This window comes from Alcaligenes sp. 13f (genome assembly GCF_020496585.1).
Classification (GTDB): Bacteria; Pseudomonadota; Gammaproteobacteria; order Burkholderiales; family Burkholderiaceae_B; genus Alcaligenes; species Alcaligenes phenolicus.
Map to the genome: position 1 here is coordinate 1 of NZ_JAHKKC010000015.1, position 56488 is coordinate 56488.

54 protein-coding genes and 1 tRNA gene (1 of these 55 cut by a window edge) are annotated in these 56488 nt (G+C 56.5%); 36 read left to right on the forward strand and 19 right to left on the reverse strand.

All coding sequences use genetic code 11. The annotated features are described in order from the left end of the window. Nucleotides 1–216: 216 nt before the first annotated feature. The gene (argH, locus tag KOE80_RS13460) at nt 217–1638 is read right to left on the reverse strand and encodes an argininosuccinate lyase (RefSeq protein ID WP_226349342.1); all 1422 of its coding nucleotides are present in this window, start codon (nt 1636–1638) and stop codon (nt 217–219) included. A 145-nt stretch (nt 1639–1783) separates the two neighbouring features. Here argH and KOE80_RS13465 point away from each other — a divergent pair, with 145 nt between their 5' ends. Genes KOE80_RS13465 through KOE80_RS13475 form a run of 3 tightly spaced genes read left to right on the forward strand, consistent with a single transcriptional unit; the run spans nt 1784 to nt 4345 of the window. Further along, nucleotides 1784–3094 carry a mechanosensitive ion channel family protein gene (locus KOE80_RS13465; protein WP_060185150.1) on the forward strand — a complete coding sequence of 437 codons (1311 nt, stop codon included), beginning with the start codon at nt 1784–1786 and terminating at the stop codon, nt 3092–3094. A gap of 19 nt (nt 3095–3113) precedes the next feature. After that, entirely contained in the window at nt 3114–3452 is a 339-nt protein-coding gene (locus KOE80_RS13470; protein ID WP_003799650.1) for a P-II family nitrogen regulator, read from the forward strand. Nucleotides 3453–3502: 50 nt separating this feature from the next. Beyond that, entirely contained in the window at nt 3503–4345 is an 843-nt protein-coding gene (locus tag KOE80_RS13475) for an aldo/keto reductase (protein WP_226349343.1), read from the forward strand. Between the two features lie 88 nt (nt 4346–4433). Here the strand turns inward: KOE80_RS13475 and KOE80_RS13480 are convergent, their stop codons facing one another. Then, entirely contained in the window at nt 4434–5642 is a 1209-nt protein-coding gene (locus KOE80_RS13480) for an MFS transporter (protein WP_226349344.1), read from the reverse strand. 50 nt (nt 5643–5692) lie between these two features. Next, complete coding sequence (locus KOE80_RS13485; RefSeq protein ID WP_226349345.1) at nt 5693–6268, reverse strand: chorismate--pyruvate lyase family protein; 576 nt, start codon at nt 6266–6268, stop codon at nt 5693–5695. Between the two features lie 36 nt (nt 6269–6304). Between KOE80_RS13485 and KOE80_RS13490 the strand changes: the two genes are divergently transcribed. Next, the gene (locus KOE80_RS13490; protein ID WP_042480926.1) at nt 6305–7039 is read left to right on the forward strand and encodes a pseudouridine synthase; all 735 of its coding nucleotides are present in this window, start codon (nt 6305–6307) and stop codon (nt 7037–7039) included. A 15-nt stretch (nt 7040–7054) separates the two neighbouring features. On the opposite strand, the gene KOE80_RS13495 is transcribed toward KOE80_RS13490, so the two are convergent. Together KOE80_RS13495 and ugpQ are read right to left on the reverse strand one after the other, a co-directional pair. Beyond that, nucleotides 7055–7909, reverse strand: coding sequence for a 23S rRNA (adenine(2030)-N(6))-methyltransferase RlmJ (locus KOE80_RS13495; RefSeq protein WP_226349346.1), 855 nt, complete (start codon nt 7907–7909; stop codon nt 7055–7057). Between the two features lie 25 nt (nt 7910–7934). After that, nucleotides 7935–8681 carry a glycerophosphodiester phosphodiesterase gene (ugpQ, locus tag KOE80_RS13500; protein ID WP_226349382.1) on the reverse strand — a complete coding sequence of 249 codons (747 nt, stop codon included), beginning with the start codon at nt 8679–8681 and terminating at the stop codon, nt 7935–7937. 170 nt (nt 8682–8851) lie between these two features. On the opposite strand from ugpQ, the gene KOE80_RS13505 reads away from it, so the two are divergent. The 4 genes from KOE80_RS13505 to KOE80_RS13520 all read left to right on the forward strand — a co-directional run bounded on the left by KOE80_RS13505 (nt 8852) and on the right by KOE80_RS13520 (nt 12812). Beyond that, nucleotides 8852–10810 carry a SurA N-terminal domain-containing protein gene (locus tag KOE80_RS13505; RefSeq protein WP_226349347.1) on the forward strand — a complete coding sequence of 653 codons (1959 nt, stop codon included), beginning with the start codon at nt 8852–8854 and terminating at the stop codon, nt 10808–10810. Nucleotides 10811–10880: 70 nt separating this feature from the next. Further along, a complete protein-coding gene (locus tag KOE80_RS13510; RefSeq protein ID WP_226349348.1) occupies nt 10881–11753 on the forward strand; it encodes a M23 family metallopeptidase in 873 nt (290 codons plus the stop codon). 21 nt (nt 11754–11774) lie between these two features. Next, nucleotides 11775–12458 (forward strand): AzlC family ABC transporter permease, encoded by a 684-nt coding sequence (locus tag KOE80_RS13515; RefSeq protein ID WP_009457111.1) that lies wholly within the window; start codon nt 11775–11777, stop codon nt 12456–12458. Nucleotides 12459–12467: 9 nt separating this feature from the next. After that, complete coding sequence (locus KOE80_RS13520; protein WP_042480915.1) at nt 12468–12812, forward strand: AzlD domain-containing protein; 345 nt, start codon at nt 12468–12470, stop codon at nt 12810–12812. A 193-nt stretch (nt 12813–13005) separates the two neighbouring features. On the opposite strand, the gene KOE80_RS13525 is transcribed toward KOE80_RS13520, so the two are convergent. The 6 genes from KOE80_RS13525 to KOE80_RS13550 all read right to left on the reverse strand — a co-directional run bounded on the left by KOE80_RS13525 (nt 13006) and on the right by KOE80_RS13550 (nt 17993). Further along, nucleotides 13006–15285, reverse strand: coding sequence for a RelA/SpoT family protein (locus KOE80_RS13525; protein WP_226349349.1), 2280 nt, complete (start codon nt 15283–15285; stop codon nt 13006–13008). 21 nt (nt 15286–15306) lie between these two features. Continuing rightward, nucleotides 15307–15510, reverse strand: a complete 204-nt coding sequence (gene rpoZ / locus KOE80_RS13530) for a DNA-directed RNA polymerase subunit omega (protein WP_003799665.1) — start codon at nt 15508–15510, stop codon at nt 15307–15309. Between the two features lie 35 nt (nt 15511–15545). Further along, on the reverse strand, nt 15546–16190 hold the full coding sequence (gene gmk / locus KOE80_RS13535) for a guanylate kinase (protein WP_226349350.1): 645 nt from the start codon (nt 16188–16190) through the stop codon (nt 15546–15548). A gap of 37 nt (nt 16191–16227) precedes the next feature. Continuing rightward, nucleotides 16228–16557: a hypothetical protein gene (locus KOE80_RS13540; protein WP_042480903.1), complete on the reverse strand. Its 330-nt coding sequence runs from the start codon at nt 16555–16557 to the stop codon at nt 16228–16230. Nucleotides 16558–16572: 15 nt separating this feature from the next. Continuing rightward, nucleotides 16573–17355: an exodeoxyribonuclease III gene (gene xth, locus KOE80_RS13545; RefSeq protein ID WP_226349351.1), complete on the reverse strand. Its 783-nt coding sequence runs from the start codon at nt 17353–17355 to the stop codon at nt 16573–16575. 564 nt (nt 17356–17919) lie between these two features. After that, nucleotides 17920–17993, reverse strand: a tRNA-Cys gene (locus KOE80_RS13550). A gap of 165 nt (nt 17994–18158) precedes the next feature. On the opposite strand from KOE80_RS13550, the gene KOE80_RS13555 reads away from it, so the two are divergent. Continuing rightward, nucleotides 18159–20426: an arginine/lysine/ornithine decarboxylase gene (locus tag KOE80_RS13555; protein ID WP_226349352.1), complete on the forward strand. Its 2268-nt coding sequence runs from the start codon at nt 18159–18161 to the stop codon at nt 20424–20426. Between the two features lie 189 nt (nt 20427–20615). On the opposite strand, the gene KOE80_RS13560 is transcribed toward KOE80_RS13555, so the two are convergent. Next, entirely contained in the window at nt 20616–21509 is an 894-nt protein-coding gene (locus tag KOE80_RS13560) for a LysR family transcriptional regulator (RefSeq protein WP_226349353.1), read from the reverse strand. A gap of 285 nt (nt 21510–21794) precedes the next feature. Here KOE80_RS13560 and KOE80_RS13565 point away from each other — a divergent pair, with 285 nt between their 5' ends. After that, complete coding sequence (locus tag KOE80_RS13565; protein ID WP_155274655.1) at nt 21795–21935, forward strand: hypothetical protein; 141 nt, start codon at nt 21795–21797, stop codon at nt 21933–21935. Between the two features lie 69 nt (nt 21936–22004). On the opposite strand, the gene KOE80_RS13570 is transcribed toward KOE80_RS13565, so the two are convergent. Together KOE80_RS13570 and KOE80_RS13575 are read right to left on the reverse strand one after the other, a co-directional pair. Next, nucleotides 22005–22790 carry an isocitrate lyase/PEP mutase family protein gene (locus KOE80_RS13570; RefSeq protein WP_226349354.1) on the reverse strand — a complete coding sequence of 262 codons (786 nt, stop codon included), beginning with the start codon at nt 22788–22790 and terminating at the stop codon, nt 22005–22007. Between the two features lie 61 nt (nt 22791–22851). Beyond that, nucleotides 22852–23313: a universal stress protein gene (locus KOE80_RS13575; RefSeq protein WP_009457090.1), complete on the reverse strand. Its 462-nt coding sequence runs from the start codon at nt 23311–23313 to the stop codon at nt 22852–22854. A 194-nt stretch (nt 23314–23507) separates the two neighbouring features. On the opposite strand from KOE80_RS13575, the gene KOE80_RS13580 reads away from it, so the two are divergent. The 23 genes from KOE80_RS13580 to KOE80_RS13690 all read left to right on the forward strand — a co-directional run bounded on the left by KOE80_RS13580 (nt 23508) and on the right by KOE80_RS13690 (nt 48123). Continuing rightward, nucleotides 23508–24689 (forward strand): acetyl-CoA C-acyltransferase family protein, encoded by a 1182-nt coding sequence (locus KOE80_RS13580; RefSeq protein WP_226349355.1) that lies wholly within the window; start codon nt 23508–23510, stop codon nt 24687–24689. A gap of 311 nt (nt 24690–25000) precedes the next feature. Further along, entirely contained in the window at nt 25001–26182 is a 1182-nt protein-coding gene (locus KOE80_RS13585) for an acetyl-CoA C-acyltransferase (protein WP_226349356.1), read from the forward strand. A gap of 200 nt (nt 26183–26382) precedes the next feature. Next, the gene (locus KOE80_RS13590; protein WP_035271766.1) at nt 26383–27144 is read left to right on the forward strand and encodes a spermidine synthase; all 762 of its coding nucleotides are present in this window, start codon (nt 26383–26385) and stop codon (nt 27142–27144) included. Between the two features lie 98 nt (nt 27145–27242). Then, a complete protein-coding gene (locus KOE80_RS13595; RefSeq protein ID WP_009457081.1) occupies nt 27243–28211 on the forward strand; it encodes an ABC transporter substrate-binding protein in 969 nt (322 codons plus the stop codon). A 79-nt stretch (nt 28212–28290) separates the two neighbouring features. Continuing rightward, entirely contained in the window at nt 28291–29187 is an 897-nt protein-coding gene (locus KOE80_RS13600; protein WP_009457079.1) for an ABC transporter permease, read from the forward strand. Next, a complete protein-coding gene (locus KOE80_RS13605; protein ID WP_009457077.1) occupies nt 29187–29981 on the forward strand; it encodes an ABC transporter ATP-binding protein in 795 nt (264 codons plus the stop codon). The genes KOE80_RS13600 and KOE80_RS13605 overlap by 1 nt, the downstream gene beginning before the upstream one ends. A 307-nt stretch (nt 29982–30288) precedes the next feature. Then, the gene (locus KOE80_RS13610) at nt 30289–31527 is read left to right on the forward strand and encodes an efflux RND transporter periplasmic adaptor subunit (RefSeq protein WP_060185133.1); all 1239 of its coding nucleotides are present in this window, start codon (nt 30289–30291) and stop codon (nt 31525–31527) included. A 5-nt stretch (nt 31528–31532) separates the two neighbouring features. Further along, nucleotides 31533–34727, forward strand: a complete 3195-nt coding sequence (locus KOE80_RS13615) for an efflux RND transporter permease subunit (protein ID WP_060185132.1) — start codon at nt 31533–31535, stop codon at nt 34725–34727. Then, on the forward strand, nt 34727–36190 hold the full coding sequence (locus tag KOE80_RS13620) for an efflux transporter outer membrane subunit (RefSeq protein ID WP_226349357.1): 1464 nt from the start codon (nt 34727–34729) through the stop codon (nt 36188–36190). The genes KOE80_RS13615 and KOE80_RS13620 overlap by 1 nt, the downstream gene beginning before the upstream one ends. A 55-nt stretch (nt 36191–36245) precedes the next feature. Beyond that, the gene (gene pdxJ, locus KOE80_RS13625; protein WP_009457072.1) at nt 36246–36983 is read left to right on the forward strand and encodes a pyridoxine 5'-phosphate synthase; all 738 of its coding nucleotides are present in this window, start codon (nt 36246–36248) and stop codon (nt 36981–36983) included. Nucleotides 36984–37033: 50 nt separating this feature from the next. After that, the gene (locus KOE80_RS13630; protein ID WP_226349358.1) at nt 37034–37603 is read left to right on the forward strand and encodes a nitroreductase; all 570 of its coding nucleotides are present in this window, start codon (nt 37034–37036) and stop codon (nt 37601–37603) included. A gap of 219 nt (nt 37604–37822) precedes the next feature. Continuing rightward, complete coding sequence (locus tag KOE80_RS13635) at nt 37823–38653, forward strand: alpha/beta fold hydrolase (protein WP_226349359.1); 831 nt, start codon at nt 37823–37825, stop codon at nt 38651–38653. Between the two features lie 18 nt (nt 38654–38671). Then, a complete protein-coding gene (locus KOE80_RS13640; RefSeq protein WP_060185129.1) occupies nt 38672–39109 on the forward strand; it encodes a Zn-ribbon domain-containing OB-fold protein in 438 nt (145 codons plus the stop codon). A 1-nt stretch (nt 39110) separates the two neighbouring features. After that, complete coding sequence (locus KOE80_RS20465) at nt 39111–40256, forward strand: thiolase family protein (protein WP_226349360.1); 1146 nt, start codon at nt 39111–39113, stop codon at nt 40254–40256. Continuing rightward, entirely contained in the window at nt 40253–41059 is an 807-nt protein-coding gene (locus tag KOE80_RS13650; protein WP_080723684.1) for an IclR family transcriptional regulator, read from the forward strand. The genes KOE80_RS20465 and KOE80_RS13650 overlap by 4 nt, the downstream gene beginning before the upstream one ends. Further along, nucleotides 41056–42282 (forward strand): CaiB/BaiF CoA transferase family protein, encoded by a 1227-nt coding sequence (locus KOE80_RS13655; protein ID WP_226349361.1) that lies wholly within the window; start codon nt 41056–41058, stop codon nt 42280–42282. Before KOE80_RS13650 ends, KOE80_RS13655 begins: the two co-directional genes overlap by 4 nt. Then, nucleotides 42279–43112: an alpha/beta fold hydrolase gene (locus KOE80_RS13660; protein WP_226349362.1), complete on the forward strand. Its 834-nt coding sequence runs from the start codon at nt 42279–42281 to the stop codon at nt 43110–43112. The genes KOE80_RS13655 and KOE80_RS13660 overlap by 4 nt, the downstream gene beginning before the upstream one ends. 8 nt (nt 43113–43120) lie before the next feature. Continuing rightward, nucleotides 43121–43867, forward strand: a complete 747-nt coding sequence (locus KOE80_RS13665; protein WP_060185125.1) for an SDR family NAD(P)-dependent oxidoreductase — start codon at nt 43121–43123, stop codon at nt 43865–43867. 33 nt (nt 43868–43900) lie between these two features. After that, nucleotides 43901–44656, forward strand: coding sequence for an SDR family NAD(P)-dependent oxidoreductase (locus tag KOE80_RS13670; protein WP_042480846.1), 756 nt, complete (start codon nt 43901–43903; stop codon nt 44654–44656). A 26-nt stretch (nt 44657–44682) separates the two neighbouring features. Continuing rightward, complete coding sequence (locus KOE80_RS13675; protein ID WP_060185124.1) at nt 44683–45216, forward strand: type II 3-dehydroquinate dehydratase; 534 nt, start codon at nt 44683–44685, stop codon at nt 45214–45216. A gap of 39 nt (nt 45217–45255) precedes the next feature. Next, nucleotides 45256–46233 (forward strand): TRAP transporter substrate-binding protein, encoded by a 978-nt coding sequence (locus KOE80_RS13680; protein WP_045929919.1) that lies wholly within the window; start codon nt 45256–45258, stop codon nt 46231–46233. Between the two features lie 54 nt (nt 46234–46287). Continuing rightward, nucleotides 46288–46818 (forward strand): TRAP transporter small permease, encoded by a 531-nt coding sequence (locus KOE80_RS13685; RefSeq protein ID WP_045929918.1) that lies wholly within the window; start codon nt 46288–46290, stop codon nt 46816–46818. Between the two features lie 18 nt (nt 46819–46836). After that, nucleotides 46837–48123: a TRAP transporter large permease gene (locus KOE80_RS13690; RefSeq protein ID WP_088450107.1), complete on the forward strand. Its 1287-nt coding sequence runs from the start codon at nt 46837–46839 to the stop codon at nt 48121–48123. Nucleotides 48124–48261: 138 nt separating this feature from the next. Here the strand turns inward: KOE80_RS13690 and KOE80_RS13695 are convergent, their stop codons facing one another. Further along, on the reverse strand, nt 48262–48678 hold the full coding sequence (locus KOE80_RS13695; RefSeq protein WP_088450105.1) for a MerR family transcriptional regulator: 417 nt from the start codon (nt 48676–48678) through the stop codon (nt 48262–48264). A 128-nt stretch (nt 48679–48806) separates the two neighbouring features. On the opposite strand from KOE80_RS13695, the gene KOE80_RS13700 reads away from it, so the two are divergent. After that, nucleotides 48807–50192, forward strand: coding sequence for a dihydrolipoyl dehydrogenase (locus tag KOE80_RS13700; protein ID WP_226349363.1), 1386 nt, complete (start codon nt 48807–48809; stop codon nt 50190–50192). 133 nt (nt 50193–50325) lie between these two features. Here KOE80_RS13700 and KOE80_RS13705 read toward each other — a convergent pair whose 3' ends face one another. Continuing rightward, on the reverse strand, nt 50326–50679 hold the full coding sequence (locus tag KOE80_RS13705) for an ArsR/SmtB family transcription factor (protein WP_035271750.1): 354 nt from the start codon (nt 50677–50679) through the stop codon (nt 50326–50328). Between the two features lie 209 nt (nt 50680–50888). Here KOE80_RS13705 and fusA point away from each other — a divergent pair, with 209 nt between their 5' ends. Together fusA and KOE80_RS13715 are read left to right on the forward strand one after the other, a co-directional pair. After that, nucleotides 50889–53006: an elongation factor G gene (gene fusA / locus KOE80_RS13710; protein ID WP_226349364.1), complete on the forward strand. Its 2118-nt coding sequence runs from the start codon at nt 50889–50891 to the stop codon at nt 53004–53006. Nucleotides 53007–53066: 60 nt separating this feature from the next. After that, nucleotides 53067–53243, forward strand: coding sequence for a hypothetical protein (locus tag KOE80_RS13715; protein ID WP_226349365.1), 177 nt, complete (start codon nt 53067–53069; stop codon nt 53241–53243). Between the two features lie 24 nt (nt 53244–53267). Here the strand turns inward: KOE80_RS13715 and KOE80_RS13720 are convergent, their stop codons facing one another. The 3 genes in view from KOE80_RS13720 to folD are tightly spaced (at most 15 nt apart) and all read right to left on the reverse strand, a layout consistent with a single transcriptional unit that may run on beyond the window. Beyond that, nucleotides 53268–53879, reverse strand: a complete 612-nt coding sequence (locus KOE80_RS13720; protein WP_226349366.1) for an SCO family protein — start codon at nt 53877–53879, stop codon at nt 53268–53270. A gap of 15 nt (nt 53880–53894) precedes the next feature. Next, nucleotides 53895–55967, reverse strand: a complete 2073-nt coding sequence (locus KOE80_RS13725; RefSeq protein WP_115633738.1) for a M3 family metallopeptidase — start codon at nt 55965–55967, stop codon at nt 53895–53897. A 15-nt stretch (nt 55968–55982) separates the two neighbouring features. Further along, nucleotides 55983–56488, reverse strand: the 3' portion of a protein-coding gene (gene folD, locus KOE80_RS13730; RefSeq protein WP_226349367.1) for a bifunctional methylenetetrahydrofolate dehydrogenase/methenyltetrahydrofolate cyclohydrolase FolD. The gene runs 358 nt beyond the window's last position; 506 of the gene's 864 nt are visible here — the last part of the coding sequence; its start codon lies beyond the right edge, outside the window; the stop codon is at nt 55983–55985.

Here is a 56488-nt window from a genome sequence, read left to right on the forward strand (position 1 = left end):
TTCACGCGCCTGCGAGCTTGCCCCCGGCCCGCAAACGGCCTGATGGTGTGATCTGAGGCCTGATCGACCGAAAACCGTAGAATCGTGAGCGACACCTCATCGCCTGGGCGGGAGAACAAAAAAATAACCCCCAGGGCGCAAAACCAGGGGTTTATCAGCAGTCTGAGCCGCTCCTAGGACAGGAGCGGCTTTTTCTGCTTCCAACCGAAGCTCTTATCAGCCTGGAGTCCTATCCAGAATACGCTGTGCTTCGATACGCACACGCTCGGGGGCGGTGCCGCCGATGTGTTTGCGTGAAGCCACCGAGCCTTCCAAGGTCAACACGCCAAAAATATCCGATTCAATACGGCTATCGAATCTCTGCAGCTGTTCCAGGTTCAGATCAGCCAGATCGCAACCCAGTTGCTCGCACTCACGCACGGCCAAGGCCACGGTTTCGTGGGCATCACGGAAAGGTAGGCCTTTCTTGACCAGGTAGTCGGCCAGATCGGTAGCGGTCGCAAAGCCTTGCAGCGCAGCGGCGCGCATGGCTTCTGGCTTGACCTTGATGCCCGAGATCAGGTCTACAAAAATGGTCAGGGTGTCGCGAATGGTATCAGCCGAATCGAACAAGCCTTCCTTGTCTTCCTGGTTGTCCTTGTTGTAGGCCAGCGGTTGGCCTTTCATCAGGGTCAGCAGGGCAATCAGGTGACCATTGACGCGACCGGTCTTGCCACGGGCCAGCTCGGGAACGTCAGGGTTTTTCTTTTGCGGCATGATGGAGCTGCCGGTGCAAAAGCGGTCAGCCAGATCAATAAAGCCTACGCGCGGGCTCATCCACAGCACCAGCTCCTCGGAGAAGCGGGAGATGTGCGTCATGATCAGGGCGGCAGCGGCGCAGAATTCGATGGCGAAGTCGCGGTCCGACACAGCGTCCAGCGAGTTGCGGCACACATCGTCAAAATCCAGCAGCTTGGCAACCATTTCGCGGTCGATCGGGTAGCTGGTGCCAGCCAGGGCGGCAGCGCCCAAAGGCAGGCGGTTCACGCGTTTGCGGCAGTCTTGCAGACGCTCGGCGTCGCGCTGGAACATCTCGGCGTAGGCCAGCAAATGGTGGCCAAAAGTAACGGGCTGTGCCACTTGCAGGTGGGTGAAACCGGGCAAAATAGTGTCTGCCTGGGCCAGGGCCAATTCAGCCAGCTTGTGCTGCATCTGGGCCAGCAGGTCCAGGGCAATGTCGATTTCATTGCGCAGCCACAGGCGGATATCGGTGGCGACCTGGTCATTGCGCGAACGGCCAGTGTGCAGGCGCTTGCCCGCATCGCCAATCAGCTCGACCAGACGTTTTTCAATGTTCAGGTGCACGTCTTCCAGATCCAGCAACCACTGGAACTGGCCTTGGGCGATTTCGTCCAGAATCTGGCTCATGCCGCGTTCAATGTCGGCCTTGTCCTGCTCGGTGATCACACCGACGGCAGCCAGCATGCTGGCGTGGGCCAGAGAACCCTGAATATCAAAGCGGGCCATGCGCTTGTCAAAGTCCACCGACGCTGTGTAGCGTTTGACGAGGTCAGAGACGGGCTCGGAAAAACGAGCCGACCAGGCCATGGCCTTATTGGCGAACTGGTCTTGGGAAGAGGAGGGGGTGTTTGATGACATAGAGGGCAATTATAGTGGATCGGACGGGCTGACGCAGGTCATCCAGTCCCGCAGGAAACAGACGCTGTGCAGTATATTAGATAGTTTTCAGACTCTAGGAAACCATGCGGGCCCTTTTTGGGGCTGGCTGGACAAGGAAGAATACATGGAGCAAGAACGCACCTTTGCCGATTTGTTGGGATGGCAATGGATCGAAGCGTATTTACCGCAGGATCGCTGGGTACAGATTTTGGCCGGTTTGGCCATGCTGACGGTGCTGGTCTGGATTGTCAGTTGGTTGACCAGTTCCGTACTGTCGCGCCTGGTGCGGCGCTTGCTGAAAGTGGCGGGCAAGGACGATTGGGCGCGTGCCCTGGTCAAGAAGCGCTTTGTGCGCAATGTGGGCTATGCCGTGCCCTTGCTGGTGGTCAGTTCCAATCTGACCTTGCTGCCCCTGGCCAAGACCTTGCTGGAAATCATAGAGCGGGTGGCCTTGCTGGGCTTTCTGGTCTTTCTCATCATGGCGATTGTCAGCCTCCTGGGGGCCTGGCAAGAGGTCTACGCCAATTCCAGCAAGGGGCGCACCAAGTCCATCAAGGGCTATGTGGAAGTGGCCAAGATAGCAGTGTGGGCGATTGGCATTATTGTCATGATCTCCATCATTCTGGATCAATCCCCCGTTCTGTTGCTCTCCGGTTTGGGTGCACTGTCGGCGGTGCTCTTGCTGGTCTTTAAAGACACTTTGCTGTCGCTGGTGGCCAGCACGCAGATGAGCACCAACGATATGTTGCGCATCGGTGACTGGATCGAAATGAAGCAGGCCGGGGCGGATGGTTTTGTCATTGATATGGCGCTGCACACGGTCAAGGTCCAGAACTGGGACAAGACCGTCACCACCATTCCCACCTACAAGCTGTTCTCCGAGAGCTATCGCAACTGGCGTCAGATGTTTGAGTCAGGCGGCCGCCGTATCAAGCGCACGTTGAGCGTTGATGCCTCCAGCGTTCGTTTTTTGACGCCGACTGAAGTCGATAGCCTGTCGCGCTTTGCCTTGCTGCGCGATTACCTGAACGAGAAAAAAGAAGATCTGGAGCGTTCCAATCAGGAATTGAGCCGTGCCGGTCTGGATGCGGTCAATTACCGCCGCCTGACCAATCTGGGTACCTTCCGTGCCTATTGCATGGCGTATATTAAGCGCCATCCTGAAATCCATCAGGACATGATTCAGATGGTGCGCATGATGGAGCCCACGGCAGATGGTATCCCTATCGAGGTGTATTGCTTTACCAATAAAACCGCCTGGGTGGACCACGAGCGCATCCAGGGCGATATTTTTGACCACATTCTGGCTGTGCTGCCTGAGCTTGGCTTGCGTCTGTTCCAGTCGCCTACCGGTCGCGACTTGAGCCTGGGCTTGAGTCTGGCAGCAGAAAGTCATCGTCCGTCCTTGCCGGGCGCTGCCAAAGATCCTCTTTAAATTTGACGTGCGAGTAACCATGAAACAAATTACGGCCATCATCAAACCCTTCAAGCTGGATGAAGTTCGCGAAGCCCTGGCAGAGCTGGACGTTAATGGCTTGACCGTGACTGAAGTGAAAGGCTTTGGTCGCCAAAAGGGGCATACCGAGCTGTACCGCGGTGCCGAATATGTGGTGGATTTTCTGCCCAAGATTCGTGTGGACATCGTGGTGGCAGCTGATCGCTGTGACGCGATTATCGAAGCCATTATCAAAGCCGCCCATACGGGCAAGATTGGCGACGGCAAGATTTTCGTGACGCCGGTTGAGCAGGCTATCCGTATCCGTACTTCGGAAAGCGGTCGCGACGCACTTTAAGGTGGTCGCAGTTGGGCGGGTTTGGACAGTAGCTATGGAAGGGCAAGCTGATGCGATATGAAAAACTAGGGTCGGCACCACGCGTTTCGCGGGTGGGCCAAGGCAGTTGGTATGTCGAGCAGGCTGATTGGTCGCAGAGCATGGCTACTTTTCAGGCCGGGCTGGACTCGGGCATGAACCATATCGACACCGCCGAGATGTATGGCGATGGTCGGGCAGAAACCTTGATCGGTCAGGCCCTGCAAGGTCGCCGCCACGAGGCTTTTTTGGTGTCCAAGGTCCTGCCCTTCAATGCCAGCCGTCAGGGCGTGATCCGCGCTTGCGAGGCCAGCCTGAAGCGTCTGGGTACGGACTACCTGGATCTGTATTTATTGCACTGGCCCGGTCAGGTTCCTTTGGAAGAAACCTGCGCAGCTTTTGACCAGTTGGTGCAGCAAGGCAAGATCAAGCAATGGGGCGTCAGCAATTTTGATGTGCCGGATCTGGAAGAGCTGTACGACATCGTGGGGCCGGGCGAAATTGCCTGCAATCAGGTCTTGTATCACCTGAACGAGCGCGCGATTGAACACGCGGTCATGCCCTGGTGTAAGGAGCATCAAGTCAGCGTGGTGGCGTACAGTCCCTTCGGTCACGACGATTTCCCCGAGCCGGATTCTGAAGGCGGGGCCTTGTTGGCCGAGATTGCCAGCCATTATCAGGCTACTGCGCGGCAAGTGGCTTTGGCTTTTTTGCTGCGTGACCCCAATGTGTTTGTGATTCCCAAGGCCTCGCGCGTGGTTCATGCCCAGCAAAATGCCGCTGCCGGGGATCTGGTGCTGCAGCCCGAGCATATTCAGGCATTGGACGCTCAGTTTCCACGCGGCCCCAAGCCTGCTTATTTACCGATGATTTGAACGCAAGAGGAACGGCCCCCAAGCCTTGGATTTCATCTAGGCTTGGGGGCCGTTTTCATGAGCCGTTGCTTTGCGGCTGTCGCTTTGTTTAACTGGCGACGTAGGGCTGACGCTTATTCTTGAAGTACAACCAGGCCAAAGCCAGCATGACTACGGCCGAGATCGGCAGCGTCCAGGTATTGACGCCGTACCAGCCATACACGGCCAGCACACGGCCCGAGGTGAAGGAGGACAAGGCTACACAGGTAAAGATGATGAAGTCATTCAAAGCCTGCACACGGCCACGCTCTTCGGGGCGGTAGCAGTCCACCACCATATTGGTGGCACCGATAAAACCAAAGTTCCAGCCCAGACCCAGCAATATCAGGCTGACCCAGAAGTGCGGCACCGTCATGCCCAGCAGCGCCACAATACTGGCCAGTCCCAGCAAGAGCACGCCCGCAAAGGTGACGGGGATTTTGCCAAAGCGTTTGATCAGATTGCCAGTAAAGAAGCTGGGCCCGAACATGGCCAGAATATGCCATTGAATCCCCAAGGTGGACTCTTTCAGGCTATGGCCGTGCATGACCATGGCCAAGGGTGAGGCCGTCATCAGAAAGTTCATCAGCACGTAGGAAGCCACCCCGGCTACGAGCGCAATAATGAAGTAGCTATTGGAGGCAATCTCTCGCAGGGGGCGTCCGGTGTAGGGGATTTTCTCTTGCTGATTCCGTGTGCCCGGTGCCAGGCGCAGGCCAAAGGCGAAGGGCAGGACCAGGGCCGCCAGGGCTGCTTGCGCCAGGAAGGCAGCGGCAAAAGGGTGCTCCGGCCAGATATCCTGCGTATGGATAATCGTCTGCGTGGCGATGATGGCTCCCAGCAGCCCCCCGGCCATGACCCAGGAAATGGCTTTGGGCCGGAAGGTATCACTGGCGTCATCGGCGGCGGCAAAGCGATAGCTTTGCACGTAAGAGGCATACAGCCCGGCCAGCAGGGTGCCCACACAGAACATGACAAAGGACAGGCTGTAAATTCCGGCGGCGGCCAGCAGGCCCGCTCCTATGCCCAGCAAGGCACCGATGATGTAGCCACCCTGGCGTCCCAGGCGGCGCATCAGATAGGCGGCGGGCAAAATGCCCACCGCCAGACCCAGGTTGAAAATACCCACGGGCAAGGTCGCCAGGTCCGGGCTGCTGGCCATTTTCTGGCCGACCAGACTGCTGAGTGCCACTACCAAAGCCGGATTGGCCCCACCCAGTGCTTGCATTCCAGAAAGAATAAAGGCGTTGCGGCGGCTTGGGTCGGCGTGCGTGGACATGGCTGGTCTCGGTATATAACTTTGTTTTATTAGTTAATGCTGAATTTTGGCTAAACCAGTGTAGCACCGCGTGCCCAGAAGGCAGGCATAAAGGATTCGGCTACCAAGAGGGGTTGACCGTGCCGCCAGAAGACGGAGCAGCGCGACAGAATCTGCTGAGCCTGCGGAACCGGCTCGCCACTGGGATTCAGGGCGCGCTCAATCGTGCGAAAAAAGCTCATGCCGCGATTCAAACGGCAGCTTAAAAAGGCGGAGCGTTGTATCTGGGCATCGTTATAAAGCATGTCGGCCAGCGGACGGCTGCGCAGCCGCCGTATGCCTTGCCAGACGCTGTGTGAGGCGGGCAGGGGGGTGAAACTGCGGGCAATCACGCAGCGGATTCCGTCCACCGCCATGGACACCTCGCGTATCCAGGCCAGCGTGCCTGGCGGCTTTTGAATCAAAGCGGCTTCTTGCGGGTTCAAGCGGCAAGCGTATTCGCTGACCACTTCCAGATCGACTTTGCCCAAGCGGCGCAGACCGCCGGTCAGGGCGCCGGGACGGTGTAGCCAGTACTTTTGAGCGGGGGTGGCAGAGGGGTGAACCTGCTCATGCCAGGGTTTTTTTGTGCTGGAGGGAAATTTCATGTCCTGTATTATCGCCAAAGCCATAAAATAGCGCTCATGGAAAAAGAACGTATCTCAAAATTAATGGCCCAGCGCGGCATGTGTTCACGCCGTGAGGCGGATGCTTTCATCGAGCGCGGCTGGGTTCGTGTGGACGGTCAAATCGTCTCTGAACTGGGGAGCAAAGCCTACCCCAATCAGAAAATCACACTGGAAAAACAAGCGCGTCAGCGTCAGACCCAACGTGCCACTATCTTGCTGCACAAGCCCGTAGGCTATGTGTCGGGGCAAGCCGAAGCCGGTTATCGCAATGCGGTTTCCCTCATCGGTGCCGCCACACAGTACAAGGGTGGCCGCGGTGGTCAACGCTTTGACCCGGCGCATTTGCGCGGTCTGGCGCCGGCTGGTCGTCTGGATATCGACTCCACCGGCTTGCTGATTCTGACTCAGGATGGTCGTATTGCGCGGCAGATTATTGGCGAAGACTCGGTCATCGACAAGGAGTATCTGGTGCGTGTCACTGGCAAGCTGAGCGAGCGCGGCCTGGAACTGCTCAATTTCGGTTTGAGCCTGGATGGCAAGCCTTTGCTGCCAGCCCAAGTGTCCTGGCAGAACGATGACCAGCTGCGTTTCATCTTGCGCGAAGGCAAGAAACGCCAGATTCGCCGCATGTGTGAACTGGTCGGTCTGAAGGTTGTGGGTCTGAAGCGCGTGCGTATTGGCGATCTGGTGCTGGGCGACCTGCCTATGGGCCAGTGGCGCTACATGAAAGAATCCGAGAGCCTGGCCTAAAGGCAAAGGGGCGGCTTACAGCCCCGAGTGACGAAGTTGAAAGCTGGCCTTGTCATCCTGGGCCAGCGTTTTTGTTAACCACGGCATGCTTTGTTCCAGAGCTTTGAGCAGCGTCCAGGGAGGATTGCTGATGAACAGGCCACTGCCATGCAAACCCAACCCATTTTTGGCCGGAGCACGAACCGACAGGCTGACATGCAGCCAGGGCGTATCCAGTTGCTCCAGCTTGCGTTGCAAGGCCTGTACTTCGGGCCGCTGCACAATGGGATACCACACGACAATACAGGCTTGAGCAAAACGCTTGAGCGCGTTTTTGACACTGTTCAAGACCTGCTGGTAGTCGGATTTGGCCTCGTACGAGGGGTCCATTACCACGATGGCACGTCGCGAGGGCGGCGGTAGCAGGCGGCCCAACTGTTCAAACCCATTTTCCGGATACAGACGCACCCGACGGTTGCCCTGGGGGAACAACTGCGCCACGTTATCGCTCAGAACTTCAAATTCGGACGGGTGCAGTTCAAAGCCGTGAAAGCTGTCTTGCGTGCGCAAGCGCTCCAGTGCCAGCCAGGGGGAACCGGGGTAGTAGCGCGCGGTGCCGTCCAGGTTCAGGTAGGCAACGGCGTCAATATAGTGTTCCACCAGCTCCGGGTAGTCGTCTTGCTGCAAGACCCGGTCCAGGCCGTCGTAGAACTCGCCCTTGGTTTGCGCCCAGTCGTGCTCCAGATCATAGATACCGGCACCGCAGTGGGTATCGATGATGCTGAAGGCGCTGTCTTTTTGAGCGTAGTAATTAAAGATATGCAGCAAGGTGGCGTGCTTGAGCACATCCGCGTGATTGCCAGCATGAAAGGCGTGACGGTAACTGAACAAGAGAAATCCTGGTGTTGCGGTTTAATTAAAGAGTGTCGGGACGAATGGTGGTGACTTTATCCGTGAAGATGCCATTGCATCCCCAATCCAGCAGCTCACGGACCCGTTCGGCATCGTTCACGGTCCAGACAGCCACGGTATAGCCTTTTTGCCGAATTTCCTGAACCAAGGCCTGGGTGACGAAGCGGTCGTTCAAATTCAGACCCATGCAGCCCAGGCCCTCCAGACGTTGGGGCCAGTCTGCCGGAACCTCTTTTTCAATCAGCAGGGCGCGGGGCAGGGTAGGGACGGCGAGCTGTGCCGCTTCCAGGGCCACTTCAGAAAAGGATGATAGCAGGGGCGGCAAGCTGGCCTGTGCCCACAACGCCTGGGCCGCCAGAGCAACCTGTCGCCCCGTTTCGGCTTCGTCTCCGGTCGTAGGCTTGATTTCGATATTGCTGTGAACCTGATTGGCCAGGGTAAAGGCGGCAATCGAACTTAATGTGGGGATGGGCTCGCCGGCGTAGGCCGAGGAATGCCAGGCGCCAAAGTCCAGGGCAGAGAGCTCGGCCAAAGTCAGCCTGGAGGCCATGCCCTGCCCATTGGACGTGCGATCCAGATCGTCATCGTGCAGCAGTATGGGAACCGCATCACGGCTCAGTTTGACGTCGTACTCCATCATGCGAAAACCGTTCTGGGCACCGACCCGCATGGCGGCCAGGGTGTTCTCCGGAGCGATCTTGCCGGCGCCGCGGTGGGCGATCAAAGCGGGGTAGGGCCAGTGATGATTCATTGAAGGCATGGCGGACTCGCAAGAGGCGTGATAAAAAGCCAATGTACTATTTTAACCGGGGCTGTACACTGTACGGTTTTCATATACGGTATATTTTCAGGCCGAGCCGGCTCACCGGCCTGATGCGCCACCCGCAGCGCCCTGCTGCAAGCGAAAGTAGGTGATGATTAATGTTCGAGATTATCCGTAAGAACCAACGCGTCATGCAGCTGGTCCTGTTAGTGCTGATTTTGCCGTCTTTTGTACTGATCGGCGTCAGCGGCTACTCCAGCTACGTTTCGGGCGATAGCGATATTGTCAAAGTTGGCGATAGCGCCATTACGTCCCAGGAATTTGATCGTGCGCGCCGCATGCAGCTGGACGATATGCAGCGCAACAATCCTTCCGGTTTTGATCTGGCCCAGGCCGACAGCCTGGAAAGCCGTCGTGCATTGCTGGAATCCTTGATTGATCAGCGTGTACAAATTGAAGTGGCTACTGCCGCTCGCTTTAACGTCTCCGACATTGCCCTGCGCGACTACATCGCCACCATGCCGGAATTTCAGGAAAACGGTTCTTTCTCGCCCGCTCTTTACAGCCAGGTTCTGGCTTCGGCAGGTATCAATACCCGTGATTTCGAGCAAAGCCAACGCGGCCAGATGGCCCTGCAACGCGTGCTCGGGCCCGTGGCTGCCAGCTCCTCCATGCTGCCCAGCGTGATGAACAAGCTGGAAATCGCCCTGACCGAAGAGCGCGGTGTACGCACACGCAGCTTCCTGACCCGTGATTTCGAATCCAAGGTTCAGATCAGCGATGCCGATCTGCAAGCCTGGTATGACGCCAACAAGCAATCGCTGGAATTGCCCCAGCAAGTCAAAGTGGAATATTTGCTGCTGGATGAAGCAGCGGCCTCCAAAGATCTGGCGACACCTACCGACGATCAGCTCAAGCAATACTACGAGCAAAACAAGGCTCGTTACGTGCAAGCTGGCCGTGTGAACATCAGTCATATTCTGGTGACATTGCCTGCCGGTGCTTCCGATGCCGAGCGTGAGGCAGCCCAGAGCAAGGCGCGTGAGCTGGCTGAAAAAGCCCAGGCCGATAAAGAAGGCTTTGCCGACCTGGCCCGTGCCAACTCCCAGGACGAGGGTAGCGCCCGTGAAGGTGGCGAACTGGGCTGGATCAGCAAAGGCTCCTGGCCGTCCGTGCTGGAAAGCGCTGTATTTGCCTTGAAAAAAGGTGATGTGTCGGGCGTGATTGAAGGCCCCAACGGTTTCCACATTTTCAAGAGTAACGAAGTTCAGCCCGAACAAGGCGAGTCCTTTGAGCAAGCTCGCAGCAAGGTGCAGGACGAAGTGCGCAAGCAGCTGGCTTCCGAGCGCTTTGCCGATATGGCCAGCAAGCTGACCAATCTGGTTTACGACAACGAAGACAATCTGGAAGCCGCCGCCAATGCCTTGGGCCTGACTCTGAAGCAGGCTGAAGGCATCAGCCGACAAGGTTTGATTCCTGCTTCGCAAGTTGAAGGTGAGCTGGCTGCCGCCAAGAGTCCCGATGCAGCCGTGCTGGATGACAGCCGTGTTCGCCAAGCCTTGTTCAATGCCGAAACCTTGGCTTCGCGCAAGAATGCAGGCGTTGTAGAAGTGTCGCCTGACACCTTGATTGCCCTGCGCGTAACCGATGTTACCGAGGCTCATGTGCCTGCACTCGATAAAGTACGCACTATTGCTGAGGAAAACCTGCGCCGTGAAAAAGCGGCTGCCTTGGCGGTTCAAGCCGGTGAGGACTACCTGAAGCAGCTGCAAGCGGGTACCGAACCTGAGAATTTCTCGGCTCAGTTTGCCGTGAGCCGTGCGGAATTCCCCGAGATGGACGAAGCCTTGCTGAACAAGGTTCTGGCCAACCCCGTGGACAAGCTGCCTGCCTATGTGGGTGATCGCCAGCCCCAGGGCTACACCGTGGTGCAGATTCTGAGCCATGAGCCCGGCAAGTCCGGCAACCCTGGTCTGGACATGCTGACAGCACAGTTGACCCAAGCCATGGCCCGCACCGAGACCCAGGCTGTGCTGCAAGCCATGCGTGTGGAAGAGAAGGTTCAGATTCTGCCAGAAGCAGAAAAAGAGTTGACCTCCACAGGCGAAAATGAATAAAACGGCTTGAATCAGAGCCTGTATCCCTGGAGCCAGCAGGCTCCAGGGGTGTTTTTCAAAGAGTATTCTGATGAATCACACTGATATTTCCCTGGTACGGCGGCGCCTTTTAGGCGCCGCAACTGTTTGGGGCCTGACGGCACCGTACTTGGCCTATGCTGCGCCTGGCCAGGGCACCTTTATCGAGCGCACCTTGCATCGCCCTGTGCCAGGCGGGGTGGCAGTGCTGGACCTGGGAGCGGGTGGCTCAGCGCCGGTGGTGCACTTCAATGGCAACCGTGTGTTGGTGATTCAGGATGCTGATCAGCGTTGGAAAGCGATTGTCGGACTGGACTTGAAAACCCAACCAGGCCAGCACAGCATATCCGTGCAAGGACAGTCGGGCGTGGCGTTTCAGGTTGGCAGCAAGCGTTACCGCGAGCAGCGCATTACCCTGAAAAACAAGTCGCATGTGAATCCGGACCCGCAACAGCAAGCCCGTTTTGAGCGCGAATACGAGGAGCAGATGCAGGCGTATGCCAGCTTCCGCCCAGAAGGCCCCAGCAATGTGGTCTTTGAAAAGCCGGTGCCGGGTCGCCTGACCAGTCCGTTTGGTCTACGCCGTTTTTTCAATGGTGAAGAGCGTAATCCGCATTCGGGTCTGGATTTCGCCGCACCTACCGGCACGGCGGTCAAAGTGCCCGCTGACGGGATTGTCACCATCGTGGCGGATTACTTCTTTAACGGTAAAACCGTATTTGTGGATCATGGTCAGGGCCTGATCACCATGTTCTGTCACTTGTCGGCTTTTGATGTGCGCGTCGGTGATCGCGTCAGCAGGGGCGATGTGGTGGCGCGTTCCGGCGCAACGGGCCGTGCGACTGGCCCTCATTTGCACTGGAACGTCAGTCTGAATAACGCACGGGTGGACCCCGCCATCTTTATTGGTGCATTCCAGGCCTAGGCAGGCCCTGCAAGGTTTTTTATGATCATCGGTTCGGCATATCGACGGGGCTTGCGAGACAGCGCCTCTATCGCCCTGGGCTATGTCCCCGTCGCGATTTCCTTTGGTTTGACCGCTGTACACGCGGGCTTGTCACCCTGGCTGGCAGTGATGGTGTCCCTGATTGTGTACGCGGGGGCCAGCCAGTTCATTTTGATCAGCCTGCTGGTGGCTGGTGCGGCCTATCCCAGTATTTTGGGCATTGTGCTGCTTATGAACCTGCGTCATGTGTTCTATGGCCCGACCTTGATGGGCTTTTTCACCGGCCCTAGAACCGTGTCCAGCCTGTTCATGGCTCCGGGCCTGACCGATGAGGTCTTTGCCGCTTCCGCCGCCGGGGTGGCTCGTCAGCCAGCCCAGGAGCAGGAGTCCTGGTACTGCGGCTTGCAACTGGGCTCTTACCTTTCCTGGGTGCTGGGCACTGCCGTAGGGGCTTTCTTTGCCAGCGATTTGCTGGGCCAATCCCCCGTGCTGGAGAAGACTCTGGGCTTTGTTTTGCCCGCCTTGTTCTTTGCCTTGCTGCTGGAAATTCGCCGTTCAGCACCTTTGCCAGTGCTGGTGGCTGCCGCTGTGGGGGCGGTGCTGGCCATGGCTTTCCTGCCCTCGTATCTGGCCATTATTGTCGGCATGCTTGCCGGTGGACTGATGGCCTTGCGCCGTGCTTAAGGAGTAGAGATGGATTGGAGTTTTCTGCTCATGATTGTGCTGGCGGGCGTAGGCACATTTTTGATTCGTTACCTGCCTTTACGTCTGGGCGGACGACAAGGCAAGGCGGACCCCAGTCGCGTTTCGATCTGGCCGCGCCTGTTTGGAGCAATCGGCCCGGCAGGCGTGGTGTCCTTGCTGGTCGTGTCCCTGATCTCCTTGCTGCGCCCCGAGCATATGTCCCTGGACCTGCCGCCTTTGCTGGCAGGTCTGGCAGGGGTTCTGTTGGGCCGTCGTTGGCCGGGTGGCATTGCGGGTTCAACACTGACTGGCGTGCTGGCTTACGGCCTGTGCGTGGCTTATGTGGGTGTGTAAGCCGCTTGTCGCCCTGTCACTGCTGTTGTGAGATCAGAGCTTATGAGCCGGTAGGGAGCTTATCTGCGGACTGATCCAGCTCGTGTGCGAGGCTCTGGCATAGCGGGGGGCAGTGCAATGAGGTTTGAAAAAAACGCCTGCTGTAGAGCAGGCGTTTTTGATGGCTGAAGCTCGAGCTTGCTTCGTGATGAGCTTAACCCTTCACACGCACAATCTTCTGAACTTGCGGTACGTGGCGGATAGAGCGAATCACGCGAGCCAAGTGAGTACGGCTATCAACCTGAACGGTCAGGTGCAGCACCGAGGTCGCAGCCGATTCGTCCGGCATGGAAATATGCAGGATGTTGGAGTCGGCATCGGTGATTTCAGCCGCCAGACGGCCCAGAACACCACGTTCGTTGATTACAGTGACATCCAGACGGGTAGACAGGTGGCGGGCGGTATTGCTGTCCCACATCACCGGCACCCAACGCTCGGGCTCTTTGGCCTGGGCGCGTTGTGCTACCGCGCACTCGGCCATGTGAACGACCAGGCCATGACCCAGACGGATGCCGCCAATAATGGCGTCACCAGGCAGAGGGCCACAGCAGGGTGCCAGTTGTACCGCCTGACCTTCGTTACCGTGAATCAGAATCGGTGCCGAGGTGTTGGCGTTGATTTCGTCAAACTCGGCTGCGGTGGTTTCCAGCAAGGGGTTTTCTGGAGCAAAGCGGCGGGCCACAACGGCGGCCAGACGTTTACCCAAGCCTATGTCGGCCAGAATCTCTTCGCGGGAAGCGGCACCCGAGCCCTTGGCCAGCTTGTCCCAGTTTGGATCGTCGTCGGTGGCATGCGGCAGACTCAGCTGATCAAAGGCTTGATCCAGCAGGCGGCGACCAAAGGCCACGGACTCTTCGTATTTAACGGTGCGCAGGTAATGGCGGATTTCCGAACGGGCGCGGCCCGAACGGACGTAGTTCAGCCACTGAGCGCTTGGGCGAGCGGCGGGGGAGGTAATGATCTCTACCGAGTCACCACTTTTCAGCTCGGTGCGCAGCGGGGCAAACTCGCCATTGATTTTGGAAGCAACAGCGTGATTGCCGATATCGGTGTGGATGCTGTAGGCAAAGTCCACCGGAGTCGCACCACGAGGCAGGGAAATAATCTTGCCTTTGGGCGTATGGACGTAAACGGCATCGGGGAACAGGTCAACTTTGACGTGTTCCAGGAATTCTGTAGAGTCGCCTGTCTGGCTTTGGATATCCAGCAAGGATTGCAGCCAGCGGTGTGTGCGCTTTTGCAGATCGTTCAGGGTGACGTCGTCTTCTTTGTACAGCCAATGAGAGGCCACGCCTTCTTCTGCCACGTGGTCCATTTCGCGGGTGCGGAACTGGAACTCGACAGGGGTGCCGTAGGGGCCAATCAAGGTAGTGTGCAGGGACTGGTAGCCATTCACTTTGGGGATGGCAATGTAGTCCTTGAATTTGCCCGGTACGGGGCGATACAGCTGGTGCAGCGTACCCAAGGACAAATAGCACTCGGGCAGGGTATGCACAATGACGCGAAAGCCGTAAATATCCAGCACGTCCGAAAAGGACTTTTTCTGCTCGACCATCTTGCAGAAAATACTGTAGAGCGACTTTTCACGGCCGGAAATTTCGGCATCAATTCCGGCAGCAGGCAGGGCGATCTTGACGGCTTCGGTGATCTTGCCCAGCACTTCACGGCGATTGCCACGCGCTGCCAGCAAGGCCTTGTGCAGCACCTTGTAGCGATTGGGGTAGATCGCCTTGAAGCAGCGATCCTGCAGCTCGCGGAACAGGGCGTTCAGGCCCAGGCGATGCGCGATCGGAGCGTAAATATCCAGCGTTTCCTGGGCGACGCGGCGGCGTTTTTCCGGCTTGACCGCATCCAGGGTGCGCATATTGTGCAAGCGGTCGGCCAGCTTGATCAGGATGACGCGCACGTCACGCGACATAGCCAGCAGCATCTTGCGGAAGCTGTCGGCCTGTTGCTGTGTCTTGGTAGCAAACTCCAGGCGTTCCAGCTTGGACAGGCCGTCCACAATCTCGGCCACATCGGTCCCGAACTTTTCAGCCAGTTCCTGCTTGGTGACGTCCTGATCTTCGATCACGTCATGCAGCAGGGCCGACATCAAGGCATCGGTATCCAGCTTCCAGCCCGCACAGATTTCCGTGACGGCAATGGGGTGCGAGATATAGGGCTCGCCACTGGCGCGAAACTGTCCCAGATGGGCCTGATCGGAGAAACGATAGGCCTCCCGTACCCGTTCCACATCTTTCGGGTCCAGGTACTGCGAGATGATCTTGTGTAGCGGAGCCAGTGAGGCAATAGGAGGACTGGCACTTTCCTGGGCAGCTTGTGCCAGTGCCGGGGTGTTCTTGTCTTTAGGCTTGCGACGACCTAGCCGTGAACCTTTTTTAAGGACGGCCAACAGCCCAGACGATGCGCCCCGTAAACCAGAAAATGCCATACCGTGCTCCGCCTGTGCCTATCAGGTAGGAACTTTGCGCAGCATTTCCAGACCGGTCGCGCCGGAGGCGATTTCTCGCAGGGCGGTAACCGTAGGCTTGTTCTTGCTTTCCAGGCGTGGTTCGTGGCCTTGAGCCAGTTCGCGCGCACGGTAGGCGGCTGCCAAGGTGAGCTTAAAGCGATTGGGGACTTGCTCCAGGCAGTCCTCGATAGTGATGCGAGCCATAGTAGACCTGTTATCAAAAAGTAATAAGAAGGAGATTAGCCCTGATTCAGCAGGGCATCTGCGCCTAATTGTTGAAAGAGTTGGCGATGCCGTACTGACTGAGTGGCAGTGCGCAAACGACTGGCCTGCACAATACTCAATAGCTGCTGTAATGCCGTATCAAAATCCTCATTGATAATAGCATATTGACAGTCATGAACATGGGCGATTTCGTGCTCGGCAGCCTCGAGGCGGCGGGCGATGATCTCTTCGCTATCTTGTCCACGTTTGCGCAAACGGGCCTGCAAGGTGGGCAAGGAGGGCGGCAGAATGAAAATGCCGACGGCTTCGGGGAAATGTTCACGCGCCAGGCGGGCGCCTTGCCAGTCAATTTCCAGCAACACATCACGGCCTGCATTCAGGGCTTTCTGAATGGGTTCGCGGGGCGTGCCGTAGTAGTTGTCATGTACCTTGGCCCATTCCAGCATGGCGTTTTCTGCGACCATTTTTTCAAAACGGGCCTTGTCCACAAAGAAGTAGTGCTCGCCGTCGCTCTCGCCGGGACGCGGGGCGCGTGTGGTGGCCGAGATGGACAGCATGATGTTGGAATCATTGGCCAGGAGGGCGTTGACTAGACTGGATTTGCCCGCCCCGCTGGGGGCGACAACCATAAAAACGGTGCCAGGATAGCTCGTGGACATGGAGAGCAGACTCTAGAAGTAGATTTTTATAAAAGAATTAATTGCTGGGAGTGTCGGTCTGGCCAAACTCGGCGAGTACCGCTTGCACACTGGCAGGGTCCGCGCACAGGAACACCACGGTGTCGTTGGGGTTCATGGAAAACAAAACCTCTTGCACTTCCTGGGCGGCATCGTCGGCCTGGGCGATTGCCATGACGTGCACATCACCACCTGCCTCGAATTGTTCGGGAGGGACAATATTGGCAACGGCGTCCAGATCGGGTTCGCTGATGGCCAGATACGCCCAGATCTTGTGCTCTTGTTCCAGAGTGATCTCAAGCACGTAGCCCGAGTCAGTCTGCTCAATGATTTGGCTTTGTATTTGCATAATTCAGTGGCTTTGTCAGGTAAAGGACAGAGTAGCGGTAACCGGTGCATGATCCGAGGGCTGTTCATTGGCGCGCGGCTCGCGGTCAATATCGCAGGCCGTGCAACGGGTCTTGAGCGCGTCGGAAAGCAGGGCGTGGTCAATACGCAGCCCGGCATCGCGGCGGAAGGCAAAACGACGATAGTCCCACCAGGTAAAGGGGCTGCCGCTTTGTTCAAACAGGCGGTAGGCATCATGTAGGCCCAGTGCCAGCAAACGCTCGAACGCGGCGCGCTCGGGCGGGGATACCAGAACATCGACTCCCCACTTGACCGGGTCGTAAACGTCCTGGTCGGCTGGGGCAATATTATAGTCGCTCAGAATGGCCAGACGGGGATACTGCTGCAATTCTTTTTCCAGCCAGTCGTGCAAGGCGGCAAACCATTCCAGCTTGTAGGTGTACTTTTCGCTTTCCAGCGATTGCCCGTTGGGGCAGTAGGCACAGATTACACGCACCGGGCCGTCAGGCGAGGGGTAAGTGGCGGCCAGCAAACGCTGCTGTGGGTCTTCATAATTGGGCAGGTTGCGCTGCACATCCGTACCGGGCTCGCGCGAAATCAAGGCCACGCCGTTATAGGTTTTCTGACCCGCCCAGTGAGCGTGATACCCCATTTCCTGAAAAGCCTCCAAGGGGAAACGCTCGTCGGGCAGTTTGAGCTCTTGCAGACACAGCACGTCTACGGGGTTGGCCTTGAGCCAGTCCAGAACTTGGGGAAGACGGACGTTCAGAGAGTTCACGTTCCAGGTGGTGAGTTTCATGGTGTCAGACAATCTCGGTAAATCAGAGAAAGCCGCTTGTACAGGGCTTTGTCGATAAAGGTAGTGCAGAGGCGGCCATCAGCGTGTTGGAAACGGGCAGGATGGCGCTTAGCGTGCGCGAATGTCGCCATCATATCAGCGCTAGCCAGGGACTGGTTTTAAAGCCAGCGCCACCGACAGGATGAAAATGGCCGATGAGCCGGGGCTTTGTTCTAGGTCGTAGTGAAAAACAGACATTTTCAGACAATAAATTTGTCCTCAAACCATCTGCATGTAACAGCCGCAAAGTCAGGCGGCAAGACCCAAAGCGCGCTTGGGGCAGATTGATGTTTTTAGGGCACGAAAAAGAGGGTTTTTTGCGCAGATCACGTGCCTGCTTGTGTTAAATTGCAGGCCAAGTTGGAACGGTGGGCCAAAACCGATGAAAGGGCTTGGCCGCAGCGCGTAGTACAAGGATTTGATATGCAGGAAAAGGGAATAAAAAAATCGCCGTAATGGCGACTTTTTCTGTGTGATCAAAACCGGAAAGAAGGCCAGTTTTGTCTGTCTTGAATGCAAGCAAGATGGAGGCGTGTGCTGGAATCGAACCAACCTGAACGGATTTGCAGTCCGTCACATAGCCAATCTGTCACCACGCCTTTTGTTTTGTCCTGGGACATGTAGAATTATGCCCAAGGACGTAGGGAAAAGCAAGTGTCACATGACGGGACGTGAAACACGGTACGATCTGCTGCGCAAAAGCGACTGACGTCCCTCCCTTTTTTTGCCGCCCCTGCGGCACTCCCTTGTATTAAGGACATGGCATGCAATATCAATTCCCCATTGTGATCATCGATGAGGATTTTCGTTCTGAAAATGCGTCTGGTCTGAGCATTCGTGTATTAGCAGATGCGATCGAGGCCGAAGGCTTCGAGGTGTTGGGAACCACCAGTTATGGCGATCTGAGTCAATTTGCCCAGCAGCAAAGTCGTGCCAGCGCGTTTATTTTGTCCATCGATGATGAGGAGTTCACGCAAGATGGAGACAGCGCCCCGGCGCTGGTGAATCTGCGTGCCTTTATTCGGGCTGTGCGTCGTCGCAATACCGATGTACCTATTTATGTGTATGGCGAGACCAAAACGGCTCGTCATATGCCAAACGATATCTTGCGCGAGCTGCAAGGCGTCATTCACATGTTCGAGGACACGCCCGAGTTCGTGGCGCGTCATATCGTGCGTGAAGCGCGCAGTTATGTGGAAGGCGTCAAGCCACCGTTTTTGAAAGCCTTGCTCGATTACGCCGAGGACGGTTCATATTCCTGGCACTGTCCGGGCCACTCCGGCGGCGTAGCCTTTCTGAAAAGCCCGGTCGGGCAGATTTTTCACCAGTTCTTTGGTGAGAACATGCTGCGTGCCGACGTGTGTAATGCCGTCGAAGAGCTGGGCCAACTGCTGGACCACAACGGAGCCATTGGCGCCAGCGAACGCAATGCCGCGCGTATTTTCAACGCTGATCACTGCTTTTTCGTGACCAACGGCACCAGCACCAGCAACAAGATTGTCTGGCATCACGCTGTGGCTCCAGGCGATGTGGTGGTCGTGGATCGCAACTGCCACAAATCCATCCTGCACAGCATCGTGATGACCGGTGCCATTCCCGTGTTCCTGCGTCCTACGCGCAACCACTTCGGGATTATTGGCCCGATTGCACGCAGCGAATTTGATGTCGACACCATTCGTGAGAAGATCCGCAAGCACCCCTTGCTCTCGCACTTGGACGCCGATACGGTCAAGCCACGCGTGCTGACGCTGACTCAGTCCACTTACGACGGCATTATTTACGACACCCAGGTGATCAAGAATGCCGTGGACGGGTATGTGGAAGTGCTGCACTTTGACGAGGCCTGGATTCCGCACGCCGCTTTCCACCCGTTCTACGGTCAGTTCCATGCCATGGGCAAGAACCGTCCGCGTCCACAAGAAACCATGGTGTTCTCCACCCAGTCCACGCACAAGCTGCTGGCTGGCTTGAGCCAGGCCAGCCACGTGCTGGCGCAGGATTCGGTAACACGCAGCCTGGACCGTCATTTGTTCAATGAAGCCTATCTGATGCACACCAGTACCAGCCCGCAGTACGCGATTATCGCGTCCTGCGATGTGGCCGCTGCCATGATGGAGCCACCCGGTGGTCGTGTGCTGGTTGAAGAAAGCATTATTGAAGCGCTGGACTTTCGCCGCGCCATGCGCAAGGTCGAGTCGCAGTTTGACGAGGACGACTGGTGGTTCAAGGTCTGGGGGCCGCCAACCCTGGCAGAAGACGGTGTGGGCAAGCCGGAAGACTGGATCATTACGGACGATGTTGAGCACAGCGAGTGGCACGGCTTTGGCCCGCTGGCGGATGGCTTCAATATGCTGGATCCGATCAAGGCGACCATTGTCACTCCCGGTCTGGATCTGAAGGGCACGTTTGGTGAAACCGGGATTCCGGCTTCCATCGTGACCAAGTTCCTGGCGCAGCGTGGCGTGATTGTGGAGAAGATTGGCCTGTACAGCTTCTTCATCATGTTCACTATCGGCATTACCAAAGGCCGCTGGAACTCCCTGGTGACCGCGCTGCAGCAGTTCAAGGACGACTACGACCGCAACTTGCCCGTCTGGCGTGTTCTGCCGCAGTTTGCACGTCAGTATCCTTGCTACGAGGAAATGGGCTTGCGCGATTTGTGCCAGCACGTGCACCAGTTGTACGCCAAGCACGACATTGCCCGCCTGATGACCGATATGTACCTGTCGGATGTGGTGCCTGTCATGCGTCCGGCTGATGCTTTTGCCTGCATTGCGCAGCGGCGTACGGAACGGGTCGAGATTGATCAGCTGGAAGGTCGCGTGACGACCAACCTGATCACGCCTTACCCACCCGGTATTCCGCTCTTGATTCCTGGCGAAGCCTTTAACAAGACGATTGTGGATTTCCTGAAGTTCTCGCGTGAACTGCATCGCCAGTGTCCTGGCTTTGGGACGGATATCCACGGTTTTGTGGAAGAGGTGGATGCCTCCGGTCAGAAGCGTTACTACGTGGACTGCGTGGCACAGTAAAACAGTTTGCTATCCAAGGCCGGGGCAGGGGGTCGGCCTTGGGATAGAGCAGTAAAGCAAGCGGCCTGGTGATGGAGCTTCAGGGTTCTGGAAAACTTCCAGACGTGAAGTGTCTTTCATCAGGTCCGTTTTTTATGGGCCGCTTATTTGCGACGAACGCTTGTGACAGGTTCTTGTTGCAGCGTTTCGCTACAGGCTTTGAGCCGTGCGTAAAGCACACTCCAGCAGCCGCGAAGTCAGGGCTTGAGGATCCCGGTCTGCCCGCAGGATCGCCACAACCCGGCGTTGCAGGGCAGGTTGCTCGATCGGGTACTTATACAGATTGTGTTCGTGCAACAGGCTGTCGGGGATACGGCTGGGCAAGATACAGTCCCCCAATCCTGAAGCCACCAGCCGTAACATGGCGTCTATGGTTTCAACTTCCGCCACAAACTCCGGATGCAGGCCGCTGCTGTGAATCATGCGGCGCAGGGCGTAGTGGGGCGGAAAGCCGATCAGGCGCAAGGCCTGGTGGCTCAAGTCAGCGTCGGGAGCAGGCTCCTGTCGCGCGGAGATGCGGCACATTTGGTCATCAAACAAGGTGTGCGAGACCAGCCCGCCACAGTCCACCGCCGAGTCGTACACAAAACCCACATCGGCCTTGCCACTTTCCACCAACGCGACCACCTCGGGCGAACTGCGTCCTAGCAAGGACAAATTCACGCCAGGGTGAGAGCCCATGAAAGAGGCGGCTACATCGGACATGAAGTAGTAGCTCAAGGTGTGTACGGTGGCGAGCCTGACCGTGCCTGAATTGACGCCGTGATCCTGACGTACAGCACGGATGGCACTGTCAATGCGGCTATAAGCGGGCTCTATGGACTGGCGTAGCAGTTCGCCAGCGTCATTCAGGCTGACCCCACGGCCGGTACGCGTAAACAGGGTCTGGCCCAGAGTGTGTTCCAGTGCGCTTAATTGTTTGCTCAGGCTGGATTGGCTTTGTCCCAAGTCATCCGCTGCTTTGCTGACGGAGCCCAGTTGAGCGATACGCAGAAAGTAGCGCAATGAACGATCCAGATTGTCGGTAGGGCGGAAATCGTGCATGCCATTGTCTCTTTATTGTTGTGCTGAAATTTGTAAAAAGTCAGTTTTAAAAGGGGCCTTGAATTTGTCGGGCGGGTGAAAGGTTTGGATTCGTTATTGGGGCCTGAATCGTCTATGAAAAACGCCGTTTCAGACTTTCTTTATTTTGTTCTAACGTCGCTTAATTTGCTCCCATAATGTCTGCATATTATGGAGAAAATTGATTTGTGGTCTAATCATTGATATAATAAAGAAATCGGGGCGCTAAGGGCGGTGCCCCCTGGCGATATTGAGCAGGAGTTATTCGTGAGCAAATCGAAACCAGTACGTCGTAAACAAGTCTTTGAGGTTGAGCCCCTGAATTGGGTGGCTCCCAAGAAAGCTGTTGTGGAAACCGATCAGGAAGCCAAAGTGGACGCGTCCAGCGACCAGGCTCAGGACAACTAAGTTCTGACTGTAGGTGTAAAAAGCGCAAGCCATGTTGCTTGCGCTTTTTTTATGCCTGTTCGTTTTGCATCAAGACCAGCGGCGATGGGCTTGGGTGGGGGACAGATGTCCTTGCTCCAGCAACTGCAGGCTGGCCTCTTCAAAGCGGTCCCAGGTGGCCAGCGCCAGTTGTGAGCCTGTGCTGACACGGCGCACGCCAATGGCGGCCAAATCAGGCACGTTTAGTCCCGGATGAATCAGCAGTACATTCACGGGCGTAGGCACCAGTGCCTGAACAAGATGGGCAATATCGTCCAGTTCACGTAAACCGGGGGCGTAGACCACATCGGCACCGGCCTGGGCAAAGGCTTGCAGTCGGGCGATGGTTTGTTCCAGGTTCAGTGCGTCAATCAGCATGCCTTCGCTGCGTCCTATTAACAGCACGTCCTCACCACTGTCGAGAATCGCTTGCTTGGCAGCCTGTATACGGGCCACGGCCAGCTCCAGTTCGTACAGCTCGTCCCCATGGCGATCCTCAATGGACAAGCCTGCAATGCCGGTGTCAATAGCCAGGCGGACGTTTTCGGCGACCTGTTCCGGCTCGTCGGCAAAGCCGTTTTCAAAGTCGGCATTCAGTGGCAAATCCGTGCTGGCGGCCAGTTCTCGTAAATGCGCCAGTAGCGCATCCCGGCCCACCTCAAAATCTTCCAGCCCGTTTGACCAGGCAAACGCAGCGCTGCTGCTGGCAATCGCCTGGGCACCCAGCCGTTCCAGGCGCTTGGCCCCGCCTATATCCCAAGGGTTGGGCAAAATCAGTAGGCCGCTTTCATGCAAAGCTCGAAAACGGCGACGTTTTTCCTGTGTGCTGATAGTCATGCGGAGCTCCCGAGAATAAAAAACGCAAACCGAAGTTTGCGTTTTGATGCCTGGCCACGTTTTATTTTTTCTTGGCTTTCTTGCGGATCACCAGTACGGGGATTTCCGAGTAGGTCAGGACGTGCTGTGTTTCGCTGCCCAAAAGCAGGCGCTTGTAGCCCTTGCGGCCATGCGATGACATGACGATCAGGTCAGCTTTCTGTTTTTCAGCGGTAGAAATAATGGCATCGGCCACCAGTTCCGATTTCACCACCAGGCCCTTGACCGAAACGCCAATGTCTTTACCGGCTTGCTTGACGGCGGCCAGCTCGGATTGTGCGTGCTCTACCCAGGAGGCTTCGATACGGCTATCGAGCTTCTGATCAATAATGGGGCCGCCCTCCAGGTAGCTTTGGCGATAGCGCGGAATGACGCGCAGGGCCAGCAATTTGGCGCCGCTGGTCTTGGCCAGGTTCAGGGCATGGGTGACAGCGTGGGCGGACAGTTCTGAGCCGTCGGTGCATACCAGGATACGCTCGTACATGAGGGGGAAATCCTATAAAAAGGGTTATCAAGAACGTGTCTTGTGGGTAAGGTATCAAACCATACTGCGAATTACGGTCTTTGTGTCTGCTTTATGGTTTTCCATGGCAGCCGTGTATATTCGAGTGGACGTTTTTGTCAGCTTGGCTTTTTTATGCTGGTCATCATATCCCACTGGGATTGAGGGAGATTCATATGAAAGAAGTGGTTGTAGTCCAGGCATGCCGTACCGCGATTGGTGATTTTGGTGGTGGACTGAAGAATGTGTCGCCAATCGAAATGGGAGCCACGGTATTGCGCGCGGTACTGGACAGAAGTGGCGTATCGGCGGCAGACGTTCAGCATGTAGTGATGGGGCAGGTTATTCAAACCGAGCCACGCGACATGTACTTGTCGCGTGTGGCTTCGGTGCAGGCGGGCGTGGGACACGGAACACCGGCCATGAACGTCAACCGTTTGTGCGGTTCTGGTCTGCAAGCCATTGTGTCGGCCGCGCAGGGCATTCTGGTCGGTGATGCCAAGGTGGCTTTGGCGGGCGGCGCAGAAAGCATGAGCCGTGCGCCGTATATGTCCAGCGCTCATCGTTGGGGTGCCCGCATGGGGGACTCGGTCATGATGGACATGATGACTGGCGCGCTGACGGATCCTTTCGATCGTGTTCATATGGGCATTACAGCCGAAAACGTGGCGCGCCAATATGGCGTGACCCGTGCTGACCAGGACGAGCTGGCACTGGAATCGCACCAGCGTGCCCGTCGTGCGATTGAGCAAGGCTACTTTAAAGAGCAGATCGTGCCCATTATCCAGAAAAGCCGCAAGGGCGAGATCGTGTTTGATCAGGACGAGCACGTCCGTCTGGATGCCACGATGGAGAACTTTACTGGCCTGAAACCTGTGTTCCTGCCCGAAGGTGGCAGTGTGACGGCGGGCAATGCCTCGGGCCTGAATGACGGTGCTGCTGCAGTGTTGCTGATGTGCGCGGAAGAGGCGCGTCAACGTGGTCTGAAGCCATTGGCCAGGCTGGTGTCCTGGGGGCATGCCGGGGTGGACCCCAGTGTTATGGGTATTGGGCCTGTGCCGGCCAGCCGTCTGGCACTGGAGCGCGCCGGTTTGAGCGTGTCGAATCTGGATGTGATCGAGTCCAATGAAGCTTTTGCCGCTCAGGCTTGCGCAGTCGTGCGTGAACTGGGTCTGGACCCGGCACGTGTGAACCCTAACGGTAGCGGTATCAGCCTAGGCCACCCTATTGGCGCGACTGGCGCTGCTATTACGGTCAAGGCTTTGCATGAGTTGCAGCGTGTTCAGGGGCGTTACGCGCTGGTCACCATGTGTATCGGTGGCGGGCAGGGGATTGCGGCGATTTTTGAGCGTCCTTGATTAATACGGCTCACATTCTTCTGATGGTGGATTAATCGGTGAGTCGTTCGAAAAAGCCGGGAGCCTGATGCATGGGTTTCCCGGTTTTTTTGCCAGTGCTTTTCTAATCCGTTTCTTTAGTGGTGCAACTGCCGATGAGCGGTCATTCTATGCAGATCGCTACCCGGAACCATTTAGCGTTGACATAGTAATACTGATTCGCAAGCATAGAGCCTTAGGTTCTAATATTGACGAGTTTTTTATAAGCCTACTCCGCGCAATGACTGTCTTTTGGCTATTTTCTATCGAGCGAAGAATGAAAGGAGGCCCAAATGCAAGAGGTTGTGATTGTGCAAGCATGCCGGACAGCTTTCGGCCGTTTCGGTGGCGCTTTAAGAAATGAATCTCCTATAGATCTAGCAAGCACCTTACTGACTGCTGTACTTGAAAAAAGCGGTGTTAAGGGGGCTGACGTGCAACATGTCGTGATGGGCCACGTTGTTGCTACGGCTCCTGATGATGTGTATTTGCCTCGCTGGGCATCCATGCGAGCGGGCGTCAGCCATAAGGCGCCAGCCATGACTGTTAATCGGCTGTGTGGTTCGGGCATGCAGGCCATTATCGCGGCAGCACAAGGCATTACCCTGGGGGAGGGGCCTATCGCATTGGCCGGGGGAGTGGAAAGTGTCAGTCGTATTCCGCATTTAGTAAGCGTACAGCGTTGGGAAGTGCCCACGGAAAAGGCGGCCTTGGTTGACATGTTGAACGATATTTTCATTCAGCCCTTCGATCATCGACATGTGGGAGTAACAGGGGATACGGTTGCCCGGCGATATGGAATAAGCCGTGCGGACCAGGACGAATTGGCTCTGGAGTCTCATCGGCGCGCTCACCGTGCCATTGAACAAGGACATTTTCGGACTCAGCTTGTACCTGTTTCCGTGAAAACTGAGCGGGGAGAGCGCCTTTTCGACCGGGACGAATGTGTACGTGCGGATATCAGTCTGGCCAAGCTTGCTTCATTGGAGCCAGCATTTGATCCTGAAGGCGGCTCCGTGACAGCCGGCAACACGCTCGCCCTGGCAGATGGTGCGGCGGCCGTATTGCTGATGAGTGCAGAGCAGGCTCGCCAGCACGGGTTAACGCCGCTGGCCCGCGTGGTGTCTTGGGGGCATGCCGGAGTGGAACCCCATTTGGCTGGGATGGGACCGGTGCCGGCAACCCAGATAGCACTGCGGCGGGCCGGTTTGAGCGTCTCTGATCTGGACGTCATTGAGCTCAATGAATCCTTTGCGGCGCAGGTTTGCGCGGTCATGCTGGAATTGAAGCTGGATCCAGTGAACGTAAATCCTAACGGTAGTGGCATCAGCCTGGGTCATCCCTTCGGGGCGACGGGAGCGGCCCTCGTCGTAAAAACGGTCCATGAGCTTGTGCGTACCCAGGGGCGGTATGGTCTGGCTACGATGTGTTTGGCGGGCGGGCAGGGGATCGCAATGGTATTGGAGCGAAGCTGAGCAGGACGTGATACACCGGTTGGCGGTTGTTCACTGTTATGATGGCACCTTGCTAAAAACGCCGGAAGTGGTGCTACCACCCCCCTTCCGGCGATGTTTTTTCTGTCTGCAGGCTATCCCGAAATTCAGGACCGCATGCGTGAAGCGATAGCGCTTCCGTCCGATTTTGGCCGCCTGACTGATTTGCAAGGAAGATTTTCATGGCTGGTGAGCAGGGGGACGATAGTCCTACGTTGTCGGAAAGCGAAGGGATCCGTTATCTGCACTTTGGAACGGAGTGGATTCAAGGTGCAATGCGTATTCGCAAGCCCGCTGAATTGGTCTTGGCCTACACACAACAAATGATGGCCTGGCTGCTATTTATGGAAGACCCCAAACCCGAGCACAAGCTGGCTATTCTGGGGCTGGGGGCGGGTTCCCTGCTGCGTTTCTGCCTGAAGCAGACCAGCAGTCAGGTACAGACGGTGGAGTGGAATCCGTCGGTGATTGGCATGTGCAATGCTTTCTTCCGGCTGCCGCGCAGCCCACGGTCTCTGATTGATCAGGCTGACGCCGGTGTCTGGGTACAGGATAGCGATCAGCACAGTCAGTATCGCGCCTTGATGGTGGACTTGTACGACGCGCATGCCGAAGGCCCAGTACGTGACAGTCTGGAGTTCTATCAGGATTGCCGCGCGGTTCTGGATGATGAAGGCATCATGACGGTGAATCTTTTTGGTGCCCATCCCAGCTTCAAACATAATATTGACAACATTCGTGAAGCCTTTAATGGCAAAGTACTGCTCTTGCCTGAAATGGACGAGGGCAATCAGGTGGTTCTGGCCTTCAAAGGCAGCACGCTGGAGATGACAGCCGGAGAGCTGCTGAGTCGGGCCGAACAAGTGCAGGCCGATTATGGTTTGCCGGCTACACGTTGGGCCAGGGAACTGCTCTCGTTCCGTCGCCAGATGCAGGACCAGTAGGGGAGCGGGGCAGGGATTACCTGAAGGGTCAAAGTCCTGTCGTTCGCGTTAGACTAAACACCTAAAATTTTCGTTTTTTTGCATCTAAGGAGTATTGGATGAAACTGATCAGATCGGTGCATCAGGTGGCGGCCGCTTTGGCTTGTGTAGGATTGATGTCGGGCGCTGCAGTTCATGCGCAATCTGTATCGGTATCGTCGATTGTGGAACATCCGGCTCTGGACGCCATTAAGGATGGAGTACACAAAGCGCTGACCGATGCTGGTTATAACGAAGCCTCCGGCTTCAAATGGCAGTTTCAGACCGCCCAGGGCAATCCGGCGATTGCCGCTCAGATCGCTCGTAAATTCGTCGGTGACAAGGCTGACGTGATTGTGGCCATTTCCACTCCTTCGGCGCAGGCCGTGGTGTCGGCAACCAAGACTATCCCTGTGGTGTACTCGGCCGTGACCGATCCTGTGGTGGCACACCTGGTGCCCAGCATGGCACCGTCGGGCACCAACGTGACAGGCGTGTCCGATGCGCTGGCACTGGAAGCCCAGGTGGATCTGATCAAGAAAGTCGTGCCTGATGCCAAGCGCGTGGGTATGGTTTACAACCCTGGCGAAGCCAACTCCGCCGTGGTCGTTAAAGAAATGAAAGAATTGCTGCCCAAGCACGGCATGACGCTGGTGGAAGCCACCGCGCCTCGTACCGTGGACGTGGGGGCGGCTGCTCGTAGCCTGGTGGGTAAGGTCGATGTGATCTACACCAATACCGACAATAACGTGGTGTCGGCCTACGAGTCCCTGGTAAAAGTGGGCGTGGACGCCAAGGTGCCTTTGATCGCTTCGGACACCGACAGTGTGGCCCGGGGTGCTATCGCGGCTTTGGGCGTGAACTACTACAACCTGGGTCTGCAGACCGGTCAACAGGTCATCCGTATTCTGAAGGGTGAAAAACCCGGTGATATGGCTTCTGAAACCAGCAGCAATCTGGAACTGTATGTCAATCCGGGCGCTGCCAAGCGCCAAGGCGTTTCGCTTAACGAGGACTTCGTGAAGTCCGCAACAAAAATCGTCGAATAAGCCTGATTTGACTGCTTCTTGCAGGTGGGTTGCCACAAGCTGCCCGCCTGTTTCTTTTGTATCCTAGACGTCCAACAATATGTCTATTTATTCAATGTGGGGGGCCCTGGAGATTGGTCTGATTTTCGGACTGGTTGCTCTGGGTGTTCTGATTTCTTTTCGCATCTTGCGATTTCCTGACCTGACGGTCGATGGTAGTTTTCCTTTGGGTGGGGCGGTTGCCGCCATCCTGATCAGCCAGGGCAATGATCCTTTCCTGGCGACTGTAGTGGCCACTTTTGCTGGTGCCATTGCCGGCACGATTACTGGCTGGTTGAACGTACGCCTGAAAATCATGGATCTGCTGGCCAGTATCCTGATGATGATCGCCTTGTATTCCATCAACCTGCGCATCATGGGCCGTCCCAATGTGCCCCTGATCATGGAGCCGACGGTCTTCACGATTCTGCAGCCCGAATCCATCGCTGACTATATTGCTCGTCCCTTGATGCTGATTGGGTTGGTAATCATTGCCAAACTGGCGCTGGATTGGTTCTTCGGTACGCAAACTGGCCTGGCCATGCGCGCTACCGGCGCCAATGCGCGTATGGCCCGTGCTCAAGGCGTGGCAACTGGCAATATGCTTTTGCTGGGCATGGCTATTTCCAATGCCCTGGTCGCCTTGGCCGGTGCCTTGTTTGCACAATCGCAGGGTGGGGCGGATATCTCCATGGGCATCGGGACCATCGTGATTGGTCTGGCTGCCGTGATTGTGGGTGAAAGCATCTTGCCCGCCCGCAAACTGTTCTACGCCACCTTGGCCGTGGTGCTGGGTGCGATTCTGTACCGCTTCTTTATTGCTTTGGCTCTGAATGCCGATGTGATCGGCCTGAAAGCGCAGGACTTGAACCTGGTCACCGCTTTGCTGGTTACCGTGGCACTGGTGATTCCATTGCTCAAGAAAAAGCGTGCTCGTAAACAGAAGGGGGCCCAGTAATGTTAGAAGCAAAAGATCTGTCCCTGACATTTAATCCGGGTACGCCCATTGAAACCCGTGCCTTGCGCGGTTTGTCCCTGACCATTCCCGAAGGGCAGTTCGTGACCGTGATCGGTTCCAACGGTGCGGGCAAGTCTACTTTTCTGAATGCGATCTCGGGCGACCAGTCTGTTGATGATGGCCAAATCATGATCGACAAGGTGGACGTGACTCGCCGCCCGGTCTGGGAGCGAGCCAATTGGGTAGCACGTGTGTTTCAGGATCCGATGGCCGGTACCTGTGAAGATCTGACCATTGAAGAAAATATGGCGCTGGCCACCTGCCGTGGCAGCCGCCGTGGGCTGAGCCGTGCCGTGCGTCACTCTATGCGCGCTGAATTTGCAGAGCGTCTGGAAACCTTGGGTCTGGGTCTGGAAAACCGTCTGACAGACCGCATCGGTTTGTTGTCCGGTGGCCAACGTCAGGCCGTCAGCCTGTTGATGGCGGCCTTGCGTCCTTCCAAGATCTTGCTGCTGGACGAGCATACGGCTGCGCTGGACCCGCGTACGGCTGACTTTGTTTTGCAACTGACCAATCGTATTGTGCGTGAAGGTGGCCTGACCACCATGATGGTCACGCACAGTATGCGTCAGGCTCTGGATGTGGGTGATCGCACGGTCATGTTGCACCAGGGCAAGGTGGTGCTGGATGTCAGTGGTGAACAGCGTCAAGGCCTGGATGTGCGAGATCTGCTGGAGATGTTCGAGCGGGTTCGGGGCGAGACTTTAGCCGACGATAGTTTATTGCTAGGTTAGAAAGCACTATCCCGGATTTGGAAAACCGCGTGAACTCTAGGGGTTAAACGCGGTTTTTTTATATTCAAAAAACCCTAGGTATATGATAATACGTGTTCTTTTGGCATAGGCAGACAGCGGAGCGGGTGCAAGGGGGTAGCTGGCTAATCGTAGTCGCCAAATAATGGCAGGATCGAAATGAGTCTCATCGCAAATTTTCCTGTTTGATTTGCGCTTTTTCGACATATACTTGCTGCTTGTCCAAACCATACAATCCAGTCAGTTTAAGCGTTAAACTCCCATGCAACGCTTAGCTCAGGAGTTCTTCATGTCATTTCAAAGCTTGTTGGGTCGGCAGACTTTTCGTATTGCTGCCTTCTCTTCCTTGGTTCTGCTCGCCGCTTGCGGCAACAAAGAGCCTCAAGCTCCGGCCGGCGGGATGAAGGTCCCGGTCAGTGTGATTACCGTCCAACCGACTTCTACCGAGTTGTTCTCCGAGCTGCCTGGACGAGTCGAAGCAATTAAAGATGCACAAATCCGCGCCCGTGTTTCCGGGATTGTGGAAGAGATCAACTTTGAGCAGGGCGCTGATGTCAAACAAGACCAGCTCTTGTTTACCATTGACCCGGCTCCGTACCGTGCAGTTCGTAATCAAGCTGCAGCCCAGCTGAAAAACGCCCAGGCTGACGCACAAAGTGCCAAGCAATTGGCGCAGCGTTACGAGCGTCTGATCAAGGAAAATGCGGTTTCCCGCCAGGATTACGACAACGCCAAGGCCCGCGCCATGCAGGCCGATGCCGCCATTGCCGCTGCACAGGCGACCCTGGACAGCGCCAATATTGATCTGGGCTACACCAAGATTGTGTCGCCCGTGTCGGGCCGTATCGGCAAGTCCCTGGTTACCGAAGGTGCTCTGGTTTCTGCCGCCAACGCCACCCATATGGCCACCGTGCAGCAACTGGACCGTGTCTATATTGATGTGACGCGTTCCACCGCTGAGCTGACGCAACTGCGTCGTGCCATGGCTGCTGGTACGTTGAAGTCGGCTGGTGAAGGCCAGGCCAAAGCCAAGGCCGTGCTGGAAGATGGCTCCCTTTACGATCAAGATGGCGTTTTGCTGTTTAGCGGTGTCAGCGTGGATCCTTCCACTTCGCAAGTAACCTTGCGTGCCGTGTTCCCGAACCCTGATGAAATTCTCTTGCCCGGTATGTACGTACGCGTTCGTCTGGAACAAGGTGTGATTCCGGATGCCTTGCTGGTGCCCGCGCAGGCTGTTCAGTACACCTCGGATGGCGCTTCTAATATTTACGTGGTTCGTGAAGAGAAAGCCCAGTCCGTACCTGTCGTGTTGGGACCCGAAAGCGATGGTCAGTATGTAGTGGACAAAGGCCTGCAAGCCGGCGACCAGATCATTGTCGAAGGCTTCCAGAAGATTCGTCCCGGTGCCCCTGTCCAGACGATGCCTTGGAAGGGCAACAAGTCAGCCGCTGCACCTGCTCCTGATGCGGCCCCCGCACAGGAACCGGCCGCCGCTGCTGAGCCAAACGAAGCCAAGTCTAGCGAGTAAGCGACATGCCTCAGTTTTTTATTGAAAGGCCCATTTTTGCATGGGTCGTTGCCTTGGCGATCACGCTATTTGGCTTATTGGCTTTGCCCAATATGCCTGTAGCGCAGTATCCCGATGTGGCACCCCCTTCGGTCACCATCCGGGCGACCTACCCAGGTGCAACGGCGGAAGACGTTGCCAGTACGGTAGCCAGTGTGATCGAAGATCAGCTGAACGGTGCCAAAGGCCTGCTGTACTACGAGTCCGTCAGTGACTCCTACGGCTCGACCGAAATCACCGCCACGTTCCGTCCTGGTACCAATCCTGACATGGCTCAGGTGGACGTCCAGAACCGGGTCAGCAACATTACCGCGTCCTTGCCGACAGCGGTGATGGAGCAGGGCCTGCACGTGGAGCAGTCCAGTACCGGCTTTCTGCAAGTGGTGACCTTGTCCTCCACGGACGGCAGTCTGGATCAGACAGCTCTGGCTGACTACATCGAACGCAATATCAAGAATACGATTTCTCGTGTTCCTGGTGTGGCTCGCTTCCAGCTGTTTGCAGCCGGTCGCGCCATGCGTGTGTGGCTGGACCCTGCCAAGCTGGTCGGTTACCAGATGAGCCCAGCGGACGTGACCAACGCCATTCGTCAGCAAAACATGCTGGTGTCTGCCGGTATTCTGGGTGGCCCACCCAATCAGGACAGTCAGCGTGTGGCCGCACCCATTACGGTGAACGGTCAGTTGGCAACCGTGGAAGAGTTTGAAAACATCATTCTGCGCTCGCAGCCTGATGGCTCGACCGTGCGTATTAAAGACGTCGCTCGTGTGGAAGTGGGGGCGGACAACTACCAGTTTGGTGCCCGTCTGAACAGCAAGCCGACAGCGGCTTTTGCTATCTCCTTGTTGCCTGAGGCGAACGCGCTGGATACTGCCGCGGCAATTAAAGTCGAAATGGAGAAGTTGGCCGAGTTCTTCCCGGAAAACATCCGCTACGACATTCCTTACGACACCTCGCCCTATGTGGACAAGTCCATCACCCAGGTGGTTTACACCTTGCTGGAAGCCATGGTGCTGGTGTTCATCGTGATGTACGTGTTCCTGCAAAACGTGCGCTACACCCTGATCCCCGCACTGGTGGTGCCGGTGGCTATCTTGGGGGCGTTCGCGGTGATGCAGGTGCTGGGTATGTCAGTGAACGTGCTGACCATGTTCGCGATGGTGCTGGCCATTGGTATTTTGGTGGACGACGCGATCGTGGTGGTGGAGAACGTCGAACGTATCATGGTGGAAGACGGGCTCTCGCCTAAGGAAGCGACCAAGAAAGCCATGCCGCAAATTAGTGGCGCTATTGTGGGTATTACGCTGGTGCTGTCGGCCGTGTTCTTGCCCCTGGCATTCATGGCCGGTTCGGTGGGGGTGATTTACCGTCAGTTCTCGGTGGCCATGGCCGTGTCGATTGCCTTCTCCGGCTTTTTGGCACTGACCTTTACACCTGCCTTGTGCGCGACTTTGTTGAAACCTATCCCCAAGGGCCATCACGAAACCAAGCGTGGCTTCTTTGGCTGGTTCAACCGTGTCTTTACGCGTACCACCAATGGTTACGAAAGCTTTATTGGCAAGACCTTGCGTCGTGGCGGTCGGATGATGTTCATCTACCTGATCATGGTGCTGGTGCTGGGCTTCCTGTACATGCGTATGCCAACCGCGTTCTTGCCCGAGGAAGATCAGGGCTACGTGATTGCCAACATCGAACTGCCTGCCGGTTCGACGGCCAACCGTACGATTGAAACCATCTCCAAGGTAGAGGACTACTTCAAGGAGCAGCCTCAGGTTGAAAACATCATTGCCGTGCAAGGCTTCAGCTTTAACGGTAGTGGTTTGAACTCGGCGATTGCCTTTGTGCCCTTGAAAGACTTCAACGAACGTAAAGGCAAGGAAAACTCGGCTCAAGCTATTTCCGGCAAGGCCATGGGCCAATTGCTGTTCGGTTTGCCTGACTCCATGGTGATCGCGATTGTGCCCCCCGCTATTTCTGCTCTGGGTAACTCCTCGGGTATTGATATGCGTCTGGAAGACCGCGGTGGCATGGGGCACGATGCCCTGATGGCAGCCGCGGATCAGTTGCTGGCCCTGGCCAAGGCAAGCCCTGTGTTCGATCCACAGAGTGTGCGTATCACGGGCTTGGGACCTGGCAAACAGATCCGTCTGGAGATTGACCGTGACAAGGCGGCTGCCCTGGGTGTGAACTTCAGCGAAGCCTCTGCCTTGATCAGTGGTGCCCTGGGCTCGTCTTTTGTGGGTAAATTCACCAACCAGGGACGTGTGCAAAGTGTCTGGGTACAAGCTGATGCGCCATATCGCATGACCATCGACGATGTGCTCAAGCTCAATGCTCGCAACAGCGAAGGCAAGATGGTTCCGCTGTCGGCCTTTGTCAGCCAGACGACCGAACAAGGTCCGGTACAGATCGTGCGCTACAACAGCTACGAGTCTGTCCGTATCGGTGGTGGCCCCGCTCCAGGCTATACCTCGGGTGAAGCCATGATCGAGATGGAAAACCTGATGAAGCAGTTGCCTAGCGGCTTTGGTGTGGACTGGACAGGTCTGTCTTATCAAGAGCGTCAGGCCGCAGGCCAGTCCGCTATCTTGATGGGCTTGGCGGTTCTGGTGGTGTTCATGCTGCTGGCTGCCTTGTACGAAAGCTGGGCGATTCCGCTGTCCGTGATGCTGGCCGTACCGCTGGGTATGCTGGGTTCGGTCTTGCTGGTCTCCGGTCTGGGTATGCCTAACGACGTGTACTTCCAGGTGGGTATCGTGACGGTGATCGGTCTGTCAGCGAAGAACGCGATTCTGATTGTGGAGTTTGCCAAGGATGCCTACGCACGTGGTGCTACCTTGATCGACGCCACTCTGGAAGCCGCTCGCTTGCGTTTCCGTCCTATCTTGATGACCTCTTTCGCCTTTGTGCTGGGTGTGGTGCCTCTGGCTACCTCCACTGGTGCGGGTGCTGCCAGCCAGAACGCCGTGGGTCTGGGTGTGCTGGGCGGTATGTTGGCCGCAACGCCTTTGGCTGTCTTGATGGTGCCGACCTTCTTTGTCGTGATCCTCAAGCTCTTTAAAACTAAACCCCGTCTGTTTGGCGAAGCCGCTAAATTGCACGAGGAAGAACAGGCCAAACAAGCTGCACAGCCGGCCGGTTCGCAAGGAGGACAGCACTGATGTCTAGCATGTTTTTACGTAGCCCCTTGGTGCTGGCCGTGGCGTTTGCCTTGTCGGCTTGCTCCTTGGCACCGAAGTACGAGCGTCCTGATTCTCCCGTGCCCGCACAATTCCCTCTGGCCCAGCAGAGCCAGGCGGATGCGGCACAGGCTGCTGATCTGGGCTGGCGTGAATTCTTTACGGATCCGCGTCTGCATGCCCTGATCGAGCAGGCTCTGGAGAATAACCGCGATCTGCGTATTGCCACCCAGCGCATCGAGGAAGCTCGCGCGCAATACGGCGTGGCACGCAGTGACCAGTTGCCCAGCATTGGTGTGCAGGCGGCCGAGCAGGCCACCCACACACCGGCTGAACTGCGTCCAGGTGGCCCAAATTCGGCCCCCGTAACCCGTACGTTCCAGGCCGGTGTCGGTATCACTGCTTTCGAGCTGGACTTCTTTGGTCGAGTGCGTGATCTGGCTCGTGCTGCTCAAGAACAGTACTTTGCCACCGAGCAGGCTCAACGTACCGCCCATATCGCCCTGGTGGCGGGCACCGCCGAAGCCTACTTCAAGGTGCGTACGGCCGAAGAACTGCATGCTTTGATGAGCAATACCTTGCGCAGCCGTCAAGAGACATTGCGCCTGGTGCAGTCTTCTTACGATGCCGGTACGGTGTCGGCGCTGGACCTGAACCAGGCCAAGGTGCAATACAACACCGTGCGTTCCGATATGCAGGCTGTCGAGCGTGATCGTCAGCGTGCACTCAATGCCTTGCAGGTTTTGTTGGGCGGTGAAATACCGGCTGACTTGCCAGCAGGCTTGCCCTTTACCCGTGCTCAGCTGATGCCTAGCTTGCCTGTAGGGTTGTCGGCAGAATTGCTGGAGCGTCGTCCTGACATCCTGGCCGCCGAGCACGTCTTGCGTGGTTCCAACTACAGCATCGGGGCAGCACGCGCTGCTTTCTTCCCGCGTCTGAGCCTGACCGGTCTGCTGGGCTTCATGAGCCCCGAGCTGGGTGGTCTGTTCAGTTCGGGTAACCGTTACTGGCAGTTCCAGCCGCAAATTACCATGCCGCTGCTCTCGGGCAGTACCTGGGCCAATCTGGATCTGGCCGAGGCTCGTCGTGACATTGCGATCAGCCAGTATGAAAAAACCATTCAGGAAGCCTTCCGCGAAGTGGCTGATGCTTTGGCGGGCGAAGCCACCTACGGTCAGCAGATCGACGCCTTGCAAGAGGTTGATCAGGCTGCCAGCGAAAGCTTGCGTCTGGCCAAGCTGCGTTACGAAGTGGGTATAGACAGCTTCCTGCAGGTGCAAACGGCGGAAGTCAGCCTGTACGGTACGCGTCAAGCCTATATTCAGACTGGCTTGGCATCCCTGATGAACCGGGTCGAGTTGTACAAGGCTTTGGGTGGCGGCTGGACAGCTGAAACCGTCAAGCCTGAAACAAAGACCCAGGCCACTGGGACAGCACCGGAGTAAACAGGCGATAATACGTCTGGTCATTCATCCCTGAAACTACGGAGGTCCTTGGGGAATGTTAGAACTGGGCGTCAATATCGATCATGTGGCGACGCTGCGCCAGCAGCGTCTGACCACATACCCTGATCCAATTCAGGCCGCTTTGCGAGCAGAAGAAGCCGGAGCGGACCTGATCACCTTACATCTGCGTGAAGACCGGCGTCATATTCAGGATGCCGACGTCGAGGCCCTGCGCCCCGTACTGCGTACCCGGATGAATCTGGAATGCGCCATCACCACCGAAATGCTGGACATTGCCTGCCGTATCAAACCGGACGATGTCTGCCTGGTTCCCGAACACCGTGCTGAACTGACGACCGAAGGTGGTCTGGATGTGGTCGGTCATCTGGACCAGGTCAAGGCTGCTGTGCAGCAATTGCAGGCTGCCGGTATTCGCGTCTCGCTGTTCATTGATGCCGACCCGGCGCAAATCCGAGCCGCCAGTGACGTGGGTGCCACCGTGATCGAACTGCACACTGGCACCTATGCGGATGCTCAAACGCCCGAGCAGGCCGCCAGCGAACTGGAGCGTATCCGTGCCGGTATTGCTCAAGGTGTGTCGCAAGGTCTGCGTGTGAATGCGGGTCATGGCCTGCACTACGGCAACGTACAAGCGATTGCCGCCTTGCCGGGGCTGACGGAGCTTAATATTGGTCACGCCATTGTTGCCCAGGCTGTCTTTGACGGTTGGGAAAAAGCCGTGCGCGACATGAAAGCCCTGCTGGTGCAAGCGGGCGCTCCTGCTCAAGCCTGACTGAGCCCTGCCATCTGGGCAGGGCACTCTTAACTGATTCTGGAAGCACTATGAATACCATTGATTCCCTATTGTCCCGCCGCTCCATCAAGCTGGTGCAAGGCCCCGGCCCGAACGAGCAGGAGCTGGACCTGATTTTGCGCGCTGCCATGGTCGCTCCTGACCATGGCCGTTTACAGCCTTGGCGCTTTTGCCTGATCCGCGGTGAAAACGTGCAGGCTCTGGGCGAACTGGCCATTGCCGCCAATGAGCGCGCCGGTAATCCCTTGACCGAGCAGAAAGCTGCCAGCGTCCGCGCCTGGCTGGCCAAAGTGCCCATGCTGATCGCCGTGGCCAGCCACATCGATCATGGTGAAGAAAAAATCCCTGAACTGGAACGTGTCCTGGCAACGGGCGCAGCCGTCAGCAATATGCTGCATGCGGCTCACCAGTTGGGCTTTGGCGCTTTCTGGAGCACTGGCTTGGGCACCTATGGTGAAGAAGTCCCGGAAGCCCTGGGCTTCGATTCCCTGGATTACCAGTTCCTGGGCTTTGTGTCGGTGGGTACGCCTATTCACAATCTGGGTCCTGCCCAGCGTCCCGAGCCACAAAAGTTTGTGACGGAGTGGCAAGCTGCTTGAGTCCAGCTGATGATGAACCGGTTCTAAAATAGCGCTGTTTCCATGGCATCACCCGGAGTGGTGATTGCTTTGGAACGTTTTAAATAGCCTGAATCCTTTCTGGATTCAGGCTTTTTTTGTGCCCTAGGGTTTGTACTGATAGGCATGAACCTAACCACGCTTTTATCATTATCCCATACATTAGAATGACATTCCGTTAAACGGAATATAAACAGGAAAATGATGAAACAAGTCAGCACACAGCACTTGATGCTTCCCGATGGGGCCGAACTGCATTACGCAGAAATTGGGCAGCCCAGCGCATCTCGTCCATCCGTGCTCATGCTGCACTCCCTGTTTTTCAATGGAGGCATGTTCCTGCCCGTGATTCAGGCGTTGCAAAACGAATGGCACATTATTTGCCCGGATCATCGTAATCAGGGCTTGAGCACCGCAGGTCAGAAGCCCGCCACCATGCATCAGTTGGCACAGGACTACGCGTTTCTGGCCCAAGCACTGCGGATTTCTTCCGTGCATGTAGTGGGTAGCTCGATGGGAGGTTACGTGGCTCAGGAGTTGATGCAGCGCGCACCTCAGTTGGTCCGTTCTGCTGTCCTGTCTTGCTGCACCTCGATGGCAGAACAGCAGAAAGAGCGCTTTGACCAACTGGAAGCGCAACTGCGTCGAGATGGCGGTGCGCCTTATGTCTCGGCCTTGCTGCAAACCATGTTTGGAGACGCCTTTCTGGCAAGCACAGACCTTGCTGCTCAGGCTCAGCAGGAGCAGTGGCGCGACTACTTCACATATTTGCCTCCCAGCATTGCCAACTCAGTCAATGGCGTGTTTGCCCGTCCTGACTATCAGTCTCTTTTGGTAGGCAATAGCACCCCTCATTTGTTGATCAGCGGTGCTTTGGACAGAGCTAAAAAGCCCGCTGATATGGAGCATATGCACAGCTTGCTTCCACACAGCACACATACGGTATTTGAGCAGTCCGGTCACACGGCGCCGGTTGAAGTGCCCGAAGCCTTCGCACTGCAAATTGAGAATTTTTGGAATCAAGTTAATTAATGCTGCAAGGATTAATTCATGCCAGTTACTGAATCTACTGAGCTGCCGACGGCGATGGCTTTCGGTGCAAATGCACAGCCGATACGAGATATTGCGTCAGACCAGGCTAGCCAGTTTGTTATTGAAGATGGAGCGGTCTTGTTGCGTGGCAGCCAGAGCCGTTCCAGCGGCAGCAAGGCTTTTCCTGTCCGTGAAGTGTGTATGGAAACGGGTGCTCGAGACATGCAAGACATGTTTTTTGGCCCATTTGGAAAGCTCTACAGTTTTTCCACCATTTATGTTTCCGCGTCGCGTCCCACGCCTTACACCTTGGGATATGTAGATTTTCCTAACGGAGTTCGTGTTTTGGCACACGTACGTTGTGAAGATCTGAGCGCCTTGTATTGCGATATGCCTGTCAGTACTGCCACCGATGGCAATGACTGGTTTGTAACTCCTATGTCGGCGGAGAAGTAAGGTGAGTGAAGCATATGTAGTCGGCGCGGCCATGATTCCCATGGCTCGTCATAAAGAATCCAGCTATACCGGTTTGGCCTTGCCCGCAATCCTTAACGCGATGGCCAGTGCCGGTGTACAGGCTCAGGATATTGATGCTGTTGTTTGCGGCCACGCCTTTGGTGGCATGTTGACGGGACAGCGTCTGGTCAAGGAAATCGGTATTGGTACAGTGCCTGTCGTCAATTGCGATAACGCCTGCTCGGGTGGGGCCACGGCCATTCACTTGGCGTGGAAAGATATCCAGGCTGGCCGACACGATATCGTGCTGGTGATCGGTGTGGACAAGCTGACGCAGTTTGGCGGAGGCACCTTGCCTTTGGTGCAGGAGGATCCCGAGGTCCAGCAGGGCTTGGTGATGCCTGCAGTGTATGGCATGCGTGCTCGTCGTTACCTGCATGAACGTAATCTGGGGCCAGAAGTTCTGGCGCAAGTCTCCATCAAGGCTCGCACACACAGTCAACATAATCCCTATGCACAGTATCGTGATCCGCTGACGGTGGAACAGGTGCTGGCATCTCGTCCTATTTGTGACCCGCTGACCCTGCTGCAATGTTGCCCTACGGGTGACGGCGCGGCGGCCTTGATCATGGTGTCCGAGCGCGCCCTGAAACGTTTGCAGAAACCTGCCATGCGGGTCGCTGCGTCGGTGCTGCATTCCGGTCAGGCGACCAGCGGTTTTCGCGACATGACTCGTCCCGAGATTTCTGCGGAATCCGCCCGCGACGCCTACAAGATGGCGGGGATTACAGCCCAGGATCTGGATGCGGTTGAGCTGCATGACGCGTTTACAATCGCCGAACTTATTTATTACGAAGCACTAGGTTTGTGTGAGGTCGGGCAGTCTGCTCAGTTTCTGCTGGATGGTCGTAGTACCTACGGCGGTGATGTGGTGGTGAACCCCAGTGGCGGTTTGCTGGCCAAGGGTCACCCAGTGGGAGCAAGCGGTGTGGCCCAAGCCGTGGAAATGTACTGGCAACTGACACACCAAGCCGGAGAACGTCAGGTTCCTGATGCTCGCTACGCCATGACTCACGTCACGGGTGGCGGTATTGCGGGCCTTGATCATGGTGCTTGTGCAATCCATATTTTTGAAGCCCAGATATGACCACACAAAACACGTCCACCTCTACTAGTTCAACCGGAACCGTAAGCCGTGCGCTTCAGCTATTGGCTGTCTTGGCAGAGTCCAACGGCCCGGTAACCGTCAAGCAAGTGTCCGAGCAAATGGGCCTGGCCCCTTCAACAGCTCACCGCTTGCTGAATCTGCTGCGTAAAGATGATTTTGTTGCGGTGGTCAGTGGTGGAAGTGGTTTGTACAGCATCGGGCCTGAATTTTATCGAGTAGCGGCGCAAGTGATGAGCGCTGAATCCAAGCCTGCATTGGCACAAAAATCGCTGGACGAGATTGCTTCCGAGTTCAACGAGACGGTCCTGTTTGGCACGTATGCCGTCAGCGAGTCTGCCATGAGTTTTGCCGCCATCGCACGAGGCGAGCACAAGCTGCAATATCAGATTGATTTGCACAAGCCCATGTCCCTGGTCTGGGGGGCTTCCGGCAAGGCTATTTTGGCGTATTTGGATCAAGACACGATAGAGCGTGTGTATGCCAAGGCCGAGACCTCTCCGGCGCAAGATGCACCTTTGCCTGCTTTGGAGTCGCTCCTGGCAGAGCTGAGCGAAGTGCGCCAGAACGGCTATGCCCACAGCATGAGCGAGAAGTTGCCTGATGCACGCGGGGTTGCTGCCCCTGTTTTTGATAACCACGGCATTGTGGGCTGTATTTGTTTGACCATGCCCACCACCCGTGTGCCCAGCGCAGGTTTGAGTGCCATTACCGCTGCCGTTATTCATCATGCCGAAAAACTGTCCGAGATGTTCGGATACCGACATAGAAAAACCAAATTATGAGTCATACCGCTACCGCGCAGCCCCTGGCAGGCTATAAGGTCATCGACCTCACTACCTTTTTGTCCGGCCCCTTCTGCACACAAGTGCTGGGGGATCTGGGGGCTGAAGTGGTCAAGATCGAGGCACCGGAAGGTGACTCCAGTCGCAGTATTCCCCCCCATTTCGTGGGTGAGGATAGTGCTTACTATCTGAGTATTAATCGCAATAAAAGCAGTTTGGCGGTAAATCTGAAAACCGCTGAAGGGCTGGACCTGGTTCGACAACTGATCCTGAAAGCGGATGTGGTTGTGGAAAATTACCGCCCGGGCGTGGCGGCCCGTCTGGGCCTGGACCCACAAGCCTTGTGTGAAGAACACCCCGGTCTGGTCTGGGCGTCCATTAGTGGTTTTGGGCAAACCGGCCCGGACCGTGACAAACCTGCTTACGACATGATTGTGCAAGCCTTGTCAGGCGTCATGAGCCTGACCGGCGAAGAAGGCAGACCAGCCGTACGTTTGGGCATTCCAGCCGGTGATACGGTCGCTGGCTTGTACGCGACTATCGCCATCAATGCCGCCCTGGCCGACAGGGAACGTACCGGTAAAGGCCGGATTGTGGATGTGGCGATGCTGGATTGCCAGTTGGCCATGCTGTCTTATCAAAGTGCCTATGCCTTGATTGCGGGAGTGACGCCCGCTCCCCAGGGGGCCAAGCATGACTCTATTCCTACCTACCGCTCTTTCCGGGGTGGTGATGGCCGCGAGTTTGTGGTGACGGCCAATACCGAGAGAATGTGGCAAGGCTTGTGTCGTGTACTGGGCCTGGAGTCGCTCCTTGATGATGAACGCTTCCAGACTGGTGCCAGTCGCCTGAAAAACAAACATGCCTTGTGGGAGCAGCTTGAAAGCGCTTTCGCGACACAGGCGGCTGCTTATTGGATTCCATTATTGGAAGAGCACAGTGTCCCGGTTGCGCTGATCCAGTCCGTGCCAGAGGCATTGGCACATGCACGCGATTCAGAACGCAGCATGATTCTGACCCTTCAAAATGAAGATCACAGTATTGAGGTCGTTGGAAACCCCATCAAATTTGTGGGCGCCGAAGCCACTCCATCTCGTTTCCCTCCCAGGAAGGGCGAGGATGATGCACGCGTGTTGGGTGAGTGGTTAAGCCTGTCTGCTGAGGCCGTGTCGTCTTTACAAAGTAAAGGCGTGTTGTTGAACAGCACGTGTAGCCAAGCATGACGACCCCATTGGCCAGGCTTCCTTACCCCGGGTCCTTGCTCGTTGCGCAGAAGGGCACGAGCGGCGATGAATGTGTCATTGCCTTGCACTCCATCGGGGTCGATGCGCATTCCTTTGACGCACTGTTCAGCCACTTGGCTGCCGATTATCCGTGTCTGAGTTACGACCTGCGAGGCCATGGCTCGGCCGCTGCGTTGTCGCAGTTCGACCTGGATACCTTGGTGGATGATGCCGTCAAGGTGGTGGAGTCCTGCCGTTTTGACAAGGTTCATTTGCTGGGGCATTCGATTGGTGGGGTGATTGCGGCGTTGGCAGCGGCCAGGCTGGCCGATCTTCCCTCTAAAAAGGTGCAAAGCCTGAGCATTATTGCCAGCCCGCCAATGGGCTTGGCGGTCTTTGGTGAGCGGGCCCAGGCCATGCAGCATGAAAGTCGTCAAACCATTGTAGAGACCACCATGCAGCGCTGGTTTGGTGGCCTGGAGACCAGCCCTGAGCTAACCCAGGCCATGCAGTACGCAGAGCAACAGCTCAGCCTGGTTCCGGTGCAGACATTGCTGAGCAGTTGGCAAAGTCTTGCCCAGTTTTCCGGGTACGGTGAGCTGGCGGCGCACTTGCCGGCCACTTTGCTGCTGACGGGCAGTCACGATCTGTCTACGCCCGCCAGTGCCATGCAGATCATCCTGGATGCCTTGCACAAGGCGGGCAGGACACAGACAGCCTTGCACATTCTTGATGGGGGAGGGCACATGTTGCCACTGACCCCGCCCGATACCTTGATGGCCTTGTTATTGGCGCATTTCAAGGCATCTGGCACCACACATTTTCGCTAGGAACGCTTATGTCAGACTTTACAGGCCGAATTGTTGTTGTCACAGGTGCCGCAGCAGGCATAGGCCAAGCTGTATGCCAGCACCTGCTGGAGCTGGGCGCCATTGTTGGCGGTATTGACCGTCAGCCTGAGGGCATTCCGGAAGGGGTTACGGCTTTGACTGCCGATGTGACCGATCAGGAGTCCTTGAATCGAGCGCTGGCCGGATTCGCCCAGGAACAGGGTCGTATTGATGTCTTGGTCAACAACGCCGGTGTGAGCTTTGTGGGCACGATAGAAGATGGCAGTGACGAAGACTGGCTGCGGATTTTTAACATCAACGTGCTGGGCTATATGCGTAGTACGCGTGCGTGTTTGCCGTATTTGCGTCAGTCGAAAAATGCCGTGATCGTCAATATGTCTTCCTGCACCGCGATCAATGGTTTGCCCGAGCGTGCGCTGTATTCAGCCAGCAAAGGGGCGATCCAGTCCATGACACTGGCCATGTCCGCCGATTTGATTGCCGAGCAGATTCGCGTAGTGGGCATTGCCCCCGCCACCGTAGACACCCCCTTCATGACCGAGCTGGCCAATCGCACTAGCGATCCGGTGGCCAAGCGCAATGAGTTTCACCGTCGCCAACCCACCGGGCAAATGGTTCAGCCCGATGAGGTGGCTCGCCTGGTTGCCCACGTTGCCCATCCGGGCGCGCTGTCTTACACCGGCACCATCATCAATATTGATGGTGGTATGGCTACCTTGCGTATGCCTGCCTGAACACATTCATACCCATACCAATAAGGAACTATCGTGAGATTTGAAAATAAAACCGTGATTATCACCGGAGCAGGCCAAGGGATTGGTCGTGCCTACGCGCAAGAATTTGCCAAGGCAGGTGCTGCGGTGGTGGTTGCTGATTTGAACATCGAAAAAGCACAGGCTGTTGCAGCAGAAATTCAGGCAGAAAATGGTCAGGCCCTGGCCGTCAAAGTTGATGTGTCCGATGACAAGAGTACGGCCGAGATGGTTGCGCAGGCAGTCAAAGCCTTCGGCACAGTAGACGTGCTGATTAACAATGCGGCCGTTTTCTCGACTCTGAAAATGAAGCCATTTGAAGAAATCGACGCAGACGAGTGGGACTTTGTGATGGGCGTCAATGCCCGTGGTGTCTTTAACTGCATCAAGGCGGTATCGCCCTTCATGAAGCAACAGCAAAGCGGCAAGATCATCAATATTTCTTCCAGCGTTGTGGTTACGGGCCGTGCGAATTACGCGCACTACGTGGCCTCCAAAGGGGCGGTTGTCGCCTTGACCCGCGCCCTGGCTACCGAGCTGGGTGAATACTGCATCAACGTCAATGCCATCAGCCCGCACGGCATTGTGACCGAAGTGCCACGCGACACCATTCGTCCAGAGCAATGGGACGCCATCATCGCTGCCCAAACCCTGAAGCGCAAAGGGGATGTCAGCGACATGATCGGCGCCACCATGTTCCTGGCTTCCGATGAAAGCAAATACATCACTGGTCAGACACTGAATGTGGATGCTGGTCTGCGTTTTAACTAATCCCACTTGGCAAGAGGCTTCCAAACATGAGTGCACATAACTTCACCATCACCCGTTCTTCCAACCGCAAACACCTTATCGCTGTGATTGATGGCCCGAACATGTCGAGCCTGGGTAAGCGCAGCAAAAAAGTCTATGGAAACATTCAGTCCCTGGACGAGCTCAAGGAGTGTGTGCGCAACTTTGGTGAGCAGTTGGGTGTAGAGGTAGAAAGTTTTTCATCCAACCACATGGGCGATATTTTGGAATACATCCACGAGTCCGCTCATCGGGTAGATGGCTACCTGATCAATCCCGCTGGCCTGACCACGATTGGGGAAGGTGTGCGTCATGCCCTGGAAGACACTGAGTTGCCCGTGATGGAAGTTCACTTCTCGAATATTGCTGCAAGTGCAGGCGCGGCCCGTGGTTTGGGCGGTGGCAGCATTCAGTCCAGCTTCACCCATACCGCTACTGGCATTTGCATGGGCATGCGTCATTACAGCTATCTGGCTGCCCTGACCGCCATGACCCTGGCTCTGGATGATCAGAGCTTCCTGGGCCGTCCTTCAGGTCAGTAGTCCACCTCTTTTCATATAACGATTAATACGGAGGAAGACATGAAAAAGTTTTCTCTACTCGCTACCGTTTTTGCCGCTGTTGGCTTGTTCAGCAGTGTTGCCGCTCAGGCAGAAATTAAACCCGTTACGCTGAAGTTTGCGCATATTTATGCTGCCCAGGACCACTGGGGGCAAACAGCAGAGCGCTTCAAGGCTGCTGTTGAAGAGCGTTCGGGCGGGAAAATCAAGATCAATATCGACGCCAATGGCTTGACCGGTGACTGGCCCCAGTCCATCGAAGGTTTGCGCATGGGTACCAACCACATTGTGCTGCAAAGTGTAGGAGCACTGGACCGCTATGCAAAATCGGCTGGTGTCGAAGCTTACCCCTACCTGATTCGCGATATGGATCACTACCGTGCGGTTTATACCGGCCCAGTCGGCCAGGAACTGTATGACCAGATCGCCAAGGAAAGCGGGTTCAAGCTGGTGGGGGCGGCCTATCGTGGCGCTCGCTACCTGACCTCGAACCGGGTGATTCAAAACCCGGACGATTTGCATGGCCTGAAAATGCGTGTCCCACCACTGCGCATGTATCGCAGCACCTGGACCACGCTGGGTGCCAGCCCGGTGCCGATGGGCATGGCTGAGCTGTTCACTTCCCTGCAGCACGGCATGATTGATGGTCAGGAAAACCCCCTGGAAGTGATCAAGAACGTCAATCTGTTCGAGGTTCAAAAGAACGTGGCTGAAACCCAGCACACCATCGGCGCCATGACCTTGATCTACTCGGACGCCTACTTCAAGAAATTGCCCGAGGAAACACGTCAGATTCTGCAGGAAGAGGGCGAGCGTGTCATGAAGGAAGCCACGGATCGCATGATCGTGGAAGAAGAAAACATGAAGCAGTTTCTGATCGGAAAAGGCATGGCATTTAACGCGGTCGACCGCGAAGCCTTTGCGACCAAGATTAAAGCCATGGATGCAGAGTTCCCCGAGCTGCAGGTTTGGCTGGATAAAATCCGCGCCGTTCAATAATGAAAAGATCGGGACATGCGTCACCCTCATGTCCCGACCCCACAGGTAAAAGTTATGACAACTAACAACGTACCGACCAAAACAGAAAATTGGGCCGATAAAAGCGCGTCTGTTATTGAAAAGGCGCTGGATTGGATTATCGGCAGCATGATGTTTGTGATGTGTGCGGTTATTGCATGGCAGATCTTCTCTCGCTACGTCCTGAAAGATATGTCCTCCTGGAGTGAGGAAGTTGCTCGCTTCTTGATGGTCTGGATTTCCTTGCTGGGCAGTGCAGCGGTATTGCGCCGCAGTGGTCACGTGACAGTCACGATCTTTCTGGACCACATCTCAAGCAAGCTCAAACGACGCGTCTTGATTATTCGCGACCTGCTGATGCTGGCGACCTTGCTCAGCATCACCTACTACGGTTGGGAGTTTGCGCAAATCAACGCGGTTCAGCTCTCGGCAGCGATGGATATCCCCATGTCCTGGGTCTATGCGTCCCTGTGGCTGGGAATGGGCTTGTGCGTGGTGATTTTGCTGTTAATCCGCTTGGGCAGTCAGCCTGATTGGACATCTGGCAGCATCGACGAGCACCCCTAAGTACGGAAAACACTTTTTATGATCACCGTAACCTTAATTACCCTTCTGACGCTCATTCTCATGCTGATTGGCATGCCGATCGGCTTTGCCATCACGGCGGGCGTTCTGGCTGCTTTGGTGGCACTGGGTGATATCAGCTTGATGGCGGTTCCTCAGCAATTGTTCAGCGGACTGGACAGTTTTTCCTTGCTGGCCATTCCGTTCTTTGTTCTGGCCGGTAGCCTGATGACCTCCGGTGGCCTGACCAGTCGACTGCTGGATTTTGCCAATGCCTTGTTGGGCCGTTTCAAAGGTGGCCTGGCCATGAGCGGCGTGCTGGCCTCGGGCATGTTTGCCGGGATCTCCGGCTCGGCCGTGGCAGATACCAGTGCTCTGGGCCGTATCATGATTCCTGCCATGATCCGCTCTGGCTATCCACCCGGTTTTGCGGGCGGCGTTATTGCAGCCGCGAACGTGGTGGCTCCCATCATCCCGCCTTCCATCCCATTTATTGTGGTGGCCGTACTGACAGGCCAGTCCATCACGACCTTGTTCTTGGCCGGTGTGGTACCAGGCATTCTTTATATGCTGTCCATGCTGGTGATGAGCTGGTGGATCAGCAAGCGTAATAATTTCCCAACGCAAGGCAAAGCCTCAGGCCGGGAAATCTGGATTACCTTTAAGAACTCGGCCTTTGCCTTGTTGCTGCCAGTCTTTATTCTGGGCGGCATTCGCAGCGGTATTTTCAACATTACCGAAGCGGCCATCATGGCGGTGATTTATGCCTTGGTCGTCGGGACGCTGGTTTACCGTCAGATCACCTGGAAAATCTTTGTAGATAGCCTGGTTGGCGCCGCTCATACCACCGCTGTGATCATGATCATCGTTGCAGCAGCGCGTGTCTTTAGCTGGCTGTTGGCGTACGTCAGTATTCCCGAAGCCATTTCAGCTTTCGTTTTGGAAAACATCAGCAACCCGCTTGTGTTCCTGCTGTTCGTCAATGTGCTGTTGCTGATCGTGGGTATGTTCCTGGAAACCAACGCCGCCCTGGTGATGTTGATTCCTGTGCTCTATCCCATTGCGATGAAGCTGGGGATTGATCCGACTCACTTTACCGTGGTTGCCGTCGTGAACCTGTGTATTGGTCTGATTACACCACCAGCCGGTTTGTGCCTGAATATTTCGTCCTTGCTGGCTCGCATCTCGTTGGAGCGGGGTGTGGTGGGGATTGCTCCCTTCCTGTTCACGGCCTTGCTGGTACTCATTATCTTGACCCTGTTCCCGCAAGTGTCGGTATGGCTGCCTAATGTGGTGGCTGGTTCCTAGCCTATTTGGAGATTTGGCACGATGCCGCTGCCTCTCAAGCCTTGTGGAAGGTTTGAGGGGCATTTTTTTAACCGCTTTGTTTAAGAGATTCGGGGGAGTATGCCGACGAGCGGGGCACGTGTCTGGAGGAGCCCGCGCTCAGGCTGTGGTTTTTACCGACCCGGAGCAATGGCCGCCTTCCAAACCATCCAGGATGGGGCAATCAGGATGCTGGTCCCCCTGGCATTGTTCAGCAAGCACCCGCAGCTTGGCCGCCATGTCCAGTAAGAGGGCAGCGCGGCTTTCCAGTGCTTTGATATGTGCCTGAGCCAGTTGCTTGACCTCGCTGCTGGGACGTTGCTGGTCGCGCCACAGGCTGGTCAGTTGCTGAATGTCCGCCAGATTGAAACCCAGGTCCTTGGCGCGAACAATAAAGTGCAAGGTATCCAGGTCCTGATCCTGGTAGACGCGGTAGCCATTGGGGGCACGGTCACTATTCAAGAGTCCCAGATCTTCATAGTGCCGGATCATTTTGGGTGTCAGGCCGGTTACGCGGGCCGCTTCACTAATCAGCATGGGCTTTCCTCGGGCAGTGCAAGGGGACTGCGTTATGATTGAAAGAGTCAATTCTGCACATTGTAGAACGGGTGGTCGGGCAGGTCATCAGGCCCCTGATTGCCTTAGTATGGACTCAAGGAGCGGTTATGAAAGAAATTCAGTGTGATGTTGCCGTGATTGGAGCGGGGACAGCAGGCATGACAGCGTATCGTACGGCCAAACGTGCCGGTAAACGAACGCTGATGATTGAATCAGGCCCCTATGGCACCATGTGCGCACGTGTTGGCTGCATGCCATCCAAATTGCTGATCGCAGCAGCGGACGCTGCCCATCATGCCCGCCATACCGCTCCTTTCGGTGTTCACGTAGACGGCAATATCCGCATTGCAGGCAAAGAGGTCATGGATCGCGTGCGTCGCGAGCGGGATCGCTTTGTGCAATTTGTGGTGGACGATGTGGAAGGCTTTGATGCCGAAGACAAAGTGCGTGGTCATGCCCGCTTTGTGTCCGAGCATGTGCTGGAAGTGGATGACCATACCCGTATCACCGCAGGGCACGTGATTATCGCCACTGGCTCTACACCCGTGCGCCCCAAGGAGCTGGAGCCGCTGGGGGCTTTGCTGATCAATAACGAGGATGTTTTTGACTGGACGGATTTGCCGGAAAGCGTGCTGGTTGTCGGTACGGGCGTGATTGGCCTGGAGTTGGGTCAGGCGCTGGCGCGTGTGGGCGTGAAGGTGTCCATTATCAACCGCAGCCAGAGCCTGGCTGGGCTTTCGGATCCCGAAGTGCGTGAAGCCGGACGAGCGATTTTCAATCAGGAACTGAACATTCGCGCTGACGTAACCGTGTTGGGCAGCGAAGTCGTCAATGGCAAGGCGCGCGTGCGCTTGCAGGTGGATGGCAAGGAACTGGTCGAGGATTACGACTACGTTCTCGGTGCCGCAGGCCGCAGACCACAGTTGGATAATTTGGGGCTGGACAATACCCCTGCACAGTGGGATAGCAAAGGACGAGTAGTGTATGACCCTGCCAGCCTGCAGCTGAAAGGCACTTCCATTTATCTGGCCGGTGATGTGAACCAGCGTGCGCCGATCTTGCACGAGGCAGCGGATGATGGTCGTCTGGCCGCTTTGCAGGCCGTCAGCAATGGCCAGGACAAGCCCATGGCGCGTCGTGCGCGCATGGCAGTGATGTTCACGGATCCACAGGTGGCCGTGGTTGGCACGCCCTTTAAATCCCTGCCAGAAGGCGCGGTGACAGGGAGTGTGAACTTCGGCAATCAGGGCCGTGCCCGCGTGATGCTGGTCAACCGTGGCTTGTTGCACGTTTATGCGGACAAGGCGGGCAAGTTTCTGGGGGCCGAGATGGTGGGGCCTCAAGCTGAACATATTGCTCACTTGCTGGCCTGGTCCTTGCAGATGGGACTGACGCTGGATCAGATGCTGGCCATGCCGTTCTACCATCCCGTATTGGAAGAGGGCTTGCGTACGGCCTTGCGCGGTGCGCAATCTGCTTTGCGAGGCAAATAAGTCAGCCTGCACGGGTTTGATCCCGTGTTCGGGCTCTGGCCCCGAGAGTCTTGACCCTGTATGTGAGCTGCCCGCCAAAAGTTGGATGCTGATCCGACCTTTGGCGGGCAGTTTGATTTTCAGGGTGCTTTTATTATTTAGCGGCGTTTTGTAGATGCTGCGCGGTGGTCGCCTCGGTTACCGGGTCATTTTCCAATGCGCCCAGCAAGGAATGCAGCAGGCCGGGAAAGCGGTCCTCCAGATCGTCCTTGCGCAGCGACAGCAGGTTCTCTCGTCCAGAAGGTCGTTGCCAGATTACGCCGCTATCACGCAGGACGCGCCAGTGATGCGTCATGGTGGATTTGGTTTGGCCTTGCAGTAGCGAGCCGCAGGCGCGTTCGCCTTCGGAGGCCAAAGCACGCACAACGGCCAGACGCAAGGGATTGCCCAGGGCAGTCAGTACATTTTCCAAGCGAATCTGTGCGCGCTCGGGATGATTGGGAAGCATATCGGGTCCTGTCATTATTCGTCGCGGTGATTGTACCTGTGTCCACGTACCGTTTTCGCCCTGTGCTGTGGTGTGGATGCACGGCGCGTGGAAAAAATCTTGTTAATAGTACGATTGTAGGCGTACTATCTGATTGTTATCAACCACTGAAACAACAGGAGCCCAGGTGCCTTGCACTGCAAGGCAGGACGACTCCAAGGACAATCATCATGGCTCGCCATACACCCATCACTCGCTATCGGAACATTGGTATCTCGGCGCATATTGACGCTGGCAAAACCACCACGACCGAGCGCATTCTTTTCTACACCGGCGTCAGTCACAAGCTGGGGGAAGTGCATGACGGGGCGGCCACTATGGACTGGATGAGCCAGGAGCAGGAGCGTGGCATCACCATTACCTCGGCGGCCACCACCTGCTTTTGGCGAGGCATGGATGGCTCGCTGCCCGAGCACCGCATCAATATCATCGACACCCCCGGCCACGTGGATTTCACCATCGAGGTTGAACGCTCCATGCGCGTGCTGGACGGCGCGGTCATGGTGTATGACGCGGTCGGTGGGGTACAGCCGCAATCTGAAACGGTTTGGCGTCAGGCCAACAAGTACAAGGTTCCGCGCCTGGCCTTCGTCAACAAGATGGACCGCGTCGGGGCGGATTTCTTTCGCGTACGTCAGATGATGGTGGACCGCCTCAAGGCCAATCCCGTGCCTGTGGTGATTCCTATGGGGGCTGAAGATGGCTTCAAGGGCGTGATCGACCTACGTTTGATGAAAGCGATTGTGTGGGACGAGGCCTCTCAGGGCATGAAGTTCAGTTTTGAGGACATCCCTGAGGATTTGCTCGCCCCGGCCAAGCAATGGCGTGAGCGCATGCTGGAAGCGGCGGCCGAAGCCAATGAAGAGCTGATGAATCAGTACCTGGAAACGGGTGATCTGAGCGTGGACCAGATTACGTTGGGCCTGCGCTTGCGTACTATTGCCGGAGAGATTCAGCCCATGCTGTGCGGCTCGGCCTTCAAGAATAAGGGCGTACAACGCATGCTGGATGCGGTGGTGGAGCTGCTACCTTCTCCCGTAGATGTGCCTGCAGTGCAAGGCGTGGACGAGGCTGGCGAAATCGTCACTCGCCAATCTGACGACAATGAGAAGTTCTCGGCATTGGCCTTCAAGCTGATGACGGACCCTTATGTCGGCCAGTTAACCTTTGTGCGTGTGTATTCCGGTGTGCTGGCCAAGGGCGATAGCGTCTATATTCCCGGCCGTGGCAAGAAAGAGCGTATTGGCCGGATTGTGCAGATGCATGCCAATGACAGGCATGAAGTCGATGAGCTGCATGCGGGTGATATTGCCGCTTGCGTTGGTCTGAAAGAAGTCAGCACAGGTGAAACCTTGTGTGATCCTTCGGCCATCCTCACCCTGGAGCGCATGGAGTTTCCCGAGCCGGTGATTCGTCAGGCTGTGGAGCCCAAGACCAAATCCGACCAGGAAAAGATGGGGATTGCGCTCTCGCGCCTGGCTTCTGAAGATCCGTCCTTCCGTGTCAGCACGGACGAGGAGTCGGGCCAGACGATTATTGGCGGTATGGGCGAGCTGCATCTGGAGATCATTGTGGATCGCATGAAGCGCGAGTTCGGCGTGGAAGCGAATGTGGGCAAACCGCAAGTGGCCTACCGCGAAACCATCAGCAAGACCGTGCGCGATGTCGAAGGCAAGTTTGTGCGTCAATCTGGCGGTAAAGGACAGTACGGCCATGTGGTCTTCACTCTGGAGCCGCAAGAGGCGGGCAAGGGCTTTGAGTTTGTCGACGCCATCAAGGGCGGGGTGGTTCCGCGTGAATACATCCCGGCGGTGGAAAAAGGCGTGCTGGAGGCCCTGAACAGCGGTGTGTTGGCGGGCTATCCCGTGGTGGATGTGAAAGTGACACTGACCTTTGGTTCTTACCACGACGTGGACTCGTCCGAGCAAGCCTTCAAGATGGCGGCGATCTTTGGTTTCAAGGAAGCGGCCAAACAGGCATCACCCGTGATCCTGGAGCCCATGATGGCGGTGGAAGTGGAAACGCCTGAAGACTATGCCGGCAATGTGATGGGCGATCTGTCCAGCCGTCGTGGCATGGTGCAGGGTATGGATGACATGGTGGGGGCGGGCAAGCTGATCAAGGCGGAAGTGCCTTTGTCCGAGATGTTTGGCTATGCCACTACACTGCGTTCCATGTCCCAGGGCCGTGCAACGTACTCCATGGAGTTCAAACGCTACGCGGAAGTGCCCAAGTCCATGGTGCAGGATCTGGTGGCTGAACGTCAGAGCGCACGACACGGAGGCTGATACTAAAGGGGGCGGGTATTCCTGTGTCTAACCAGGCACGGGAACACCCGCCCCGATGCTTTGCCTGTTGTTGTTGTTGTTGTTGTTGTTGTTGTTGTTGTTGTTGTTGTTGTTGTTGTTGTTGTTGTTGTTGTTGTTGTTGTTGTTGTTGTTGTTGTTGTTGTTGTTGTTGTTGTTGTTGTTGTTGTTGTTGTTGTTGTTGTTGTGCTGAGGGCGCTGTTGGCCAGTCTGATCTGAGGTTTGATTCAGGCCCAAGCCCGCTTAGTTCAGCAGACTGCGTACTCCATCCGCCAGAACCTGCACCGACTCGGTGTCCGGTGCCAGATATCGCGCTCTGCCTTGCTGATCGAAGATATATACGCCACGGCTGTGCGAGACCTCGTAGTTTTCGGGTGCATTGGGATCGGGTTTTTCAATCTGGAAGGCCACTCGGTAACGACGGGCTAGATCGGCAATCTGCTTTTCAGAGCCTGTCAGCCCTGTGGTGTGCTTGCCATCAAAGGCGGCCACATAACGGGCCAGGGAGTCGGGCGTATCGCGGTGGGGGTCCACACTGACAAAGAGGATGCGCACCTGCTCGGCATCGTTCCCCAGTTCTTCCATGACCAGGCCCAGTTGAGCCAAGGTGGTAGGGCAAATATCCGGGCAACTGGCATAGCCAAAAAACATCATGACGACTTTATCTTTGAAGTCATCCTGGGTGACGGTTTTGGGGCCAGCGGCTTGAAGGGAAAAGCGCAGATCGGGCAGAAAGCCACGTACGGGATGCAGATTGGCAGCGGCAGCGCTGCCTAGCAAGAACAAGCCCAGCGCCAGTGTCAGGCCAAACTGTTTAAACAAGACAAGAATGGACTTTACTGGGCTGGGTGTCATGGACGTCCTCTGAGTTTAAGCAGGCTCTGGAGTGAGCCCGCTGTGACGGAGCAGGGCGGTAATGGAAGGATCGCGGCCACGGAATGCACGGAAGGAGTCGGCAGCCGGGCGTTCGCCCCCTACGGACAGAATCTCGCGCCAGAAGCGATGACCCGTATTGCTGTCGAGGGTATCACGTGCCCCATCCGAGTGGGTATAGGCTTTTTCCTCAAAGGCCGAGTAAGCGTCGGCGGACAGGACTTCAGCCCATTTGTAGCTGTAGTAACCCGCGCCGTAGCCACCCGCAAACAAGTGCGAGAACTGATGCGGGAAGCGGTGCCACTCAGGCGGGAACAGCACGGCGACTTCCTGGCGAACCTGATCCAGAATCTCCATGACGGCTTCAATGCTCAGGCCGCTGTCACGCGAGTGGATCAGCATGTCAAACAGGGAGAACTCCAGCTGGCGCACCATTTGCATGCCGCTTTGGAAGTTGCGGGCCAGGTTCAGCTTGTTGTAGAGCGCACGGGGCAGGTGCTCGCCGGTTTCCACGTGGGCCGTCAGCATTTGCACCACAGGCCATTCCCAGCAGAAATTTTCCATGAACTGCGAAGGCAATTCGATGGCGTCCCATTCCACGGCGGAGAAGGCCGAGGCGGCTGGATCATCCACACGCGAGAGCAGAGTGTGCAGGGCGTGGCCGGACTCGTGGAACAGGGTGATCACATCGTCATGCGTGAGCAGGGCGGGGCGACCGGGCTGGGGTTCGGCAAAGTTGCATACCAGGTAGGCAATAGGCAGGCACAGCTGTTCACCCAGGCGGCGACGGCTGCGTTCGCTATCGACCCAGGCACCGCCTTGCTTGCCTTGGCGGGCGTGCAGGTCCATGTACAGATAACCCAGAACTTTGCCGTCGGAAGCCATGACTTCAAAGGGGCGTACGGCAGGATGCCAGGCAGGCACGTCGGCGGCGCGCAGTGTCACGTCAAACAAGCGCTGAATGACCTTGAACAGGCCGTTCAGAACGGCGGGTTCCGTGAAGTACTGTTTGACCTCGTCTTCCGAGTAGGCGTAGCGCTGTTCACGCAGGCGTTCAGCGCTGAACGGCACATCCCAGGCTTGCAGGGTGTCCAGGCCCAGTTCCTTTTTGGCGAAGGCTTGCAGCTCGTCCAGGTCCTGGCGGGCGTAAGGGCGAGCCTTGGCAGCCAGATCGCGCAAGAAGCTCATCACCTGTTCCGGGGTGTCGGCCATGCGGGTTTCCAGACGCATATGGGCGTAGCTGGCAAAACCGAGCAGGCTGGCTTCCTGGGCACGCAGATCCAGCAGCGTTTCAATCGCCTGGGAATTATCAAACTGGGCATCGCCCTGATCGGAGGCAATGGTGGTGTAGGCTCGGTACATCAACTCACGCAAGGTCTGGTTGCGTGCGTATTGCATGACAGGCAGGTAGCAAGGCATTTTCAATGTCAGACGCCAGCCTTGCTGATCGTTTTCCTGAGCAGCGCGTTGGGCGGCGGCCAGCACGTCGTCCGGGATGCCGTCCAGTTCGGCCTGGTCGGTGACCAGGTAATGCCACTGATCAATCGCATCCAGTACATGCTCGGAGAACTGCTGCGAGGTTTGCGCCAACTCTTCGGAAATACGGGCGTAGTCTTCACGCGCCTGACCTTCCAGTTGCACGCCGCTCAAGCGGAAATCACGCAGGGCCAGGGTAATGATGCGTTGGCGCTGGGGCGTCAGGGTGGCAAAGGCCGGGCTGTCGGCCAGCGCCTGATAACGCAGGAACAAAGGACGGTTCAAGCCCACCCAGGTCGAGAACTCGCTCATGCGCGGCAGGCATTGGTTGTACACCGTGCGCAGTTCGGGCGTATTGATGACCGAGTTCAGGTGACCGGCCACCGACCAAGCGCGATACAAGGTTTCGGTGGCGTCGGTGATGGGCTCGACGATGTTGTCCCAACTGGGTTCGCTATCGTCGTTGGAGACTGTGTCTACGGCTTGGCGGGCCAAGGCCAGCAGTTGGTCCACCGCCTGCTCGATGTGCTCGGGCTGGATGGCGGGATAGTCAATAAGGCTGTCGATAGGAACCAGTAAGGGATTTGTCGTCATAAACCGTTGATTAAATTAAAGACTGATGTTGGCCGAACGTTCGGCCGCTTCCAAGGTGTTGACCAGCAGCATGGCAATGGTCATGGGGCCGACACCGCCGGGTACGGGCGTAATGGCCGAGGCCACTTCGCTGGCACTGGCAAAGTCCACGTCGCCGCACAGCTTGCCGTCTACACCGCGGTTGATACCCACGTCGATCACGACGGCACCGGGCTTGACCATATCGCCGGTAATGATGCCAGGGCGGCCTACGGCAGCGACCAGCACATCGGCACGGCGTGTCTGGGCGGCCAGATCGCGCGTTTTGGAGTTACAGAGGGTGACGGTAGCGCCCGCAGCCAGCAAGAGCATGGCCATGGGTTTGCCCACGATATTGCTGGCGCCCACGACTACGGCTTCTGCACCGCGCAGTGCCACGTTTTCGGATTCCAGCATTTTCATGACGCCGTAGGGCGTGCAAGGTGCAAATAGCGGCTTGCCCGTCATGAGCATGCCGGCATTGCTGACGTGGAAACCATCCA

Coding starts and splice junctions, on each gene's coding strand:
- argH (WP_226349342.1), bottom strand. CDS start 1,638: ATGTCATCAAACACCCCCTCCTCTTCCCAAGACCAGTTCGCCAATAAG.
- KOE80_RS13465 (WP_060185150.1), top strand. CDS start 1,784: ATGGAGCAAGAACGCACCTTTGCCGATTTGTTGGGATGGCAATGGATC.
- KOE80_RS13470 (WP_003799650.1), top strand. CDS start 3,114: ATGAAACAAATTACGGCCATCATCAAACCCTTCAAGCTGGATGAAGTT.
- KOE80_RS13475 (WP_226349343.1), top strand. CDS start 3,503: ATGCGATATGAAAAACTAGGGTCGGCACCACGCGTTTCGCGGGTGGGC.
- KOE80_RS13480 (WP_226349344.1), bottom strand. CDS start 5,642: ATGTCCACGCACGCCGACCCAAGCCGCCGCAACGCCTTTATTCTTTCT.
- KOE80_RS13485 (WP_226349345.1), bottom strand. CDS start 6,268: ATGAAATTTCCCTCCAGCACAAAAAAACCCTGGCATGAGCAGGTTCAC.
- KOE80_RS13490 (WP_042480926.1), top strand. CDS start 6,305: ATGGAAAAAGAACGTATCTCAAAATTAATGGCCCAGCGCGGCATGTGT.
- ugpQ (WP_226349382.1), bottom strand. CDS start 8,681: ATGAATCATCACTGGCCCTACCCCGCTTTGATCGCCCACCGCGGCGCC.
- KOE80_RS13505 (WP_226349347.1), top strand. CDS start 8,852: ATGTTCGAGATTATCCGTAAGAACCAACGCGTCATGCAGCTGGTCCTG.
- KOE80_RS13510 (WP_226349348.1), top strand. CDS start 10,881: ATGAATCACACTGATATTTCCCTGGTACGGCGGCGCCTTTTAGGCGCC.
- KOE80_RS13515 (WP_009457111.1), top strand. CDS start 11,775: ATGATCATCGGTTCGGCATATCGACGGGGCTTGCGAGACAGCGCCTCT.
- KOE80_RS13520 (WP_042480915.1), top strand. CDS start 12,468: ATGGATTGGAGTTTTCTGCTCATGATTGTGCTGGCGGGCGTAGGCACA.
- KOE80_RS13525 (WP_226349349.1), bottom strand. CDS start 15,285: ATGGCATTTTCTGGTTTACGGGGCGCATCGTCTGGGCTGTTGGCCGTC.
- rpoZ (WP_003799665.1), bottom strand. CDS start 15,510: ATGGCTCGCATCACTATCGAGGACTGCCTGGAGCAAGTCCCCAATCGC.
- gmk (WP_226349350.1), bottom strand. CDS start 16,190: ATGTCCACGAGCTATCCTGGCACCGTTTTTATGGTTGTCGCCCCCAGC.
- KOE80_RS13540 (WP_042480903.1), bottom strand. CDS start 16,557: ATGCAAATACAAAGCCAAATCATTGAGCAGACTGACTCGGGCTACGTG.
- xth (WP_226349351.1), bottom strand. CDS start 17,355: ATGAAACTCACCACCTGGAACGTGAACTCTCTGAACGTCCGTCTTCCC.
- KOE80_RS13555 (WP_226349352.1), top strand. CDS start 18,159: ATGCAATATCAATTCCCCATTGTGATCATCGATGAGGATTTTCGTTCT.
- KOE80_RS13560 (WP_226349353.1), bottom strand. CDS start 21,509: ATGCACGATTTCCGCCCTACCGACAATCTGGATCGTTCATTGCGCTAC.
- KOE80_RS13570 (WP_226349354.1), bottom strand. CDS start 22,790: ATGACTATCAGCACACAGGAAAAACGTCGCCGTTTTCGAGCTTTGCAT.
- KOE80_RS13575 (WP_009457090.1), bottom strand. CDS start 23,313: ATGTACGAGCGTATCCTGGTATGCACCGACGGCTCAGAACTGTCCGCC.
- KOE80_RS13580 (WP_226349355.1), top strand. CDS start 23,508: ATGAAAGAAGTGGTTGTAGTCCAGGCATGCCGTACCGCGATTGGTGAT.
- KOE80_RS13585 (WP_226349356.1), top strand. CDS start 25,001: ATGCAAGAGGTTGTGATTGTGCAAGCATGCCGGACAGCTTTCGGCCGT.
- KOE80_RS13590 (WP_035271766.1), top strand. CDS start 26,383: ATGGCTGGTGAGCAGGGGGACGATAGTCCTACGTTGTCGGAAAGCGAA.
- KOE80_RS13595 (WP_009457081.1), top strand. CDS start 27,243: ATGAAACTGATCAGATCGGTGCATCAGGTGGCGGCCGCTTTGGCTTGT.
- KOE80_RS13600 (WP_009457079.1), top strand. CDS start 28,291: ATGTCTATTTATTCAATGTGGGGGGCCCTGGAGATTGGTCTGATTTTC.
- KOE80_RS13605 (WP_009457077.1), top strand. CDS start 29,187: ATGTTAGAAGCAAAAGATCTGTCCCTGACATTTAATCCGGGTACGCCC.
- KOE80_RS13610 (WP_060185133.1), top strand. CDS start 30,289: ATGTCATTTCAAAGCTTGTTGGGTCGGCAGACTTTTCGTATTGCTGCC.
- KOE80_RS13615 (WP_060185132.1), top strand. CDS start 31,533: ATGCCTCAGTTTTTTATTGAAAGGCCCATTTTTGCATGGGTCGTTGCC.
- KOE80_RS13620 (WP_226349357.1), top strand. CDS start 34,727: ATGTCTAGCATGTTTTTACGTAGCCCCTTGGTGCTGGCCGTGGCGTTT.
- pdxJ (WP_009457072.1), top strand. CDS start 36,246: ATGTTAGAACTGGGCGTCAATATCGATCATGTGGCGACGCTGCGCCAG.
- KOE80_RS13630 (WP_226349358.1), top strand. CDS start 37,034: ATGAATACCATTGATTCCCTATTGTCCCGCCGCTCCATCAAGCTGGTG.
- KOE80_RS13635 (WP_226349359.1), top strand. CDS start 37,823: ATGATGAAACAAGTCAGCACACAGCACTTGATGCTTCCCGATGGGGCC.
- KOE80_RS13640 (WP_060185129.1), top strand. CDS start 38,672: ATGCCAGTTACTGAATCTACTGAGCTGCCGACGGCGATGGCTTTCGGT.
- KOE80_RS13650 (WP_080723684.1), top strand. CDS start 40,253: ATGACCACACAAAACACGTCCACCTCTACTAGTTCAACCGGAACCGTA.
- KOE80_RS13655 (WP_226349361.1), top strand. CDS start 41,056: ATGAGTCATACCGCTACCGCGCAGCCCCTGGCAGGCTATAAGGTCATC.
- KOE80_RS13660 (WP_226349362.1), top strand. CDS start 42,279: ATGACGACCCCATTGGCCAGGCTTCCTTACCCCGGGTCCTTGCTCGTT.
- KOE80_RS13665 (WP_060185125.1), top strand. CDS start 43,121: ATGTCAGACTTTACAGGCCGAATTGTTGTTGTCACAGGTGCCGCAGCA.
- KOE80_RS13675 (WP_060185124.1), top strand. CDS start 44,683: ATGAGTGCACATAACTTCACCATCACCCGTTCTTCCAACCGCAAACAC.
- KOE80_RS13680 (WP_045929919.1), top strand. CDS start 45,256: ATGAAAAAGTTTTCTCTACTCGCTACCGTTTTTGCCGCTGTTGGCTTG.
- KOE80_RS13685 (WP_045929918.1), top strand. CDS start 46,288: ATGACAACTAACAACGTACCGACCAAAACAGAAAATTGGGCCGATAAA.
- KOE80_RS13690 (WP_088450107.1), top strand. CDS start 46,837: ATGATCACCGTAACCTTAATTACCCTTCTGACGCTCATTCTCATGCTG.
- KOE80_RS13695 (WP_088450105.1), bottom strand. CDS start 48,678: ATGCTGATTAGTGAAGCGGCCCGCGTAACCGGCCTGACACCCAAAATG.
- KOE80_RS13700 (WP_226349363.1), top strand. CDS start 48,807: ATGAAAGAAATTCAGTGTGATGTTGCCGTGATTGGAGCGGGGACAGCA.
- KOE80_RS13705 (WP_035271750.1), bottom strand. CDS start 50,679: ATGCTTCCCAATCATCCCGAGCGCGCACAGATTCGCTTGGAAAATGTA.
- fusA (WP_226349364.1), top strand. CDS start 50,889: ATGGCTCGCCATACACCCATCACTCGCTATCGGAACATTGGTATCTCG.
- KOE80_RS13720 (WP_226349366.1), bottom strand. CDS start 53,879: ATGACACCCAGCCCAGTAAAGTCCATTCTTGTCTTGTTTAAACAGTTT.
- KOE80_RS13725 (WP_115633738.1), bottom strand. CDS start 55,967: ATGACGACAAATCCCTTACTGGTTCCTATCGACAGCCTTATTGACTAT.